Source organism: Brevundimonas sp. UBA7506, from assembly GCF_002479495.1.
Lineage (GTDB): Bacteria > Pseudomonadota > Alphaproteobacteria > Caulobacterales > Caulobacteraceae > Brevundimonas.
The window spans coordinates 37,539-95,209 of record NZ_DLNQ01000002.1 but is presented as its reverse complement, the minus strand read 5'-3'; the positions used below and the strand labels follow the sequence as shown (position 1 = coordinate 95,209).

General features: G+C 67.6%; 48 protein-coding genes and 2 tRNA genes (1 of these 50 only partly in view). 33 read left to right on the top strand and 17 right to left on the bottom strand.

Translation table 11 applies throughout. From position 1 onward, the window contains the following. The 5 genes from mgtE to B3K53_RS01005 form a co-directional block, all read left to right on the top strand. Positions 1-1,354: the 3' portion of a magnesium transporter gene (gene mgtE, locus B3K53_RS01025; RefSeq protein ID WP_292082132.1), read on the top strand. It extends 62 nt beyond the left edge of the window; the window shows 1,354 of its 1,416 coding nt (coding positions 63-1,416); the start codon falls outside the window, past its left edge; the stop codon is at positions 1,352-1,354. A gap of 23 nt (positions 1,355-1,377) precedes the next feature. After that, positions 1,378-2,229 carry a lysozyme gene (locus B3K53_RS01020; RefSeq protein WP_292082130.1) on the top strand — a complete coding sequence of 284 codons (852 nt, stop codon included), beginning with the start codon at positions 1,378-1,380 and terminating at the stop codon, positions 2,227-2,229. A 42-nt stretch (positions 2,230-2,271) separates the two neighbouring features. Then, entirely contained in the window at positions 2,272-3,438 is a 1,167-nt protein-coding gene (locus B3K53_RS01015) for an isovaleryl-CoA dehydrogenase (RefSeq protein ID WP_292082128.1), read from the top strand. Next, the gene (locus B3K53_RS01010) at positions 3,438-3,752 is read left to right on the top strand and encodes a hypothetical protein (protein WP_292082126.1); all 315 of its coding nucleotides are present in this window, start codon (positions 3,438-3,440) and stop codon (positions 3,750-3,752) included. The genes B3K53_RS01015 and B3K53_RS01010 overlap by 1 nt, the downstream gene beginning before the upstream one ends. Before the next feature lie 93 nt (positions 3,753-3,845). Further along, positions 3,846-4,484: an exopolysaccharide biosynthesis protein gene (locus B3K53_RS01005; protein ID WP_292082123.1), complete on the top strand. Its 639-nt coding sequence runs from the start codon at positions 3,846-3,848 to the stop codon at positions 4,482-4,484. 235 nt (positions 4,485-4,719) lie between these two features. Here B3K53_RS01005 and flaF read toward each other — a convergent pair whose 3' ends face one another. Both flaF and flbT read right to left on the bottom strand, forming a co-directional pair. Continuing rightward, the gene (gene flaF, locus B3K53_RS01000) at positions 4,720-5,082 is read right to left on the bottom strand and encodes a flagellar biosynthesis regulator FlaF (RefSeq protein WP_292082122.1); all 363 of its coding nucleotides are present in this window, start codon (positions 5,080-5,082) and stop codon (positions 4,720-4,722) included. Continuing rightward, on the bottom strand, positions 5,042-5,467 hold the full coding sequence (flbT, locus tag B3K53_RS00995) for a flagellar biosynthesis repressor FlbT (RefSeq protein WP_292082120.1): 426 nt from the start codon (positions 5,465-5,467) through the stop codon (positions 5,042-5,044). Before flbT ends, flaF begins: the two co-directional genes overlap by 41 nt. A gap of 165 nt (positions 5,468-5,632) precedes the next feature. Here flbT and B3K53_RS00990 point away from each other — a divergent pair, with 165 nt between their 5' ends. The 7 genes from B3K53_RS00990 (at position 5,633) to B3K53_RS00960 (ending at position 10,121) form a co-directional block, all read left to right on the top strand. Next, a complete protein-coding gene (locus tag B3K53_RS00990) occupies positions 5,633-6,067 on the top strand; it encodes a hypothetical protein (RefSeq protein ID WP_292082118.1) in 435 nt (144 codons plus the stop codon). Next, positions 6,064-6,270 carry a hypothetical protein gene (locus B3K53_RS00985; RefSeq protein ID WP_292082117.1) on the top strand — a complete coding sequence of 69 codons (207 nt, stop codon included), beginning with the start codon at positions 6,064-6,066 and terminating at the stop codon, positions 6,268-6,270. Before B3K53_RS00990 ends, B3K53_RS00985 begins: the two co-directional genes overlap by 4 nt. A 73-nt stretch (positions 6,271-6,343) precedes the next feature. Next, entirely contained in the window at positions 6,344-7,204 is an 861-nt protein-coding gene (locus B3K53_RS00980) for an AAA family ATPase (RefSeq protein ID WP_292082115.1), read from the top strand. Between the two features lie 91 nt (positions 7,205-7,295). Next, positions 7,296-8,213 carry a methyltransferase type 11 gene (locus tag B3K53_RS00975; RefSeq protein ID WP_292082111.1) on the top strand — a complete coding sequence of 306 codons (918 nt, stop codon included), beginning with the start codon at positions 7,296-7,298 and terminating at the stop codon, positions 8,211-8,213. Positions 8,214-8,369: 156 nt separating this feature from the next. Then, on the top strand, positions 8,370-8,963 hold the full coding sequence (locus B3K53_RS00970; RefSeq protein WP_114817816.1) for a YfbR-like 5'-deoxynucleotidase: 594 nt from the start codon (positions 8,370-8,372) through the stop codon (positions 8,961-8,963). 7 nt (positions 8,964-8,970) lie between these two features. Further along, positions 8,971-9,936 (top strand): NUDIX hydrolase, encoded by a 966-nt coding sequence (locus B3K53_RS00965; RefSeq protein ID WP_292082109.1) that lies wholly within the window; start codon positions 8,971-8,973, stop codon positions 9,934-9,936. A 95-nt stretch (positions 9,937-10,031) separates the two neighbouring features. Then, positions 10,032-10,121, top strand: a tRNA-Ser gene (locus B3K53_RS00960). Between the two features lie 61 nt (positions 10,122-10,182). Here B3K53_RS00960 and B3K53_RS00955 read toward each other — a convergent pair. Then, a complete protein-coding gene (locus B3K53_RS00955) occupies positions 10,183-10,314 on the bottom strand; it encodes a hypothetical protein (RefSeq protein ID WP_292082107.1) in 132 nt (43 codons plus the stop codon). 230 nt (positions 10,315-10,544) lie between these two features. Between B3K53_RS00955 and B3K53_RS00950 the strand changes: the two genes are divergently transcribed. From B3K53_RS00950 to B3K53_RS00885, 14 genes are all read left to right on the top strand, one after another. Beyond that, the gene (locus B3K53_RS00950) at positions 10,545-11,990 is read left to right on the top strand and encodes an aldehyde dehydrogenase family protein (RefSeq protein WP_292082178.1); all 1,446 of its coding nucleotides are present in this window, start codon (positions 10,545-10,547) and stop codon (positions 11,988-11,990) included. Between the two features lie 17 nt (positions 11,991-12,007). After that, the gene (locus B3K53_RS00945) at positions 12,008-12,772 is read left to right on the top strand and encodes a glucose 1-dehydrogenase (protein WP_292082105.1); all 765 of its coding nucleotides are present in this window, start codon (positions 12,008-12,010) and stop codon (positions 12,770-12,772) included. Next, positions 12,756-13,877 (top strand): 3-isopropylmalate dehydrogenase, encoded by a 1,122-nt coding sequence (gene leuB, locus B3K53_RS00940; RefSeq protein WP_292082103.1) that lies wholly within the window; start codon positions 12,756-12,758, stop codon positions 13,875-13,877. Before B3K53_RS00945 ends, leuB begins: the two co-directional genes overlap by 17 nt. Positions 13,878-13,887: 10 nt before the next feature. Continuing rightward, the gene (locus B3K53_RS00935) at positions 13,888-15,174 is read left to right on the top strand and encodes an acetylornithine deacetylase/succinyl-diaminopimelate desuccinylase family protein (protein WP_292082101.1); all 1,287 of its coding nucleotides are present in this window, start codon (positions 13,888-13,890) and stop codon (positions 15,172-15,174) included. Positions 15,175-15,179: 5 nt separating this feature from the next. Further along, entirely contained in the window at positions 15,180-15,749 is a 570-nt protein-coding gene (locus B3K53_RS00930) for a cupin domain-containing protein (RefSeq protein ID WP_292082099.1), read from the top strand. A gap of 290 nt (positions 15,750-16,039) precedes the next feature. Next, on the top strand, positions 16,040-18,235 hold the full coding sequence (locus B3K53_RS00925; protein ID WP_292082097.1) for a TonB-dependent receptor: 2,196 nt from the start codon (positions 16,040-16,042) through the stop codon (positions 18,233-18,235). A 181-nt stretch (positions 18,236-18,416) separates the two neighbouring features. Then, positions 18,417-19,736, top strand: a complete 1,320-nt coding sequence (locus B3K53_RS00920; protein WP_292082095.1) for an aspartate aminotransferase family protein — start codon at positions 18,417-18,419, stop codon at positions 19,734-19,736. 28 nt (positions 19,737-19,764) lie between these two features. Next, positions 19,765-21,984 carry a TonB-dependent receptor gene (locus tag B3K53_RS00915; protein WP_292082093.1) on the top strand — a complete coding sequence of 740 codons (2,220 nt, stop codon included), beginning with the start codon at positions 19,765-19,767 and terminating at the stop codon, positions 21,982-21,984. A 78-nt stretch (positions 21,985-22,062) separates the two neighbouring features. Beyond that, positions 22,063-23,643: an alkaline phosphatase D family protein gene (locus B3K53_RS00910; RefSeq protein ID WP_292082091.1), complete on the top strand. Its 1,581-nt coding sequence runs from the start codon at positions 22,063-22,065 to the stop codon at positions 23,641-23,643. 23 nt (positions 23,644-23,666) lie between these two features. After that, the gene (locus B3K53_RS00905; RefSeq protein WP_292082089.1) at positions 23,667-24,521 is read left to right on the top strand and encodes an acid phosphatase; all 855 of its coding nucleotides are present in this window, start codon (positions 23,667-23,669) and stop codon (positions 24,519-24,521) included. A 114-nt stretch (positions 24,522-24,635) separates the two neighbouring features. Then, positions 24,636-27,215, top strand: coding sequence for an ABC transporter substrate-binding protein (locus B3K53_RS00900; protein ID WP_292082086.1), 2,580 nt, complete (start codon positions 24,636-24,638; stop codon positions 27,213-27,215). After that, on the top strand, positions 27,212-28,066 hold the full coding sequence (locus B3K53_RS00895) for an ABC transporter permease (RefSeq protein ID WP_292082085.1): 855 nt from the start codon (positions 27,212-27,214) through the stop codon (positions 28,064-28,066). Before B3K53_RS00900 ends, B3K53_RS00895 begins: the two co-directional genes overlap by 4 nt. Positions 28,067-28,068: 2 nt before the next feature. Beyond that, the gene (locus B3K53_RS00890; protein WP_292082082.1) at positions 28,069-29,685 is read left to right on the top strand and encodes an ABC transporter ATP-binding protein; all 1,617 of its coding nucleotides are present in this window, start codon (positions 28,069-28,071) and stop codon (positions 29,683-29,685) included. Beyond that, a complete protein-coding gene (locus B3K53_RS00885) occupies positions 29,682-30,806 on the top strand; it encodes a P1 family peptidase (protein WP_292082080.1) in 1,125 nt (374 codons plus the stop codon). The genes B3K53_RS00890 and B3K53_RS00885 overlap by 4 nt, the downstream gene beginning before the upstream one ends. Positions 30,807-30,835: 29 nt before the next feature. Here B3K53_RS00885 and B3K53_RS00880 read toward each other — a convergent pair whose 3' ends face one another. Together B3K53_RS00880 and ggt are read right to left on the bottom strand one after the other, a co-directional pair. After that, on the bottom strand, positions 30,836-33,307 hold the full coding sequence (locus B3K53_RS00880; protein ID WP_292082078.1) for a zinc-dependent metalloprotease: 2,472 nt from the start codon (positions 33,305-33,307) through the stop codon (positions 30,836-30,838). A gap of 35 nt (positions 33,308-33,342) precedes the next feature. Continuing rightward, positions 33,343-35,082, bottom strand: coding sequence for a gamma-glutamyltransferase (gene ggt / locus B3K53_RS00875; protein ID WP_292082076.1), 1,740 nt, complete (start codon positions 35,080-35,082; stop codon positions 33,343-33,345). A 392-nt stretch (positions 35,083-35,474) separates the two neighbouring features. Between ggt and B3K53_RS00870 the strand changes: the two genes are divergently transcribed. Together B3K53_RS00870 and B3K53_RS00865 are read left to right on the top strand one after the other, a co-directional pair. Next, positions 35,475-38,456 carry a TonB-dependent receptor domain-containing protein gene (locus B3K53_RS00870; protein WP_292082075.1) on the top strand — a complete coding sequence of 994 codons (2,982 nt, stop codon included), beginning with the start codon at positions 35,475-35,477 and terminating at the stop codon, positions 38,454-38,456. An 82-nt stretch (positions 38,457-38,538) separates the two neighbouring features. Continuing rightward, the gene (locus B3K53_RS00865) at positions 38,539-39,990 is read left to right on the top strand and encodes an amidohydrolase (protein WP_292082074.1); all 1,452 of its coding nucleotides are present in this window, start codon (positions 38,539-38,541) and stop codon (positions 39,988-39,990) included. Positions 39,991-40,218: 228 nt separating this feature from the next. On the opposite strand, the gene B3K53_RS00860 is transcribed toward B3K53_RS00865, so the two are convergent. The 3 genes from B3K53_RS00860 to B3K53_RS00850 all read right to left on the bottom strand — a co-directional run bounded on the left by B3K53_RS00860 (position 40,219) and on the right by B3K53_RS00850 (position 44,576). After that, positions 40,219-40,668, bottom strand: coding sequence for a low affinity iron permease family protein (locus B3K53_RS00860; RefSeq protein WP_292082072.1), 450 nt, complete (start codon positions 40,666-40,668; stop codon positions 40,219-40,221). Between the two features lie 33 nt (positions 40,669-40,701). Continuing rightward, positions 40,702-42,195, bottom strand: a complete 1,494-nt coding sequence (locus tag B3K53_RS00855; RefSeq protein ID WP_409515789.1) for an amidase — start codon at positions 42,193-42,195, stop codon at positions 40,702-40,704. Positions 42,196-42,293: 98 nt separating this feature from the next. After that, complete coding sequence (locus B3K53_RS00850) at positions 42,294-44,576, bottom strand: S9 family peptidase (protein ID WP_292082069.1); 2,283 nt, start codon at positions 44,574-44,576, stop codon at positions 42,294-42,296. Between the two features lie 105 nt (positions 44,577-44,681). Between B3K53_RS00850 and B3K53_RS00845 the strand changes: the two genes are divergently transcribed. Together B3K53_RS00845 and B3K53_RS00840 are read left to right on the top strand one after the other, a co-directional pair. Then, the gene (locus B3K53_RS00845) at positions 44,682-45,497 is read left to right on the top strand and encodes a ferredoxin--NADP reductase (RefSeq protein ID WP_292082067.1); all 816 of its coding nucleotides are present in this window, start codon (positions 44,682-44,684) and stop codon (positions 45,495-45,497) included. A 4-nt stretch (positions 45,498-45,501) separates the two neighbouring features. After that, on the top strand, positions 45,502-45,834 hold the full coding sequence (locus B3K53_RS00840; RefSeq protein WP_292082066.1) for a chorismate mutase: 333 nt from the start codon (positions 45,502-45,504) through the stop codon (positions 45,832-45,834). Between the two features lie 178 nt (positions 45,835-46,012). On the opposite strand, the gene B3K53_RS00835 is transcribed toward B3K53_RS00840, so the two are convergent. Both B3K53_RS00835 and B3K53_RS00830 read right to left on the bottom strand, forming a co-directional pair. Next, positions 46,013-46,366, bottom strand: a complete 354-nt coding sequence (locus B3K53_RS00835; protein ID WP_292082064.1) for an Hpt domain-containing protein — start codon at positions 46,364-46,366, stop codon at positions 46,013-46,015. Beyond that, the gene (locus B3K53_RS00830) at positions 46,366-47,775 is read right to left on the bottom strand and encodes an amino acid permease (protein ID WP_292082063.1); all 1,410 of its coding nucleotides are present in this window, start codon (positions 47,773-47,775) and stop codon (positions 46,366-46,368) included. The genes B3K53_RS00835 and B3K53_RS00830 overlap by 1 nt, the downstream gene beginning before the upstream one ends. Positions 47,776-47,970: 195 nt before the next feature. Between B3K53_RS00830 and B3K53_RS00825 the strand changes: the two genes are divergently transcribed. Together B3K53_RS00825 and B3K53_RS00820 are read left to right on the top strand one after the other, a co-directional pair. Then, a tRNA-Lys gene (locus B3K53_RS00825) sits at positions 47,971-48,046 on the top strand. A 163-nt stretch (positions 48,047-48,209) separates the two neighbouring features. Further along, the gene (locus B3K53_RS00820) at positions 48,210-49,151 is read left to right on the top strand and encodes a DUF808 domain-containing protein (protein WP_292082062.1); all 942 of its coding nucleotides are present in this window, start codon (positions 48,210-48,212) and stop codon (positions 49,149-49,151) included. A gap of 9 nt (positions 49,152-49,160) precedes the next feature. Here B3K53_RS00820 and B3K53_RS00815 read toward each other — a convergent pair whose 3' ends face one another. The 7 genes from B3K53_RS00815 to cyoA form a co-directional block, all read right to left on the bottom strand. After that, positions 49,161-49,706 carry a response regulator transcription factor gene (locus B3K53_RS00815; RefSeq protein WP_292082061.1) on the bottom strand — a complete coding sequence of 182 codons (546 nt, stop codon included), beginning with the start codon at positions 49,704-49,706 and terminating at the stop codon, positions 49,161-49,163. Beyond that, positions 49,703-51,025: an ATP-binding protein gene (locus tag B3K53_RS00810; protein WP_292082059.1), complete on the bottom strand. Its 1,323-nt coding sequence runs from the start codon at positions 51,023-51,025 to the stop codon at positions 49,703-49,705. The genes B3K53_RS00815 and B3K53_RS00810 overlap by 4 nt, the downstream gene beginning before the upstream one ends. Next, complete coding sequence (locus B3K53_RS00805) at positions 51,022-51,729, bottom strand: SURF1 family protein (RefSeq protein WP_292082057.1); 708 nt, start codon at positions 51,727-51,729, stop codon at positions 51,022-51,024. Before B3K53_RS00805 ends, B3K53_RS00810 begins: the two co-directional genes overlap by 4 nt. Positions 51,730-51,798: 69 nt before the next feature. Next, positions 51,799-52,188 carry a cytochrome o ubiquinol oxidase subunit IV gene (gene cyoD, locus B3K53_RS00800; protein WP_292082055.1) on the bottom strand — a complete coding sequence of 130 codons (390 nt, stop codon included), beginning with the start codon at positions 52,186-52,188 and terminating at the stop codon, positions 51,799-51,801. After that, positions 52,185-52,829, bottom strand: coding sequence for a cytochrome o ubiquinol oxidase subunit III (gene cyoC, locus B3K53_RS00795; protein ID WP_292082053.1), 645 nt, complete (start codon positions 52,827-52,829; stop codon positions 52,185-52,187). The genes cyoD and cyoC overlap by 4 nt, the downstream gene beginning before the upstream one ends. 4 nt (positions 52,830-52,833) lie before the next feature. After that, a complete protein-coding gene (gene cyoB / locus B3K53_RS00790; RefSeq protein ID WP_292082050.1) occupies positions 52,834-54,819 on the bottom strand; it encodes a cytochrome o ubiquinol oxidase subunit I in 1,986 nt (661 codons plus the stop codon). Positions 54,820-54,856: 37 nt separating this feature from the next. Beyond that, complete coding sequence (cyoA, locus tag B3K53_RS00785; protein WP_292082048.1) at positions 54,857-56,080, bottom strand: ubiquinol oxidase subunit II; 1,224 nt, start codon at positions 56,078-56,080, stop codon at positions 54,857-54,859. Between the two features lie 190 nt (positions 56,081-56,270). Here cyoA and B3K53_RS00780 point away from each other — a divergent pair, with 190 nt between their 5' ends. Continuing rightward, positions 56,271-57,614, top strand: coding sequence for an MFS transporter (locus tag B3K53_RS00780; protein WP_292082045.1), 1,344 nt, complete (start codon positions 56,271-56,273; stop codon positions 57,612-57,614). Positions 57,615-57,671 lie beyond the last annotated feature (57 nt).

Genomic DNA, 57,671 nt, shown 5'->3' with positions numbered 1-57,671 from the left:
CGCCCTCGGCGAGAACTACGCCCTGACGGCCTCCTTCGTCGAAAAGGTCGTGGACGCCGCCGACGACGGCGACGGCATGCGCCTGCGCGGCCTGCTGGAAGACCTTCACCCCGCCGACGTCGCCGACCTGATGGGCTTCCTGACGGCCGAGCATCGCGCCGTGGTGGTTCAGTGGCTGCCGCCGGACCTGCTGGCCGACACCCTGCCCGAGCTGGACGACGGCATCCGCGAGGAAGTGCTGGAACGGGTGCCTCACCTGACCCTGGCCGAGGCCCTGCAGGAGCTGGAATCCGACGACGCCGCCGCCGTGGTCGAGGATCTGGAGGACGACCAGCGCGAGAAGGTGCTGGCCGCCATGCCCGAGGTCGATCGCGCCGCGATCGAAACCTCGCTGGCCTATTCCGAGGATTCGGCCGGCCGCCTGATGCAGCGCGAGGTCATGGCCGCGCCGCAGTTCTGGAACGTCGGCGACACCATCGACCACGTCCGTCGCCAGGGCGAGGACCTGCCCGAGCTCTTCTTCGACATCTATGTCGTCGACCCGGTGAACCGCCCCGTCGGCGGCGTCGCCATCAGCCGCCTGCTGCGCGCGCCGCGCGAGACGCCGCTGTCCGAGCTGATGGAGCCGGTCAACGAGATTGATGTCGACGTCGACCAGGAAGAGGTCGCCTACATCTTCGAGAAGTACAACCTGATCTCGGCCCCGGTCGTCGACAGCGGCGGACGGCTGGTCGGTCAGCTGACGGTCGACGACATCGTCCACATCATCCAGGAAGAAAACCGCGAAGACATCCTGCGCCTGGCCGGCGTCTCGGACGAAGATCGGTCCTCGGGCGTGCTGGAGATCGTGCGCGGTCGCGTGCCCTGGCTGGGCATCAACCTGTTCACCGCCATTCTCGGCGCCGGGGTCATCGCCTTCTTCGAGGGCACGATCCAGCAGATCGTCGCCCTGGCCGTGCTGATGCCCATCGTCTCGGCCATCGGCGGCAACGCCGGCACCCAGGCCCTGACCGTCACCGTCCGCGCCCTGGCGACGCGCGAACTGACCTCCTCTAACGCCGTGCGCACCTTCTGGCGCGAGCTGACCGTGGGCCTGGCCAACGGCCTGGTGCTGTCGCCCCTGGTCGGTCTGGCGGCGGGCTTCTGGTTCCACGACTGGCGCATAGGGGCGGTCATCGCTACGGCCATGGTGCTGAACCTGCTGGTCGCGGCCACCGTCGGGGTTCTGACGCCCCTGACCCTGTCGAAGCTGAAGTTCGACCCCGCCGTCTCCTCGGCCGTCTTCGTGACGGCGACGACGGACTTCTTCGGCTTCCTCATCTTCCTGGGCCTGGCGACCATCGTCTTGCTCTGATCCGACGCCGTTCGGAACGCGGCTTGCTGCTTCGCCTGACGGGCGAGCAAGCCCGTTTCGAAATGGGTCATTCCGTGTCCGCAGCCCTGCCACAGCGTCTGAAGGTGTCCCGCGAGGGCCTGCTTCTGATCAAGAGCTTCGAGGGATTTCGTCCCCGGACGGTGCGTCGCCGCGACGGCGTGCCGGTCATCGGCTACGGCCACGTGAAATCTGCCCGCCCCGGCGCGACGATCAGCGAGGCCGAGGCCGAGCTGCTGCTGCAGTACGATCTGCTGCCCGTCGTCGAGACCATCAACAGCCGTGTCTCGATCCCGCTGAACCAGCATCAGTTCGACGCCCTGGCCAGCTTCATCTTCTCGGTCGGCGTCCAGCGCTTCGAAGGGTCCGACGTGCTGGAACAACTGAACGCCGGCGCCCCCGCCCGCGCCGCTGAGGCCCTGAGCGGCTGGCCCGATCGGGTCCAGCCCGCCATCGACGCCCCCTATCGCCGCCGCTCGGCCGAACGCGCCCTGTTCGACGCCGCGCCAGACCGGCCCGCGCCGCTGGATCTTCTGCTCACCGCGCCGGTCCAGGGCCCCAACACCGTCCAGCGCCCCGAAGACGACGCCCCTGCCACGGTTCAGGTGCTGCGCCATGAGAAGCGCACGGCACCGCCTGCCGCACTGAACGACACAGGCGCCGTCATCTTCATCGGCGGCATCGGTCTGCTAGCCTTCGCGGCCGGAATCGCCGCCTTCCGTCGCGTTCTGGCCGCCCAGCAGGCGACGGACGGCACCGTGCTGATCGGCGGCGCCCTGGCCGTCATCGGTCTGATCTTCATCGGCGTCGCGGGTTGGAACCTGACGCGCCAGCGGAACAATAAAAGCGTCGTCTGAGGCCGCTAGGCGAAGCGCGTGCGCGATGCTACGCCTTGCGGCATGAGCATTCCCTTCGCGCCCCAATCCATGGAATTCGGCCTCGGCGAGAACGCCGACGCCATTCGTGAAACCACCGCCCGCTGGGCCGCCGACCGGCTGGCCCCCCTCGCCGCCGAAATCGACGAAAAGAACGAGTTCAAACGCGAACTCTGGCCCGAAATGGGCGAGCTGGGCCTGCACGGCATCACCGTCGAGGAAGAGTTCGGCGGCCTCGGCCTCGGCTACCTCGAACACGTCGTGGCGATGGAGGAAGTGTCGCGCGCCTCGGCCTCGATTGGTCTGTCTTACGGCGCCCACTCCAACCTCTGCGTCAACCAGATCCGCCGCTGGGGCACGCCCGAGCAGAAGCACAGGTATCTGCCCAAGCTGATCTCGGGCGAGCATGTCGGCTCCCTGGCCATGTCGGAGGCCGGTGCGGGCTCGGACGTCATGTCGATGCGCACCCGCGCCGACAAGAAGGGCGACCGCTACGTCCTGAACGGCACCAAGTTCTGGATCACCAACGCCCCTTCGGCCGACACCCTGGTGGTTTACGCCAAGACCGACCCCGAGGCGGGCTCCAAGGGCTGCACCGCCTTCCTGGTCGAGCGCGGCATGAAGGGCTTCAGCGTTTCCAAGAAGCTGGACAAGATGGGCATGCGCGGCTCCGACACCGCCGAACTGGTGTTCGAGGACTGCGAGATCCCGGAAGAGAACGTCATGGGCCCGGTCGGCGGCGGCGCTGGCGTGCTGATGAGCGGCCTGGACTATGAGCGCGCCGTCCTGTCGGCCGGTCCCCTGGGCATCATGCAGGCGGCGCTGGACGTGGTCCTGCCCTACGTCCGCGAGCGCAAGCAGTTCGGCAAGGCCATCGGCAGCTTCCAGCTGATGCAGGCCAAGGTCGCCGACATGTACGTCGCCCTGAACAGCGCCCGCGCCTATGTCTACGCCGTGGCCCGCGCCTGCGATCAGGGCAAGACCACCCGCTATGACGCGGCCGGAGCCATCCTGCTGGCCTCGGAAAACGCCGTGAAGGTGTCGCTGGAGGCCGTCCAGGCCTTGGGGGGCGCCGGCTACACCAAGGAATGGCCGGTCGAGCGCCTGGTCCGCGACGCCAAGCTCTATGACATCGGCGCCGGCACCAACGAAATCCGCCGCTTCCTGATCGGCCGCGAACTGCTGGGCTGATGCTGCTGTTATCTGTCATCATGCTGACAGCGCTGGCCTGTGGGGGCTTGGGCCAATGGATGCTCATGTCCCTTCAGCAAGACATCTATCGCGCCACGCGGCGCCCCGGCACGAGCATGGATTCCGGCCTCGACCATCAGGACAAGCATCAGGTTAATCAGAGCTGGTGGAGGCTGATGACGATCAAGACCGATCCTTCATGGAAACCTGGCATTCGTCGTCGCCTGCTGTTCTTTCGTGCGCTCAGCGTGACATCCGCAATGCTCCTTATCGTTGCCGTTGCGATGGACCGGCTTGGATACGCAGGCACGTGACGAAACATTAAGCCGCACCCCATGCGTCAGGGATGGCGCATGGGGGACGCGCCCCCTAACTTGGCGAACCTTCGCTCCCCCGAGTCTCGCCTGATGACGCTTGTGCCCGCGCCGCCGCCTGATGAGAGCCGGACGTTTTCGGACGTTCTGGAATCGTTGGGTCGTGGCGATGATCCCAAGCTGACCCTGAAGGAAATGGTCGAGGCCTTCGGCGAACGCGGCTTCGGCGCCGTGATTCTGATGCTGGCGCTGATGGCTTTGATTCCCTGGCCCCCGGGCGGTAAGGCGGTCTTCTCGGTTCCGATCATCCTGATCGCCGCCGAACTGGCGCTACAGCGCGACAAGGTCTGGCTGCCGCGCTGGCTGATGAAAGCCTCCGTCAGCCGCGCTACCTACCAGAGCGCCAGTCAGAAGATCCTGCCGCGCCTGCGTCAGGTCGAACGCCTGACCCGGCCCCGCATTCCGGTTCTGACAGGAGAGGTCGCCGACGTCGTCGTCGGAACGATCTGCATCCTGCTGGCGCTGATGATGGCCCTGCCCGTGCCTTTCGGCGACGCCCTGCCCGGCCTGACGCTCGCCGTCTTCGGTCTGGCCATCATCCAGAGAGACGGCGTCTTCATCATCGCCGGACTGGTCGGCACGGCCATCTGCGGCGTCTACCTGACGCTGGTATGGACGACCGTCATGGCCATTATTCACGGCGTCGCTCATTGGTTCGCCACGATCTTCTAGCGCCACGAAAAAGCGCCGCCGGGTTGCCCCAGCGGCGCTTCATTGTCGGACCGCGAACGGCCTGACCGCTGCCTTCCCTAAGGATCAGGCCCGGGCCTCACGCGAGGTCCAGATCGCGGCCTTCGCTCGCGATTGATGACAATGAGACACTGGCCACCTCCTTTCGACTGCTGAACAGGAAGGTCAGGCTAGGACCGGTCGCAGCCTGTCGTAAAGGCCGCTCCCGCCATCGTGATCAGGCGGGTTGAGCCTGCGGCGCCAGGCCCTGCATCACCATGCGGTTGATGTCGATCAGGGTCTCGAAATCACCGTCGCCGCGCATCACCGCCGAGCTGTGCCGCCCGATGAACAGATCCAGAGAAATGATCTGCGCCCGCAGCGCCTGCGGCATGGCGTTGGACGGCTCGCTGCACGAGGTGGACAGGGTCGACCACAGCCGACGGTTCCAGTCGATCGCGTCGATCCGGGTGGTGATGTCCGACTTGTCGACCGTGGACGCGTGCATCAGGGCGCGGGTCACCTGGCCGAACAGCCGGTATTCCATTTCGCGCGGTGATTCAGCCCGCGTCGCCGCCGTCTTGTACGCTTGAAGCGACATTGCCGAGCCTTTGGTCTTCGTAATCGACGATCTTACGGGCGCCCATCAGGGCCTTGTAGTACTGCCGCGCCAGCACGTGCTTGGAGCAGGCGACGCATTCCGACAGGATTTCGGGGTTGCGGATCGCCCCCATGAACTCCGTCAGGCGCAGAGCGAATTCATCATAGAATTTCGCCGCCTCACCCTCGTCCAGATACATCATCATGACCGGGAAATAGATGCGGCGCGCGGGCGTGGTCGCCTCTTCGGGCTGCATGATGTCCTTTTCGCGCAAGACGCTGGCCTTGTTCTGCAGGACCAGGACGCCGCGCCGGTCGCCGTTCTGGACGACGGCGCCGTTCAGGACGAATTTCTCGCCGGGCTTGAGCGATAATTTCAGCGGCAAAGGGAATCTCCGTGACGCGCCCCAACCTGAACGGTCGGCGGCTGAGGAACTGTAAAGCGTCGTGGTTAACCATCTCTTCCACTTCTCTCCGGCGGCAGCCGCGAGCTGACGCGGAACGCCGCGCCGACCTGGGCCGTTGTCCTGAGGAACAGGGAGGTAGAGGCCGTGGCGCATACGGACATCGATTTCGACCCTCAGGATCAGGCCGAGATCTATGACGAGACCCATATCGACGACGAAGGCGACGGCGATCTCTCGCTGGATGAAGCCGACGACGTGCTGGACGTCACCCAGGCCGACGGCGACGCCGACGACGAACCGTTCGACGAGGAGGACCAGGATCTGGACGCGGCGCTGGCGCTTGAGGGCATCGAAGCGGAGGCGGACGCCTTGCTGGGCGTGGACCCGCCCCGGGTCAGCGAGATCGACGCCGACGGCGAGGTCGGCTCGGGCCCGGACGAGGTCGAACTGGTCTACGCCGGCCTGATGCGCAACCAGCGCGGCGCCCAGGCCAGCGCCGCCCACTGGGAGGCGAAGCGCCTGTCCGACGACGACATCGAGGACCTGGGCTATGGCCCTGATACTGAGGAGAGAGCATGAGCGACCATCACCCGACCAAGGCCCATGAAGACGCCGACCCCAACACCCCGCCCGCCAAGAAGGCCCCCCGCGAGGAAGGCAAGCCCGACCAGTTGAAGGACAAGGAAAAGGAAGCGGAGAATCGCCAGGAAGCCCTGATCGACGAGGGCGTCGAGGAAACCTTCCCCGCCAGCGACCCGGTTTCGGCCAAGCGCATCACCTGACCTTCGTGGCGGCCTGTTCAGGCGCGTCCTGATAAGCTACCTGCTCATCTCCCCCGATTGGAGCAGGTTGTTCATGAGCCGGTTCGAAGGCACGTCCAACTACATCGCCACCGACGACCTGAAGGTCGCCGTCAATGCCGCGGTGGCGCTGGAGCGCCCCCTGCTGATCAAGGGCGAGCCGGGCACCGGCAAGACGGTCCTGGCCTATGAGCTCGCGCGGGCGCTGAACGCGCCCCTGATCACCTGGCACGTCAAGTCGACGACCAAGGCCCACAACGGCCTCTATGAATACGACGCCGTCAGCCGCCTGCGCGACAGCCAGCTGGGCGACGAGCGGGTCCACGACGTCCGCAATTACCTGAAGAAGGGCAAGCTGTGGGAGGCCTTCACCGCCCCGGCCCGCCCCGTCCTGCTGATCGACGAGATCGACAAGGCCGACATCGAGTTCCCCAACGACCTGCTGCAGGAACTCGACCGGATGGAGTTCTACGTCCAGGAAACGGATGAGACGATCCGCGCCGAGATCCGTCCGGTGGTCGTCATCACCTCGAACAACGAGAAGGAGTTGCCGGACGCCTTCCTGCGCCGCTGCTTCTTCCACTACATCCGCTTCCCTGACGCCGTGACCATGCAGGACATCGTCGAGGTCCACTTCCCCGGCATCAAGCCGCGCCTGGTCGCCGAGGCGCTGCGGACCTTTTACGAGATCCGCGACACGCCGGGTCTGAAGAAGAAGCCCTCGACCTCGGAGCTTCTGGACTGGCTGAAACTGCTGCTGGTCGACGACGTTTCGCCTGAGACCCTGCGCGAGAAGACGCCGGGCAAGCTGATCCCGCCCCTGCACGGCGCCCTGCTGAAGAACGAGCAGGACGTGCATCTGTTCGAACGCCTGGCCTTCCTGAACCGTCGCGAAGGCGGCCGCCCCGGCTCCTGAAGCCGCCGCGCTTCCGCCCCCGTCGATTACCGCGATTTCACTGGAATAGCCGCGCCTTGCGCGCACAATCGGACCTGAACAGGAGCCGACCATGCATCATCTCCTCTGGCCCGCCTGCGCCTTGGCGCTCATGACCGCCGCCTGCGACAACGCGGGCACGGTGCGCATCACCTCGACCACGTCCGGCAAGGAAGCCGGCGTGCTCAAGGTCGTCGACACCCTGCAATGCCCGCAGACCCAGGGCGTGCTGACCCGCAAGGGCTCGGCCCAGGCTGACGGGACCGCCTGCGTCTACAGCGGCCCGCGCGGCTCCGAGGTCACCCTGCATCTGGTTTCGCTGAACGGGGGATCGGTCCAGGACGCGCTGAAGAAGTTCGAAGACCGCCTGTCGGCCGATCTGCCGGAAGCCCTGGCGGAAGCCCGCGCCGACGAAGACCGCGCGCGCGCCGAGGCTGCCAGGGCCGAAGCCGACGCCGCCCGGGCAGAGGCAGAAGCCGAGCGCGCGGGCGCCGACGCCGAACGCGCGGCGGCCAAGGCCGAAACCGAGGCCGAGGCCGCTGCGGACTCGGCGCACATCAGCGCGCCCGGCATGCGCATCGACGCTCAGGGCGACAAGGCCACCATCCGCCTGCCCGGGATGCATATCGACGCCGACGGCGACCGCGCCAACATCAAGATCGGCGGCATCACCATTCGCGCCGACGACCGGAACAGCCAGGTCAACGTCCGCTCCAGGTCAGGCTCGAGCTCGGACGCCGACACCGTGACAATCGACGCCAGCGACGGCGGCGCCCGCATTCGCACCAGTTCCCCAGGCGAAGCCGTCCGCGCCACCTTCATGATGACCGCCGACCAGTCCTCGACCACAGGCTGGCGCGTCGTCGGCTATGAGGCGCGCGGCCCGTCGGGCGGCCCCATCGTCGTCGCCACCGTGCGCGGCAAGGATCGCAACGAAAACCGCGTGTTCGAGGCCGCCAAGGCCCTGGTGACCCTCAACGTCGGGGATTAACCCCCACGAATCGCAACGCTTGGCCTTGATCGGGCGTTCGGGATGCGTCACCTCACCTGCCCCATGCGCAGGATCCCGAACTTGGCCGAAGAACACGAAGACCTGGCGCCCAAGCCCAAGCCCAGAGCCCCCAAGCCCCCGCGCGCCTGGCAGCGGATGCTGTCGGGCCGCCGCCTCGACCTGCTCGATCCCTCGCCGTTCGACATCGAGATCGAGGACATCGCCCACGGCCTGGCCCGTGTCGCCCGCTGGAACGGCCAGACGATCGGCGAGCACGCCTTCTCGGTCGCCCAGCACTCGCTGGTGGTCGAGGAGATCGCCGCCCACATCCGCCCGGGGCTGGAGCCGAAATGGCGCCTGGCCGCCCTGCTGCACGACGCCTCGGAATATGTGATCGGCGACATGATCTCGCCGTTCAAGTCGGCGCTCGGCGCCGGCTACAAGGACTTCGAGGCTCGGCTGGAAGCCGCCATCCACGTCCGCTTCCAGTTGCCGCCCAAGACGCCGCAGACGATCAAGACCCTGATCAAGAAGGCCGACCGCGCCTGCGCCTTCTATGAGGCGACGCAACTGGCCGGTTTCAACCGCCGCGAGTCGCTGCAGATCTTCGGCGCCCCGCCCGCCGGCTATGACCTGATCATCGACCCCCTGCCCGCCTCGGTGGCGCAGCAACGCTATCTGGACCGCTACCGCGTTCTGGCCGAAGCTGTCGGCATCCTGCCCGGCGCCGACGCCTGGCACACGGAATAGGGACTGCATGACGCAGGCGGGGGCGCTTCAGGGTCACGAACAGGGCGTGCGGATCGGCCTGTCGGCCGTGGTCATCGCCCTGCGCGCGGGTCAGGCCGTGGTCCTGACCACCCATGCCGCCGACGGGGCCCCGGCCCTGCCCTTCGGCCCCTTCGATCCGGCGCGCGACCGCACCTTCGAACTGGCCCTGCGCGCCTTCGTCACCGCGCAGACCGGCTTTCCGCTCGGCTTCGTCGAACAACTCTATACCTTCGGCGACGCGGGCCGCGCCTCGCCGCGCGCCACGCCCGGCCCTGAGCGCGCCCGCGAGGTCTCGGTCGGCTATCTGGCCCTGACCGCCGACGCCCCAGAGGCCCCAGAGGCCCCCGGCCTGGACGCCGCCTGGACGCCCGTGTTCGACATCTTCCCCTGGGAGGACTGGCGCGACGGCCCGCCCGCCGTGATGGCGACGCTGACGCCCGCCCTGCGCGCCTGGGCAGACGGCGACGCCCGCCGCCTGGGCCGCGCCGAGACCCTGTTCGCCCTGACGCCCGAGCGCCGTTGGAACGAGGAACGGGTGCTGGAGCGCTATGAGTTGCTCTATGAGGCCGGCCTGGTCGCCGAATCCGCCCGCGACCACGACCGTCCCCCGCCGTCGGCTCTGCCCGATCTGCCGATGGCCTCCGACCACCGCCGCATCGTCGCCACCGCCCTGGGCCGCCTGCGCTCCAAGCTGAAGTACCGCCCGGTCCTGTTCGACCTGACGCCGGACACCTTCACGCTTTCCGCCTTGCAGGCGGCGGCAGAGGCCGTGGCCGGCCTGTCGCTGCACAAGCAGAACTTCCGTCGCGGCGTCGAACGCGCCGGTCTGGTTCAGGCCACAGGCGTCTTTTCCAGCGATACCGGCGGTCGTCCGGCCGAGCTTTTCCGCTTCGTCGGCGCCGATCCCTTGGGCGGCCCCGCGCCCGGCCTGACCCTGCCCGGACAGCGCTGAAAATTTTATCGAATTTCTTCGCTGGAATCGCTTGCGGCCCGCGCCGCCTTTGACTAGAGAAGCCCCTCGCTCGACCAAGCGAATATCGGCCCCGCGGAGAGGTGGCAGAGTGGTCGAATGTACCGCACTCGAAATGCGGCGTACGTGGAAGCGTACCGTGGGTTCGAATCCCACCCTCTCCGCCACCGGCCTTTGATCAAAGCAGTCGCCCTTCGGGGCAGCGTCCCTGCGATCGCCATGCCCCTGTCAGCCGACGATGGCCGCATAGAGGCTGACGCCGAACGCCACGAGCACCGCCAGGGCGGACAGCACGGCGCCGATAGCGCCTATGACCAGGATGACGATGAGCAGGACTTCCTGCAGCGACGAAGGCTTCATCAAGAAAGCCTAGCTTTGCCGTCGCGCAGCGTCGAGCCCCTCAACCGGAGCCCTCGTCGATCCGCTCGATGATGATCACCGGTGCGCATTTCGATCAGAATTCCGATCACGTCGAACGCAAAATCAGTCACTTGCAACCAGACCAAAAAGGGCTTGTTGCATAATCCATAATCAGGCCCACTGGCTTTCGAACGTTCGCGGCGGCGAGCGATGAGGATGAGCAGAGCTTGATGGTCGCGCCCTTTCCTACCGATCAGGTCTTCATCGGCGGCCGGTGGCGCGCGCCGGTCGGCGGCGGCGTTCTGCCGATCGAAAATCCCTCGAGCGGCGAATCCCTGGGATCACTGGCCGCAGGCCGATCAGAGGACGTGGACGCCGCCGTCGAGGCCGCCCGCGCCGCCTTCGACGGAAACTGGGGCCGCATGACGGCGGTGGAGCGCGGCCGCATCCTGGCCCGCATGGGGCGCGAGGTCGAAGCCCGCATCGACCTGCTGGCCGAGCTTGAGGCTCTGGACGTCGGCAAGCCGCTGAAACAGGCGCGCAACGACGTCATCGCCCTGGCCCGCTATCTGGAATTCTACGCCGGAGCCGCCGACAAGCTGCACGGCGAGACCATTCCCTTCCAGGACGGCTACACCGTCTACACCCTGCGCGAACCGCACGGGGTGACGGGCCACATCATCCCCTGGAACTATCCGATGCAGATCATCGGCCGCTCGGTCGTGGCCGCCCTGTGCGTCGGCAACGCCGTGGTGCTGAAGCCCGCCGAGCAGGCCTCGCTTACCGCCCTGGCCTTCGCCAATGTCGCCGCCGACTGTGGTCTGCCCGCAGGCGCCTTGAACGTCGTGACCGGCACGGGCGCCGAGGCGGGCGCGGCCCTGGCCGCGCATCCCGGGATCAACCACCTGTCCTTCACCGGCTCGACCGGGGTGGGCGTCGCCATCCAGCAGGCGGCGGCGGTCAACGCCGTGCCGGTGACGCTGGAGCTGGGCGGCAAGTCGCCCCAACTGGTGTTCGACGACGCCGATCTGGACAAGGCCCTGCCCTTCCTCGTCAACGCAGGCGTCCAGAACGCGGGCCAGACCTGTTCGGCCGGATCGCGCGTCCTGGTCCAGCGCGGCGTGTATGACGAGGTGGTCCGCCGCATGGCCGAACGCTTCGCCGCCCTGACCGTTGGCCCGGCCATGGACGACCGCGATGTCGGCCCGCTGGTGTCGAGGAAGCAACAGGCCATGGTCGAAGGCTTCATCGAGAAGGGCCGCGCCGACGGCCTGATCGTGGCCCAGGCGACGCTGGCCGACCTGCCGTCAGGCGGCGCCTATGTCGCCCCGACCCTGTTCGCCAATGTCGCGCCCGATCACCCGCTGGCGCAGCAGGAAATCTTCGGTCCCGCCGTGGTCGTCATCCCCTTCGACACCGAAGAGGACGCGGTCGCAATCGCCAACGGCACCGACTACGGCCTGGTCGCCGGAGTCTGGACCGCCGACGGCGGGCGGCAGATGCGGCTGGCGAAACGGCTGAGGGCCGGACAGGTCTTCATCAACAACTACGGCGCGGCGGGCGGGGTGGAACTGCCTTTCGGCGGCGTCGGCAGGTCGGGCCATGGTCGCGAGAAGGGGTTCGAGGCGCTCTACGCCTTCACCACGCTCAAGACCGTCGCGGCCCATCACGGATAGCGCAAGGGAGTAGCGTCTTGGGGGAGAACAGATCGAAGCGGCTGGAGGGCAAGCGAGCGATCGTCACGGGCGGAGCCTCCGGCTTCGGCGCCGGAATCGCGCGCCGCTTCGCCGAAGAAGGCGCCCGCGTCATCGTCGCCGACCTGAACGGCGACGCCGCCCGCGCCCTGGCCGCTGAACTGGGCGACGAAGCACTGGGCGTGCAGGTGGATGTATCCAGCAACGCCGACGTCACCGCCCTGGCCGAGACCGCCAACCGCCTGCTGGGCGGGGTCGACATCGTGGTCAACAACGCAGGCGTCGGCCACACGCCCCAGCCGCTGGACGAACTGTCGGATGAAGCCTTCGACCGCATCGCCAACGTCAACATGCGCGCCATCTATCTGATGTCGAAAGCCTTCGTCCCGGCGATGAAGGCCCAGGGGTCCGGCGCCATCCTGAACATCGCCTCGACCGGCGGGGTCAGCCCCCGCCCTAACCTGACCTGGTACAACGCCTCCAAGGGCTGGGTCATCACGGCGACGCGGGCCATGGCGGTCGAACTGGCGCCCTTCCAGGTGCGGGTGAACGCCCTGAACCCGGTGGCGGGCGACACCCCCCTGCTGAAGACCTTCATGGGTGCCGACACGCCCGAGGTTCGCGCCAAATTCCTCGCCTCCATCCCCATCGGCCGCTTCTCGACGCCGGAGGACATGGGCGCCGCCGCCGCCTTCCTCTGCTCGGACGACGCCTCGATGATCACCGGCGTGGCCATGGAGGTGGACGGTGGCCGCTGCATCTGACCGCCCTTTCAAGCTGCTGGTCCTTCCGGGCGACGGCATCGGACCCGAGATCATCCGCGAGACCCTGCGCGTCGCCGACTGGTTCGGCCGCAACGCCGGGCTGCGAATTGAGCTGAGCGAGGGACTGGCGGGCGGCGCCAGCATCGACGCCGTCGGCGCCCCCGTCGCCGAGGATGTGGTCGAGCAGGCCCTGGCCTCCGACGCCGTCCTGTTCGGCGCGGTCGGCGGGCCGAAGTGGGACCACCTGCCCCGCGCCCAGCGGCCCGAGATGGGCATCCTGCGCCTGCGCCAGGCGCTGGACCTCTACGCCAACCTGCGCCCCGCCGTCTGTTTCGACGAACTGCTGGACGCCTCGGCGTTGAAGCCCGAGCTGATCCGGGGCCTCGACATCCTTATCGTGCGCGAGGCGACGGCGGGGGTCTATTTCAGCCTGCCGCGCGCCAATGAAGTCGGCTCTGACGGCCAGCGCCGCGCCTACGACACCCAGGCCTACACCGAGGCCGAGATCGCCCGCGCCTGCCGCACGGCCTTCGAGCTGGCGCGCACACGCAAACGCCGCCTCTGCTCGGTGGACAAGGCCAATGTCATGGAGACCGGCGCCCTGTGGCGGGCCGTCGTCACGGAAGTCGCCGCCGACTATCCCGACGTGGAGCTAAGCCATATGTACGCCGACAACTGCGCCATGCAGCTGGTCCGGCGGCCGGACCAGTTCGACGTCATCGTCACCGACAACCTGTTCGGCGACATCCTGTCCGACGCGGCGGCGGCCCTGACGGGTTCGCTGGGCCTGCTGCCCTCGGCCTCCCTGTCCGGCCTTGGACAAGGCGGGCGCAGCCGGGGCCTGTACGAGCCGATCCACGGCTCGGCCCCCGACATCGCGGGCCAAGGCGTGGCCAATCCCATCGCCGCCATCCTGTCCTTCGCCCTGTGCCTGCGCTGGTCCTTCGATCGGGCGGACCTGGCGGACAAGCTGGAGCGCGCGGTGCGTCAGGTCGTGTCCAGCGGCGTCCGCACCCCCGACATCGCGGAAGCCGGCGTCGCCCCCGTCTCCACCCTTCAGATGACCGACGCGGTTTTGGCCGCGCTGGACGCCCAGTTCGCGTGAGGATCGACCAATGAGCGCCCCCACCTTGCAGACCGTCATGGACCTGATCGACGGCCGCACCGACGAATTGGTCGCCCTGACCCAGGATCTGATCCGCTTCCCCACCGTCAACCCGCCAGGGGAGGCCTATCGCCCCTGCGCCGAATACATCGGTGAGCGACTGAAGAAGCGCGGCTTCACCGTCGAATATGTGCGCGGCGAAGGCTCGCCGGGCGACAGCGACCAGTACCCGCGCACCAATGTCATCGCCCGCTGGCAGGGCTCCGAGCCGGGGCCTTGCGTCCACTTCAACAGCCATATCGACGTGGTCGAGGTCGGGTCCGGCTGGACCGTCGATCCCTTCGGCGGCGAAGTGAAGGACGGCCGCGTCTACGGCCGGGGCGCCTGCGACATGAAGGGCGGGCTGGCCGCCTCCATCATCGCGGTCGAGGCCCTGATCGATTCCGGCCTGCCCCTGCCCGGCGCGCTCGAAATCTCCGGCACGGTGGACGAGGAATCGGGCGGCTACGGCGGCGTCGCCTATCTGGCCGAGCGTGGCTGGTTCTCCGAGCCGCGCGTCAACCACGTCATCATCCCCGAACCGTTGAACGTGGACCGGGTCTGCATCGGCCATCGCGGCGTCTGGTGGGCCGAGATCGAGACCAAGGGCCGCATCGCCCACGGCTCCATGCCCTTTCTGGGCGACTCCGCCATCCGCCACATGGGCGCGGTGATGGAGGAGTTCGAGAGCAAGCTCTACCCCGCCATGGCCGCCCGCCATTCCGACATGCCGGTCGTGCCCGAGGGCGCCCGCCAGTCGACGATGAACATCAACTCCATCCACGGGGGTCAGGCCGAAGGTTTCGATGGTCTGCCCGCGCCCTGCGTCGCTGATTCCAGCCGCATGATCATCGACCGTCGCTTCCTGATCGAGGAAACCCTCGAAGAGGTGAAAGGCGAGGTGAAGGCCATCCTCGACGGCCTGGCGGCCCAGCGCCACGGCTTCCGCTACGAGATGCGCGACCTGTTTCAGGTGGCGCCCAGCATGGCCGACCGGGATGGTCCCGTCGCCAGCACCACCGCCGCCGCCATCGAGACGGTGCTGGGACGCAAGGCCCAGTTCGTCTGCTCGCCCGGCACCTATGACCAGAAGCACGTCGACCGCATCGGCAAGCTGAAGGACTGCATCGCCTACGGCCCTGGCGTCCTGGACCTGGCGCACCAGCCCGACGAATGGGTCGGCATCGAGGACATGACCAACTCGGCCAAGGTCATGGCCCGCGCGGCCTATGACCTTCTGACCCGCAAGCGAGGATGAGCGACATGGCGCGTGGCGACGGCGACGACGGCGACAACATCATCGGCCCGCGCCTGCGGGCGCTTCGGGACCGGCTGGGCCTGTCGCAGCGGGCGCTGGCGCGCAAGGCCGGGGTGCCGTCCAGCACCGTCAGCCTGGTCGAGAGCGGCCGCACCAGCCCCTCGGTCGGCTCGCTGAAACGTCTGCTGGACGCCGCCGGCGTGTCGCTCGGCGAGTTTTTCAGCTCCGAGTTCGAGACCCCGACCAAGCACTTCTATCGCCACGACGAACTGACCGACATCTCGCGCGGCGAGGTCTCCTATCGCCAGCTCGGCTCGGGTCAGGACAGCAGCTTGCAGATCCTGCACGAGACCTATCAGCCCGGCTCGGACAGCGGCCGCGTCATGCTCTCTCACGAGGGCGAAGAGGGCGGGCTGATCATTTCCGGCCGTCTGGAAGTCACCGTGGACGGCCAGTCGCGCGTGCTGAAAGCCGGCGACGGCTACCTCTTCCCCAGCACCCTGCCCCACCGCTTCCGCAATGTCGGCGACGTCCCTTGCGTCGTCATCAGCGCCTGCACCCCGCCGACCTTCTGACCCCGCGTTGCACTTGCTCAGAATACTGAGCGAGAAAAATAAAATTACCCATCTTCTCAGCCCATTGGCCTCCTGAAGAAACAGGCTTGTCGATCTTGCCGTTTCGCCAGCTACTTCGTGCGTGACAGACGAGTGACACCGGAGACAGCCTAGGGAAATGCAAGGCTTGCTGCGTTGCACAAAGCCCGGAGGCCGAGGATAGATTACGGGTGGCGGAACCGTCGTTCCGCCTCGGCCGCAACGAGACCGCTGAAGAAAGGTCCGCGCGGCGTCATGGGAGGGATGAGGCGATGAATCGTCTTTTGGTCAGCGTATCCGTCGGGGCGCTCGCAGCCCTGTGTTCCACCACCGCCATGGCCCAGCAGGCGCCGCCTGACCGAGCCACCACGATCGACGAAGTCATTGTCACCGCCCAGCGCCGCGAGCAGGCGGCCCAGGACGTCGGCATCGCCCTGAGCGTCCTCAGCGGCGAAAGCCTGGTCCAGCAGGGCATCACCAACGTCAACCAGCTTCAGAACGCCACGCCCAACCTCGAGGTCGAACCGGCCTTCGGCGGCGGCGCGGCCCAGTTCCGGATGCGCGGCGTCGGCTTCCAGGACTACGCCTCGAACAACTCGCCCACCGTCGGCGTCTATGTGAACGAGGTCGCCTATCCGGTCCCGGTCATGACCCAGGGCCTGATCTTCGACATCGACCGGGTCGAGGTCCTGCGCGGGCCGCAAGGCACCCTCTACGGCCGCAACACCACGGGCGGCGCCATCAGCTTCGTCACCAAGCGCCCGACCGAGGAGTTGTCGGCCGGCCTGATGACCGAATGGGGCAGCCACGACCTGTTCCGCGCCGAGGGCCATGTCTCGGGCCCGCTGGCGGGCGGCCTGCGCGGCCGCCTGGCGGTCTCGACCGAACAGGGCGGCGCCTGGCAGCGCAACCGCACGACCGGCGAATCGCTCGGCGACGCCGACCGCACCGGCGCCCGCGCCCTGCTGGCCTGGGATCCGAGCGAAAGCCTGTCCCTGCTGCTCGATGTTCATGGCGGGATCGACAAGTCCGAGAACCTGGGCCTCTACCTGCTCAGCGATCTGCGCACGCGCGGCGGAACCGGCCCGACCATTCTCGCGGACAAGGATCACTCCAAGACCGGCTGGGGCCTGTCGCCGCGCTTCGCCGCCTCGATCGGCCGCGACGTCACGGACAAGCCGGGTCGCGACAACTCGTCCTGGGGCACGTCGCTGAACGCCAACCTGGCGCTCAAGGGCATGAACCTGACCAGCATCACCAGCTACGAGACCCTGGACCGCAGCGAATACGGCGACTGGGACTCCAGCGCCTCGGTCGAGGCCGACACCTTCTTCGGCAGCGATGTGGACGTGCTCTCGCAGGAACTGCGCCTGGCTTCGGATAACGACAGCGCCCTGACCTGGGTGGCCGGCTTCTATTATTCCAAGCAGGATCTGAACGAGCGCTACTTCTCGGACTTCATCGACATCTACGGCACCTACGCCCAGGTCACCTATGACCAGTCGGTCGAATCCTGGAGCCTGTTCGGTCAGGCGGAATACGCCTTCGCCGAGCGCTGGAAGGCCATCGTCGGCCTGCGCTACGAGGAAGAGACACGCGAGCTTCAAGGCTTCGGCTCGGCCTTCGGCGGCGCCACCGCCCTGCCCCCGACCACGGTCGACACCAAGATGACGCCCCTGACGGGCAAGGCGGCGCTGGAGTTCAAGCCGGCCGACAACATCCTGATCTACGGCTCGGCCAGTCGCGGGGCCAAGTCGGGTGGCTTCACGACCTACAACACCGGCAATCGCAGCGGCATCGAGCCCTTCAACCCGGAAATCCTCTGGGCCTACGAAGTCGGCTTCAAGGCCGATCCCTCGCGCGCCGTTCAGCTCAATGGCGCCGCCTACTACTACGACTACACCGACCAGCAGGTCCTGTCGGCGGTCTGGGGCGCCAACGGGCCCGTCGGCCGCTTCACCAACGTGCCTTCGTCCCACATCTGGGGGGCGGAACTGGAGGCGGTGCTCAAGCCTATCCAGGGCCTGCGGATCAGCCAGTCGCTCAGCTACAAGAAGGGCGAATACGACGAATACGAAGCCCTCGACGTCCCCGCGTCGCGCGCCGCCAACATGGCCATCTTTGAAGACAAGGCGGGCGACCCGATTCTCTTCCCCGCCTGGAGCTACGCCGGGTCGATCAGCTACGACTGGATGGTCAGCGGCTTCGCCGTCACCGCCGAGGCCAACTACAGCTATCGTGACGAATACCCCTCGTGGCTGGGCGTCAAGTACGACGTGCCGGACTACTGGCTGGCCAACGCCAGCGTGACGGTCGGCCCAGAGAGCGCCAACTGGTCCGTCACCTTCTGGGCGCGCAATCTGTTCGATCAGGAATACGACCTGACGCGCAACTTCTTCACCAGCGCCGACATCGCCCAGCCGGGTCGGCCGCGCACGATCGGCGCACGCCTCAGCTTGCAGTATTGAGGATCGCCGCCGGGCTGGGAGGTGTCCGTACGCCTTCCAGCCCGCCCCCTGATCGGGGCGCCCACTTTCCTGATCGTGCAACGTTCAAGTCACAAAAAATCAAAGACTTATGGCGCGCGAATAACAGGCTTCCTTTCCCCTGACATTCATCGACTACTGGGCGTTCTGAAAGGATGTCTGCATGACCGCACGGGCCGCCAACGACCTTGATCCCTTCTGGATGCCGTTCACCGCGAACCGCAGCTTCAAGGCGCATCCGCGGCTGTTGGCCTCGGCCAGGGACATGCACTACTTCACCCCGGACGGTCGCCCGATCCTCGACGGCACCGCCGGTCTGTGGTGCGTCAACGCTGGCCACGCCCGCAAGCCGATCGTCGAGGCGATCCAGCATCAGGCCGAGGTCCTCGACTACGCCCCGACCTTCCAGCTGGGGCACCCCCTGGTGTTCGAACTGGCCGCCCGTCTGGGGATGTTCTTCCCCGCCGACATCAACCACGTCTTCTTCGCCGGCTCAGGCTCGGAGGGCGTCGACAGCGCCCTGAAGATCGCCCTCGCCTGCCAGCGGGCGCGCGGCTTCGAGAACCGCACCCGTCTGATCGGACGGCAGAAGGGCTACCACGGCGTCGGCTTCGGCGGCATTTCCGTCGGCGGCCTGGAGAACAACAGACGCGGCTTCCCGACCCTGCCGGGCGTCGACCACCTGTCGCACACGCTGAACCTGGAAGAAGCCGCCTTCTCGCGCGGCCAGCCGGCCTGGGGCGCGCACCTGGCCGATGAACTGGAGGTCCTGATCGCTGAGCACGGCGCCGAGACCATCGCCGCCGTCATCGTCGAGCCCCTGTCCGGCTCGGCGGGCGTCATCGTCCCGCCGGTCGGCTATCTGGAGCGGCTGCGCGAGATCACCGCCCGCCACGGCATCCTGCTGATCTTCGACGAGGTCATCACCGGCTTCGGCCGCGTCGGCGGGGCCACGGCGTCCGAAACCCTCGGCGTCATTCCCGACCTGCTTGTCTGCGCCAAGGGCCTGACCAACGGCGCCGTGCCGATGGGCGCGGTCGGCGTGCGCGGCGAGATCTATGACGCCGTGGTCAATCAGGCCGCCGCGCCGGGCATCGAGTTCTTCCACGGCTACACCTATTCGGGCCACCCGCTGGCCGCCGCCGCAGGGCTCGCCACGCTGGACGTCTACGAGAACGAAGGCCTGTTCCAGCGCGCGACCGAAATGGCGCCCTACTGGGAAGAGGCCGTGCACAGTCTGAGGGGGCTGCCGCACGTCATCGACATCCGCAACCTGGGCATGGTGGCGGCCATAGAACTGGCGCCGCGCCCCGACGCGCCCGGCGCTCGGGCCATGGAAGTGTTCCACACCGCCTTCGACGAAGGAATTCTGATCCGTGTGACCGGAGATGTCATCGCCCTGTCGCCTCCGCTGATTATCAGCCGCGCGCAGATCGATGAGATTATCGATCACCTGTCACAGATCATTCGTCGCACGACATAAATCTATCATCGACGACGAGGGGGATAATATGAACAAGTTACTGCTCAGCGCTTCCATCAGTATCCTGACGATTGCTGCATCGTCTGTCGCATCCGCTCAATCTACTTCAAATAACAACGATCAAATCGCAACAACGATTGGCGAAATCATCGTCACCGCTCAACGTCGCGAACAGGCCAGCCAGGACGTCGGCGTCTCGCTGAGCGTCATCGGCGGCGAGCAACTGGACGAAAAGGGCATCTCGGTCGTCAACGACCTGGAGAACGCCGTCCCCAACATGGAGGTCGACAGCCAGTTCGGCGGCGGCCAGCCCCAGTTCCGCATCCGCGGCATCGGCGCCCGCGAATACTCCTCGAACAACGCCTCGACCGTCGGCATCTATGTCGATGAAGTCGCCCACCCCTATACGGTGACCACCCAAGGGGCCTTGTTCGACATCGCCCGCATGGAAGTGCTGCGCGGCCCGCAAGGCACCCTGTATGGCCGCAACACCACCGGCGGCGCCGTCAACATCATCACCAACGCCCCGACCGCCGACTTCCGCGCCGGCTTCAACGCCGAGTACGGCACGTTCGACCGCTACAAGGTCGAGGGCTACGTCTCCGGCCAGATCGCGCCGAACCTGCTGGGCCGCCTGGCCGCCGTCACCGAACAGGGCGGCGCCTGGCAATACCATCGCGACACCGGCGAGAAGCTGGGCGACCTGAACAAGACCGCCATCCGGGGCCGCCTGACCTGGGACGCCAGTGAGGACGTCACCGTCGATCTGGCCGCCACCTATTCGGTCGATAAGTCCGACGGCCGCGGCTTCCGCCTGCTGGGCCCGTACGCGGTCTCGGGCGGCGCCGTGACCTATCCCAAGGACACCGCCTGGCGCATCACCGGGTGGGGCATCTCGCCCGCCATGGCGGCCGTGGCCGGGGTCGGCCTGAACGCCAAGCCCTTCCGCGACAACGATGGCTTTGACCTCAGCGCCCGCATCAAGGCCAATCTCGGCTGGGCAGACCTGACCTCGATCACCGCCTACCAGACCTTCTCGCGTAGCGAGTTCAACGACTGGGACGGCACGCGCTTCAACGAGTCAAACGTCTTCTTCTACAACGACATCGACGTCTTTGCTCAGGAACTGCGTCTGAGCTCCAATGACGACGGTCCGCTCAGCTGGATGGTCGGCGCCCACTATGCCGACGAAAGCATCGACGGCGGCTTCTACACAAACTTCCGGGGCAACGCGAACCTGATCAACACCGGCTACGGCCAGTCGGTGTCGGCCTTCGGCATCTTCACCCACAACTCCTATCAGGTGAACGACAAGCTCAACCTGATCGCCGGTCTGCGCTGGGAAACCGAGGAGCGGACCCTGGACAGCGGCGGCACCTTCGTCGCCCCCAACCCGCCCCCGCCGACGACCAGCTACGACACCGACCTGAACGAGGTCTCGGGCCGTCTGGGTCTGGAATACAAGCTGACCGACGACGCCCTGTTCTACGCCAGCGTGGCGCGCGGGGTGAAATCGGGCGGCTTCACCACCTACAACGCCACCTCGGCGACACCCTTCAAGCCGGAAATCGTCATCGCCTATGAGGCCGGGATCAAGTCGGACCTGTTCGACCGCCGCCTGCGTCTGAACGGCGCCCTCTTCTACTACGACTACAAGGACCAGCAGGTTCAGGGCCTGGAGTACGACCGCCTGACCGGCCGCCTGGGCAAGATCACCAACGTGCCCAAGTCGCACATCATGGGCGGCGAGATCGAGCTGACCTGGGTGCCGCTGGACGGCCTGACCATCAGCCAGAACATCGGCTACAAGACCGGCGAGTATGACGAATACTTCGCCATCGACGGCGCCAAGACCGACGCCGCCAACCCGGTCAACGGTCCGTGGGACGTCATCATCGCCAACGACCGTTCCGGCGAACGCCTGTCCTTCCCCAAGATGAACTACGGCGGCTCGATCGCCTATGACTGGGGCTTGGCCGGCTGGGACCTGCGCGCCGAGACCAACTACAACTATCGCGACGAGCTCTATTCGGTCAGTTCCTCGTCGATCATCGACGCCTACTGGTTGTGGAACGCCAACTTCAGCGTCGCCCCGACCGGCGCCAACTGGCGCGTGGGCCTGTGGGGCCGCAATCTCTTCAACACCTACTACGAAGAGACCCGCAACGGCTTCAACGGCTCGGCCCGTCCGACCACCTCGCCCAGTCAGGGCCGCACCTACGGCGTGCGCCTGTCGATGGACTTCTAACCCTCTCCCCCGAAGGGGCGGGTCGGCTTCGGTCGGCTCGCCCCCGCCTTTTCCCGTTTTCCACGGACCGCCAGTGTCATGAGTTTCCCGTCCTCCCGCCTTGATCGCCGCGCCCTGCTGACGGGCCTGGTCGTCGCGCCGGCCGTCCTCAGCTTCGGTCGGGCCCAGGCGGGCGGCGCCTACCTGTTCCCGCTCGGCGTCGCCAGCGGCGACCCGACCCACGACGGCTTCGTCATCTGGACCCGGCTGGCGACGGACCCGCTTGCCGCCGACGGCCTGGGGGGCCTGTCCGGGGACATCCCCGTGCGCTGGGAAGTCGCCGCCGACGACCAGTTCCGTCGCATCCTCGCCGCCGGCGACACAACCGCTTCGGCCGACGCGGCGCACAGCCTGCATGTCGAGGTCGCGGGCCTCGCCTCCGGCCGCCCCTACTGGTACCGCTTCACCGCCCAGGGTCAGCAGAGCCCGACCGGCCGCGCCCTGACCACGCCCGCCCCGAACGCCCATGCCGACCGCCTGCGCCTGGCCGTCGCCTCCTGCTCGCACTGGGAGCGCGGCTATTTCAGCGCCTATGGCCATATGGCCGACGAAGCCCCGGACCTGACCCTGTTCCTGGGCGACTACATCTATGAATACAGCCTGGGGCCGGACCGCGCCGACCAGGTGGTGCGTCCCTACAACCTCGAAGAAGCCACGACCCTGGCGGGCTATCGCAACCGCTACGCCCTGCACCGCACCGACGCCAACCTGCAGCGCCTGCACGCCGCCGCCCCCTGTCTCGCCGTCTGGGACGACCACGAGGTTCAGGACGACTATTCCGGCGTCTGGTCCAAGGTCTCGGGCGTCACCCCGACCGACTTCCTGCAGCGCCGCGCCGCCGCCTATCAGGCCTTCTACGAGGCCATGCCGATCCGCCGCACGCGCCTGAGCGCCGCCATGCAGATGCCCATCTATCGCCGCGTCCGCTATGGCCAGTTGGCCGAGTTCTTCATGCTGGACGGCCGCCAGTACCGCTCGAAACAGCCGTGCAGCGACGGCGCCAACGGCGGCAAGGGCCAGATCGTCACGGACGCAACCTGCACCGACCGCATGGATCCGTCGCGCACCTTCCTCGGATTCGAGCAGGAGCGCTGGCTCTACGACGGCCTGGCCCGCGCCGAGGCGCGCTGGAACATCCTGGGCCAGAACCTGGTCATGGCGGGCCTGCGTCTGGCCCGCAGCCCGGCCGAGGAAAACCGCTACTGGACCGACACCTGGGACGGCTTCCCCGCCGCCCGCGACCGCCTGACCAGCGCCCTGTCCGAGCTGAAACCGTCCAACCCCGTGGTCCTCAGCGGCGACTACCACTCCTTCTGGACCAATGACGTGAAGCTGGACAGCCGCGACCCGTCGTCGGCCACCGTAGCCACCGAGTTCGTCGGCACCTCCATCACATCGACCGGCCCCAGCTACGACGGCCTGATGGCCGTCATGCCCAACAATCCCCAGGTGAAGTTCTTCGACAGCCGCCAGCGCGGCTATATGTCGATCGACGTGCGCCCCGACCGCATGGACACGCGCTATCAAGTCATCAGCGACGTACGCGACCCAAAGGCCAGCCTGTCGACCCTGAAATCCTGGACCGTGGAGTCGGGCCGCCCCGGCGCCGTCGCCGCATGATCCCCTTCCACCGGAGCTTCCTCATGACCCAGCCGCGCCTCGCCTCCTCTCTCGTCGCGATGAGCCTGGCTCTGGCCCTGAGCGGGACCTTGGGCGGCTGCGCCGGCGCGGTTGCGACTCAAACGGCCGCCGTCGATACGCCGGCGCCCGCTGCCTTCTGGACCGGCTTTCGCGACCATCCGCACGGCTATCTGACGGCCGAGAACACGCCCAACGCCGCCAACTTCCTGCCGCCCCCGCCCGCCGAGGGCTCGCTGCGCGAACAGGCCGACATCGCCGCCTATCGCGAGATGCGGTCGCTCGAAGGGACCGAACGCTGGGTCATCGCCCGCGCCGACAACGAGATCGAGACGCCCGGCGCTCCGCGCGCCTTCGACTGCGCCTTGGGCTTCAAGTTCGAGCCCGAGAAGATGCCGACCCTGACCCTGCTGATGGGCAAGATGCTGGGCGATCTGGAGATGATCCAGACCCCGGCCAAGAAGGGCTGGTTCCGCAAACGTCCCTTCGTGGTCGAATCCCTGCCGACCTGCATCGCGCCGGAAAGCTGGCTGGGGGCCAGCGGTTCCTATCCGTCAGGTCACTCGGCCCTGGGCTGGGCCTGGGCCCTTGTGCTGGCCGAACTGGCGCCGGACCGCGCCGATCAGATCCTGCGCCGCGGCCTGGCCTATGGTGAAAGCCGCGCGGTCTGCGGCGTCCACTATCCCAGCGACGTCGAGGCGGGCCGTATCGTCGGCGCGACCATCGTCACCCGGCTGAAAGCTGACCCGGTCTTCCAGGCCGACTTCGCCAAGGCCAAGCTCGAGTTCGAGGCCGCCCGCGCCGCCGCAACCGAAGCGACAGCCGCCTGCCCCGCCTCGCTGGCGCGCCAGCCTTGGTGAGGCGCGCTTATTCGATGGCGTGACACGAAATCCATGACGTAGGCTGACGAAGATCGGCCGCGTCGCCGAGGGGGAGATCAAGGCAAGGTGACGAAAACAGGGGCGAGGACTTCGGTGATCGGGCGGGCGCGACGCGGGCTGGCGGCGCGGCTGCTGTTTGCCCTGACGCTGACCCTTTCGCTCGCCCTGCACGGCGCCCCGTCCCACGCCCAGACGCCCGCCGCCCGCGACCGCCTGATCCTGGGCCTGCCGCTGGAGCCGCCGAACCTCGACCCGACCTCGGGCGCGGCGGCCGCGGTGGACGAGGTGGTTTACGCCAACGTCTTTGAGGGCCTGACCAGGCTGACGCAGAACGGCGCCGTCGCCCCGTCCCTGGCTGAGACCTGGGAGGCCGCACCCGACGGCCTGACCTGGACCTTCCATCTGCGGCGCGGCGTGACCTTCTCCGACGGCTCGCCGTTCGACGCCTCGGTCGCCAAATTCTCTCTCAACCGCATCACCGCCAAAGACTCGACCAACGCCCAGAAGGCCCTGTTCGAGCCGATCCGCAACGTCGAGGTCGTCGATCCGGCGACCCTGCGCATCCATCTGTCGCGGCCTATGGCGACCCTGCCCTATGTCTTGGCCTGGGGCGACGCGGTGATGGTATCGCCGAACAGCGCCGCGACCAACGCCGTCACGCCGGTCGGCACCGGCCCGTTCAAGCTGCAGGGTTGGCAGCGCGGCAGCCAGCTGACCCTCGTCCGCCGCGACGGCTACTGGGGCACGCCGCCGCGCCTGAACACCGTCGTCTTCCGCTTCATCAGCGACCCGACCGCCGCCTTCGCCGCCGTCAGCGCGGGCGACGTGGACGCCTTTCCCAACTATCCCGCCCCCGAGAACGTCGCCCAATTCCAGCGCGACCCGCGTTTCCGCGTCGTCGTCGGCGCATCCGAGGGCAAGGTCATCCTGGGGATCAACAACACTAAGGCCCCGTTTAACGATGTGCGGGTGCGCCGCGCCCTGTCCTACGCCATCGACCGCGAGGCCCTGATTCAGGGGGCCATGTTCGGCTTCGGCCAACCGATCGGCAGCCACTATTCGCGTCAGGCACCGGGCTATATCGACCTGACCGGCCTATACCCGCATGATCCGGCCAAGGCGCGCGCCCTGTTGGCCGAAGCGGGCTATCCCAACGGCATCGACGTGACTCTTCGCCTGCCGCCCCGCCCCTACGCCCGGCGCAGCGGCGAGGTGCTGATCTCGCAACTGGCCGAGGCAGGCATCCGCGCGAAGATCGAAAATCTGGAATGGGCGCAGTGGCTGGATCAGGTGTTCAAGCGCCGCCAGTTCGACCTGACCATCGTCGAGCACGTCGAGCCGATGGACTACGACATCTTCGGCCGCAAGGACTACTATTTCGGCTACGACAGCCCCGCCTTCGACGCCCTGTTGGCCGAGGTCAACGCCGCCCCGGACGAGCCGACGCGCGACCGCCTGCTGGGCGATCTGCAACGCCGCATCGCCGATGACGCGGTCAACGGCTTCCTGTTCCAGTCCTCGCGCATCGGCGTGTGGAAGGCGGACCTGAACGGCCTGTGGATCAACGGTCCCATCGCCGCCAATGACGTCACCGGCGCCTACTGGACCGGCGCGGGCGCGGCTGCGACCGCCAGCGCCGAGCGCGCGGGCGGCGGTTTGCCTTGGGGCTGGATCAGCCTGATCGCGGGCGTCGCCCTGCTGGCCTTCGTCGCCTGGCGTTTCGGCGCGGCCTGGCTGCTGAAGAAGCTGGGCGGCCACGCCCTGACCCTGCTGGCGGCGACCGTGGTCATCTTCCTGCTGCTGCAGGTCGTGCCCGGCGACCCGGCCAGCTACATGATGGGGCTGAACGCCAGCCCGGAAGCCATCGCCGCCCTGCGCCAGCAGATGGGCCTCGAAGGTTCCGGCCTTGAGCGTTACTTCGCCTGGCTCGGCGACCTGCTAACCGGCCATTTCGGGACCAGCTACACCTATCAGGTGCCGGTCGGCGGCCTGATCGCGGAACGTCTTGCGGTGTCGGCGCCGCTGGCCCTGATGGCCACCGTCCTGTCGCTGGCCGTCGCCCTGCCCATCGGCGTCACCGCCGCCAGCCGCCGGGGAACCGCCGTCGACACCGGCCTGATCGGCGTGACCCAGGTCGGCGTCGCCCTGCCCAACTTCTGGATCGCCATGCTGCTGATCCTGCTGTTCTCAGTAAACCTCGGCTGGTTCTCGGCCGGCGGCTTCCCCGGCTGGGACCAAGGCTTCTGGCCCGGCTTCAAGGCGCTGATCCTGCCTGCCGTGGCCCTGGCCGCGCCGCAAGCCGCCATCCTCGCCCGCGTGCTGCGCACCGCCCTGCTCGACACCATGAACGAGGACTATGTCCGCACCGCCCGCGCCAAGGGGCTGTCAGTCAATCAGGCCCTGTGGCGGCACGCCCTGCGCAACGCCTGGATCCCCGTCCTGACCATTCTGGGACTGCAATTCCCCTTCCTACTGGCGGGCGGCATCATCATCGAGAACGTCTTCTCCCTGCCCGGCCTCGGCCGTCTGGTCTTCCAGGCCATCACCCAGCGCGACCTGATCGTGGTGCAGAGCGTGGTGGTGGTGCTGGTCTTCGCGGTGGTTCTGGTCAGCTTCCTGATCGACCTCGCCTATCTGTTCGCCGATCCGCGCCTGAGGGGACGCCGCGCATGACCGACGCCCCCGCCGTCCCCGCCGCCAAGCCCCGCGTGCGCTGGCCCCTGTCGCTGATCGTCGGCGCGACGCTGACGACCGTCGTCCTGCTGACCGCCCTGCTGGCCCTCATCTGGACGCCCTATGACGTCGAGGCGGTGGACATCGCCGCCAAGCTGACCGCCCCCTCCGCCGCCCACTGGATGGGCACGGATCACTTCGGCCGCGACGTGCTGTCGATGATCATGGCGGGGGCGCAGAACTCCCTGATAGTGGCCTTCGTCGCCGTCGGCATCGGCGTCGGGATCGGCACGCCCCTGGGCCTGACGGCGGCGGCGCGCGGCGGCTGGATCGACGAACTGGTAATGCGCGGCAACGATCTGATCTTCGCCTTCCCCGCCCTGCTGCTGGCCGTGATGATCACCGCCGTCATGGGGCCGGGCGCGATCAATGCGATCATCGCCATCGGCGTCTTCAACATCCCCGTCTTCACCCGCGTCGCGCGCGGCGCGGCGCAGGGACTGTGGACCCGCGAATACGTCCTGGCCGCCCGCACGGCGGGCAAGTCCAAGACCCTGATCTCGCTCCAGCACATCCTGCCGAACCTGATGAGCCTGCTGGTCGTCCAGGCCGCGATCCAGTTCGCCGTCGGCATCGTGGCCGAGGCCGGCCTGTCCTACGTCGGCCTGGGCGCCCAGCCGCCCGCCCCCAGCTGGGGTCGGATGCTGGCCGAGGCCCAGACCATGATCGGCTTCGCGCCCTGGCTGGCCATCATGCCCGGCCTGGCCATCTTCGTGACCGTGCTCGGCCTCAGCCTGACCGGCGACGGCCTGCGCGACCTGTTCGACCCGCGCGTGCGGCGGGAGCGTTGACCATGACCGTCCTCGACATCCGCGACCTCAGCCTGTCGATCGGTTCGACGCCGATCCTTAAGAACGTCAGCCTGTCGGTCGCCCCCGGCGAAATCCTCGGCCTTGTCGGTGAAAGCGGCTCAGGCAAGTCCATGACCTCCCTGGCCGCGCTGGGCCTGACGCCGCCGCGCGCGACCATGACGGGCGAGATCCGCCTGAACGGTCAGGTCATCTCCGGGGCCGCCGACGCCGCCCTGCAAAAGGTGCGCGGCCGCGACGTGGGCATCATCTTCCAGGAGCCGATGACGGCCCTGAACCCCGTCATGACCATCGGCGATCAGGTCGCCGAGACGGTCCGCCTGCACAAGAAGGCCTCGCGCAAGGAAGCCCTGGCCGCCGCCCGCGCCGTGCTGGACCGCGTCGGTCTGCCCGCCGAACGTTTCCCCCTGACCCGCTATCCGCACGAGCTGTCGGGCGGCCAGAGGCAGCGCGTCGCCATCGCCATCGCCATCGCCCTGACGCCCAGGCTGCTGATTGCGGACGAGGCGACGACGGCGCTGGACGTCACAACCCAGGCTCAGGTGCTGGACCTGCTGAAGCGGCTGGTGCGCGAGGACGGCATCGGCCTGATCCTCATCACCCACGACCTCGCCGTCGTGGCCGAAACCGCCGACCGCGTGGCGGTGATGAAGGGCGGCGAACTGGTCGAGGAAGCGCCCGTCGACCGCATCCGAACCGGCATGGCCCACGCCTATTCCCAACGCCTGCTGGCCAACGCCACCCATGCCCCGACGCGCCACAGCCGCCCGCAGGCCGACGCCGCCCCCGTGCTTCAGGTCGAGGGCCTTGTGCGCGAGTACGGCGGCGCCCCCGCGCTGTTCGGCAAATCAAAGACCTTCCGCGCCGTCGATCAGGTCAGCCTTTCGATCCAGCCCGGCGAGAGCGTCGGTCTGGTCGGCGAAAGCGGCTGCGGCAAGTCCACCCTGCTGCGCGCCATCCTCGCGCTGGAGACGCCGCAAGCCGGCCGCGTCCGGGTCAAGGGTCGCGACATCACCGCCGCGCGCGGCGACGCGCTGAAATCCATCCGCCGCGACATCCAGGTGGTGTTCCAGGACCCCTACGGCAGCTTTGATCCGCGCTGGAAGGTCAGCGATCTGGTCGCCGAAAACTTCCACCTGCTGGACGCCAAACCCACCCCCGTCGAAGCCCGCCGCCGCGTCGATGAAATGCTTGAGCGCGTCGGCCTGACCAGCAGCGCCGCCGACCGCTATCCGCACGAGTTCTCCGGCGGCCAGCGCCAGCGCATCGCCATCGCCCGCGCCCTGATCACCGAACCCTCGGTCATCTGTCTGGACGAGGCGGTGTCGGCGCTGGACGTTTCGGTGCGGGCGCAGGTGCTGGACCTGCTGGCCGACCTGTCGGATCGCCTCGGCCTGTCCTACCTCTTCGTCACCCACGACCTTACGGTCGTGCGGACGGTGACGGATCGCCTGCTGGTCATGCAGGCCGGAAAGATCGTCGAACAGGGCGCAACCGCCGCCGTCTTCGCCGCCCCTTCGCACCCCTACACGCAGAAACTTCTGGCGGCGACGCCGGATCTGGTCCGCAATCACGCTCTGGAAAAGGAAACCGCCGGATGAACCGCAGAACCGTCCTCGGCTCGGCCCTGATCGGCGCCGCAGCCTCCGCCGCCGGCGCTGCGAGCGCCAAACCGGCTGCCCAAAGCGCCGCCCGCGCCTCCGGCCGCACCGGGCCGCTGAACCTCATCACCGACGTCGAGGGCATCAAGATCGGTCAGGCCCATGATGCAAGCGTCCGCACCGGGGTCACCGTCATCCTCGCCGAAAAGCCCGCCGTCGCCGCCGTGGACGTGCGCGGCGGCGGCCCCGCCGGGCGCGAGACGGACGTCCTGCGCGCCGAAAACCTGGTGCAGGAGGTGGACGCCATCATCCTGTCAGGCGGCTCGGTCTATGGCCTGGGTTCGGCCGACAGCGTCGCCGCCTGGATGGGAATGCGCGGGCGCGGCTACGGCATGGGCGGCGCGCCGGGCGTGCCCCCCTCGCCCATCATCCCGACCGCCTGTCTCTACGACCTGGCCAACGGCGGAAACAAGCAGTGGGAGATGGAGCCGCCCTATCGCCGCCTGTCGGTTCAGGCGCTCGAGGCGGCCGGTGACCGTTTCGACCTGGGCACCGCCGGCGCCGGCTATGGCGCGGAAGCCGGCGCGTTGAAGGGCGGCGTCGGCTCGGCCTCGGCCGTCATGGCCTCCGGCTGGACGGTCGGCGCCATCGTGGCGGTCAACAGCGTCGGCTCGGTCGTGGCGCCGGGCGGCAAGAGCTTCTGGGCCGCGCCTTATGAGATCGGCGACGAGTTCGGCGGCCTCGGCTCATCGGGCCTGCACGCCTCGGCCGAGGACTGGGGCCTGTCCAAGTTCCGGCCCCAGCCGCGCGAGAACACCACCATCGCCTGCATCGCCACCGACGTCGCCCTGACTCGCGTGGAGCTTCAGCGCATGGCCATCATGGCCCAGGACGGCATGGCCCGCGCCATCCGTCCCGCCCACGCGCCTTTCGACGGCGACACCCTGTTCTGCCTGTCGACCGGCAAGAAGACGATCGACAACCCGGCCATGCGTCAGGTTGCGGTGGCTCAGCTCGGTAACGTCGCCGCCGACGTCCTGGCCCGCGCGGTGGCGCGCGGCGTCTATCACGCGACCAACTATGAGGGCGTCACCGGCAAGACCTGGCGGGAGATGAAGTAACCCTCTCCCGCCGGGAGAAGCCTACGTCATCAATGCCACTCGCCGCCGCCGATGGGGGCGCCCGGCGGCACGGCCTGCGCCACCGGCAGGGTCTCGCTGAGCGCCTTCAGCCCGTCGACCGGCCCGGTCAGAGCTTCGCCCAGGAAAGCGCACTGAGCCGTCTCCAGCCGGTCGCCGCGGCAGCGCTTCAACTGCTCGCCAAAGCGCCGCGCGCTGTCGCGCACCGCCCCTTGCGCCGTGGACGACAGGTCCTTGCTCTGGATCAGGGCGGCCAGATAGGCGGCGTAGCGCGCCCGCGTCACGCGGCGCAGTTCAGCCTGACGCGGGCTGAGATTCGCGCCCGGCCCCACGGCCGTCGCCACCCGGTCCAGAACCTCGGTCAAACCCAGTTGCCCCGCATCCCGACGCTGCTGCTCGACCAGGCGGTTCAGGCGCTCGGGCGCCAGCAGGGTCTCGAACACCACCTCGGACGCCGCCGCCGCCGCCGATGACGGGTCGAACACGGCGTCGGTCTTGCCTTCGAACAGCTCGATCTGCATCTGCCGGTCCGGGTTGCCCGACTGGGCCGAGGACAGCAGGTCGATCAGGTCGTCGCGCAGGTCCAACTCGGCCGGCGACAGGGCCTGCATCAGGGCCTCCAGCGCCGCGCGCTGCTTGTCAGCGGGCACGACTTCGGCCCGCTCATGGCCGTCGCCGCTGATGGCGTAGCCATAGTCCACGCCGCCGATCTGCCGCCCGACCGCGGTGGTCTGATAGCGGTGATAGAGATAGATCGGCACGATCACGCGGCGCAGGTCCGCCGCCGGCGCGCCCGCCGGCAGGTTGGCCAGGCCGAAGCGCGACAGGGCGATGCGACGCACGGCCATGACATTGCCGAACTCGGCGACCGGATCGGTCCCGTTGTCCCACATGGCGGCGTAGGGCTGCAGACTACCCAGGGGCCGGGTGTCGGTGTCGTTGACGAAGCGATAGCCCTTACCTTGCGCCTCCGCCGCCAGCCCGGCGCGACGGACGACCGGGTCCTGCCCCGGCGCATCGCCGTACAGCCAGTCCACCACATAGCGGTCCCAGGCTCCCACGCCCGTCGTATAGGCGCGGCTGAAGTCCAGACGCTCGCCGTCCGCGATCACCCAGGGCGCGGGATAGTCCATGACCGAGGCCCGGTCCTCATAGGTCGATGCGGCGAAGTTGTGAGCGATGCCCAGGGCATGACCGATCTCGTGCGCCGACAGGTGGCGCAGGCGCTGATAGGCCAGACGGTCCGGGTCGTCCTCGCCGCCCGTGCCGCTGCGGTCGGCGCCCACCAGACCCTCGAAGATCATCTTGTCCTGACGGTCGCGCAGCGAGCCCAGTTGCACCACGCCGCGCACGATCTCGCCGGTGCGCGGGTCGTTGACGCTGGTGCCGGTCGACCAGCCGCGCGTCTCGCGGTGGACCCACGATACGATGTTGTAGCGCGCGTCCATCGGGTGCGCCCCTTCGGGCAGCAGCTCGACCCGGAAGGCGTCTATGTATCCCGCCTTGTCAAAGGCTTGCGCCCACCAGTTGCCGCCCTCGATCAGGGCCTGACGGATGGCGGGTGGGGCGGCGCGGTCCACGTAGAAGACGATGGGCTTTTTCACCGTCGAGCGCGCGGCGGCGGGGTCGGTCTTCTCCAGCCGGAAACGGCGCGCCAGGCGGCTGACCACTGGCTGGTCCAGATCGGCGGCGAAGTCCGTCACCATGACCTGGGCCGATGTGCCCGAGCGCGGGTCATGCAGCACCGTCTGGAAGCCGTCGTCCGGCAGGCGAATAAAGGAATGGCGCACCGTCAGGGTGACCGAGCGCGATTCGGGCGAGACCCGCGACAACTCGGCCCCCGGCTCATCGCTGGTGAAGGTCTGGACCGTCTGGAACTCGACGTTCTCCGGGAAGACCAGGGTCTGATCGGCGTCGAGGTAGCCCAGGGTCGGGGCCGCCTTGAACGTGCCCAGCCGCGCCCGCTTCAGGCGTCCGACGGCGTTGACCGCGTCGCGCTCCAGAAAGCCCGACAGGTCGACGCTGACCGAACCGTCCGCCCCCGTCTCGACCACCTCGCCGGACCAGACCACCGACGGGGCGAAGGAGGCGGCGACCGCGTTCACCTGATCGGCGTCGGCGTCCACGGCGCGGAACCGGGTGTTCTCGAACTCGGCGAAGACGCGATTGCCCACCTTGCGGAAGGCCACGACCTGGGCCGACCCCAGGCCCGACCGGTCCAGACCGGCCCCGTCCATGCCCAGCCCCGCCGACAGACCGGGCTGATAGAGGTAGCGGCCCAGAACGCCGTCGGCGTCCGGCGCGGGCAGACGCACCGTCGCCTTGCCCTTCTGCCGGTCCAGTTTCACACCGAACAGGCCGTCCTGCCAGGCCGAGGCCGACGACGCTGCGGCGGCGGGGCTTCCCGTTTGCGCCAGCACCGGCGCCGCCCCCGCGGCCACGACCAGACCGGCGACGCTCGCCAGCAGAACCTTGCGCAACATGAGCCGCCCCCCGCGGTTGACTGAGACTGAAAGCCTTACTGGACGCCGAGCGCCAGGGCGTCGGGACGGCGCGTGTCCGCCGCGCCCAGGAATCGATCGCCCTCGATCATGATGGACTGGGTGCTGCCCATTGTCATGGACGGGCGGACCGTATGGCCGCGCTCGCGCAGCAGGCGTTCGACGTCGGGCGAGAAGCCGCCTTCCAGTTCCAGCGGGCTGTCGCCGCCGCCCTGGTTCAGACGCGGGCGCATGGCCGCCTCGGCGATGTTCAGCTGGTGGTCGATGACGTTGGAGATCAGCTGCACCATGGTGGCGATGATGTAGCCGCCCCCCGGCGTGCCGGTGACCAGCCAGGGCTTGTCGTCGTCAAACACGATCATCGGCGTGATGGTCGAGCCCAGCCGCTTGCCCGGCGCCGGTGAGTTCGGCTCTCCCCGCGTGCCCCACGAGAAGTTGTCCAGCGAGTTGTTCAGCAGGATGCCCGTCCCCACCGGGGCGACGTGGGCGCCGTAGGAGTTGGACAGGGTATAGGTGTTCGACACCGCATTGCCGTGGGCGTCGGCCACCGAATAGTGGGTCGTGTCCTGGCTCTCATACGGATAGGGGTTGCCCTCCGGGATGTCGGCGGCGGCTAGCGAGCGATCCATGCGGATCAGCTTGACCCGTTCGGCGGCGAATTCCTTGCTGGCCAGACCCTGCGCGGGCGTCGTCCACTGCGGCGCGCCGCCGATCAGGCGACGGTCCGAGGAGACGATCTTCATCGCCTCCGAGATCAGATGCAGGCTGTCGACGCTGCCCCAGCGCAGCTCGCGCATGGGGAAGTGCTCCAGCAGGTTCAGCCCCTCGGCCACGCTCACGCCCGAGGCGGTCGGCGGCATGTAGGCGATGCGATGATCGCGATAGGTGGACCAGATCGGCGCGGTCACGTCGGCGCGGTAATCCGCCAGATCCTGCGCATCCATGATCCCGCCGCGCGCCTGCACGCCCTCGACGATCTTCTTCGCCAGTTCGCCGCGATAGAAGGCGTCGGCCCCGCCCTGCTGCACCTGACGCAGGCTCCAGGCCAGCTGCGGCTGCTTGAACAGTTCGCCCGGGCGATAGGGCGTGCCGTCCGCCTTCAGATAGGCCTCGCGCGCGCCGGGATCAGTGGCCAGGACCGTGGCGCGGCCCGCCGTGGCGTCCGCCTCCCCGTCCGACAGGATGACGCCGTCCTCGGCCAGCTTGACCGACGGCGCCACGACCTGGGCCCAGGTCAGTGCGCCGAAGCGCTTGTGCGCCTCCCACATGCCCGCGACCGTGCCGGGCACCGAGACATTGCGGAAGCTGGAGGGCGCGCGCCGGTCGAACTTGCCGCTGTCGTCCAGCAGGAAGTCCGGCGTCACAGCGCGCGGCGCCGTGCCGTAATAGTTGATGGCGATGTCCTGGGCCGGGCGCTCCGCCGTCGCGGCCATATGCACGATCATGTAGCCGCCGCCGCCGATATTGCCCGCGCGCGGCAGGGTCACGGCCTCGGCGAAGGCGACCGCGACCGCCGCGTCCACGGCGTTGCCGCCCTGCCTCAGGATGTCGACGCCGACCTGGGTCGCCAAGGCGCTCTGGCTCACCACCATGCCGCCCCGCCCGATCGTCGGACTGTGGATCTGGCCATAGCTGACGATGTCGCCGCCGCTGCCGACCGCGGGCCGGGTCGGGACCGCCGCTTCCTGCGCCAGCGCGGGCGCCGCCGCCAACAGAGCCGCCGCGGCGACCGCCAGAATCTTCACGTGAGAACGCATAGCCACCCCGTCACAATTCGCGTCAAATTCATCGAAACATGAAGCCTGAAACCAGGCCGCGCTCGACGAAGAACGTCCGGATAGAGCGATAGCATTGCCGAAAGAGCGAACTCAAGGCCGTTTTGAGGTGATTACCTTGCTCGGAATCTTGAACAACAGCAATATTTGACCTTAAACGGTTGACGGCGCGATTGTGGCGGCTTCTAGTCAACCTCGAGACAGAACATCCGGGCCAGGCGCATTGCCATGTGCGGCGCCCGGCGTGCGTTTCATGCCTGCCAATCGTCCGACCGCCACCACTCGTGCCTCGGGGGATACCGAGCTCGATGACCACCACAGGGGATAACCAGACCATGCGTGCAGCCTTCGCTCGTCGAAGCTTGAAGACGGCCATGTTGGCCACCACGGCCCTGTTCGGCGCCGCGACCGGCGCCGTCGCTCAGGACGCCCCCGAGGAACAGGCCACCCAGGTCGACGAGATCGTCGTGGTCGGCTCGCAGATCCGCGGCGCCAAGGTGACCGCCGCCCTGCCCGTCACCGTGGTCGGCGAGGAGCAGATCCTGGCCGCCGCCGCCACCTCGGGCGACGAACTGCTGCGCACCATCCCCCAGATGGGCGACGTGACCTTCAACTCCTCCTACCTGCCCGCCAGCTCCAATTCGGCGCGCGGCGACACCGGCTCGGTCAACCTGCGCAGCCTCGGCATCGGCAACACCCTGGTGCTGCTGAACGGCCGCCGCGTCGTCGGCCACCCCACGTCCCAGGCCAACGAGCACCTGGTCCCGGTCCTGACCTACAACACCAACGCCATTCCGGTGTCGGGCCTGAAGCGGCTGGAAGTCCTGCGTGACGGCGCCGCCGCCATCTATGGCGCGGACGCGGTGGCCGGCGTGATCAACACGGTCCTGCGCGACGACATGACCGACTGGACCGTCTCGGCCCAGTACGGTTTCGCCGAAGGCACAGACATGTGGGAGACCAACTTCTCCCTCTACGGCGGCCAGGACATCGCCGAGGGACGCGGCAACGTCTCGCTCTTCTTCAACTACGACCACCGCGACGAGCTCTCGACGCTGGATCAGTCCTTCACCGCCTCTGACGACAAGCGGCCCCTGTTCGACGGCACGGGCTTCACCGGCTCGGCCTTGAACGGCCTGTCGTCGCTGACGCCCTGGGGCCAGTTCACCCTGCCCAGCGCCGCCTCCTACGGCGGTCAGAGCTTCACGACCTTCACCATCCAGCCCAGCACCCTGGCGGGCTGCGCCGCCGCCCTGGCCGACGGCCTGTGCCTTAAGCGGACGACCAATGTCGACGCCTCCCTGCTGGCGGACACGGCCAAGGAAGACCTGACCGTCGTGCCCGAGGTCGATCGCTTCAACCTCTTCCTGACCGGCCGCTATCAGATCAACGACGCGGTCGAGGCCTTCGGCGAACTGGGCGCCTATTACGCGCAATCCAATGCGCGCCAGGCCCCGATCAACACCCTGTCGTCGGTCGTCATGACCATCGCCGGGACCAACTACTACAACCCGTTCAAGCGGGACGTGCGCCTGACCGGTTACCGCTTCAACGACATGGGGCCGATCAATGTCGAGGTGACGAACGAGCAATTCCGCGCCCTCGGCGGCCTGCGCGGCGAATGGCGCGGCTGGAACTGGGAATCGGCCCTGCTCTGGTCCGAAGCCACCGCCAAGGACGTGTCCGACAACATCTCGACGACCCGGCTGGCGGAATGGGCGGCCAAGTCGACGCCTGACGCCTACAACTTCTTCAACGGCGGCGATCCGGCCAATCCGCGCTTCGGCGACGCCACCCCGTCGAATCAGGAAGCTCTGGACGCCATCCGCGTCGACATGGTGCGCAAGACCAAGACCGAGCTGGGCCTGTGGGACTTCAAGATCTCGCGTCCCGATCTATTCACCCTGCCCGGCGGCCCGGTCGGCATGGCGGCCGGCATCGAGGCGCGCACCGAGAGCCAGCTGGATGATCGCGACAGCCGGATCGACGGCACGATCCGCTACACCGACAAATCCGGCGCGACCTACAGCGACCTGATCAACTCGTCCGAAAACCCCGACACCTACGGCGAGCGCGACGTCTTCTCCGCCTATCTGGAGTTCGCCGCGCCCCTGGTGTCGCCGGAGATGAACATCCCCCTGGTGCATAACCTGGAGGTCCAGCTGGCCGGCCGCTTCGAGAACTATTCGGACTTCGGCGACGTGGCCAAGCCCAAGGTCGCCGCCGCCTGGGACATCGTCGACGGCTTCCGCGTTCGCGGCTCCTGGGCCCAGGGCTTCCGCGCGCCCAACCTGGAGCAGATCAACGCCACGGTGATCACCCGCTCCAACAGCTCGAACGACTACATCTACTGCGAGGCCCTGCTGCGTCGAGGAGCCATCACCGATATGAGCCAGTGCGGCGCAAGCACCGTCTCCGGCATCCCCAACAGCTTCGTGGACAAGGCCAACGCCAGCCAGACCCACGTCCGCAAGCTCACGGCCGAGCGCCGCTCCGGCAACCCCGACCTGCAGCCGGAAGAGTCCGAAACCCTGTCCTTCGGCCTAGTCGTTCAGCCCCGCTTCGTTCCCGAACAGTTCGGAAACTTCACCTTCACCGCCGACTGGTGGCAGGTCGAGCAGACAGGCATGGTCGGTCTGTTCCGCGGCCAGAACGCCCTGATCCTGGACTACCTGCTGCGCAAGCAGGGCAGCTCGAACCCCAATGTCGTGCGCGCCGATGCGACCGCCGCCGATCAGGCCATCTTCGCAGGCACCGGCCTGACCGCCGTCGGCGAGGTGCAATACATCACCGACGCCTACACCAACCAGCAGCCCCAGACCGTCGAGGGTCTGGATCTGGGCGCCATGTGGAGCCTGCGCGACACGGCTTACGGCGACTTCAGCCTGAACCTGAACGTCTCGCACCTGCTGAAATACTACCTGGAGCTGGCGCCGGGCGCTCAGGCCCTGGTGGACGCCAAGGAGAAGGGCGACATCGCTTCGTCGATCTCACTGGGCGGCAGCATGGGCGACATGATCCGCGATCTGGGTCGCCCCGAGTGGAAGTGGTCCCTGTCCGGCACCTGGCGTAAGGACGCCTGGACCGTCGGCGCCTTCACCCAGTACATCTCGTCCCTCTATGACGACAGCCTGACCAACTCTGCGGGCGACTACTGGACGGTGGACGCCACCATCACCGCCAACCTCTATGGCGAGTATCAGTTCGACGAGGGCCGTCTGGCCGGAACGGCCGTGCGCGTCGGCGTGCGCAACCTGACCGACGAGGAGCCGCCCCTGTCGGCCGCGGGCTTCGTCGGCACCGTCTATCAGCCCTATGGCCGCTACTGGTACGCCAGCTTCCGCAAGACCTTCTGATCCGGTCTTGATCCTCTCGGGCGGAAGGCGAGCCATCGTCTTCCGCCCTTCGTCTATTCGCCGTCCGTTTGTGGAGTTCCCGATGAAACCCGTCTCGATGCGCGCCCTGGCGCTCGCCGCCGCCCTGACCGGCCTCAGCCTCCCGGCCTTCGCCGCCGAACTGTCGCCCCAGGCCCGCGCCCAGATCACCGGCACGGTCGAGCGCAACCAGCCGGCCCTCGACCACGCGGCGCTCGAAATCTGGAAGTTCGCGGAGCTGGGTTATCAGGAGACCCAAAGCTCGAACCTGCTGCAGGGCCAGCTGCGCGAGGCCGGCTTCCAGGTCACGCCGGGCATCGCCAACGAACCCACCGCCTTCCTGGCCAGCTTCAAGAACGGCGACGGCCCGGTCATCGCGGTTCTGGCCGAATACGACGCCCTGCCCGGTCTGTCGCAGACGATGAACCCGGTGCAGGAAAGCGCCGGCGGCCACGCCGGTCACGGCTGCGGTCACAACCTGTTCGGCGCCGCATCCGTTCACGCCGCCATCGCGGTCAAGGACTGGATGGTCGCCAACAACATCAAGGGCGAACTGCGGGTCTATGGCACCCCCGCCGAGGAAGGCGGCTCGGGCAAGGTCTATATGGTCCGCGACGGCCTGTTCGACGACGTCGACGTGGCCGTCCACTGGCACCCCGGCAACGTCAACAGCGCCCGCCAGGGCGACACCATGTCCAACGTCTCGGGCAAGTTCCGCTTCTACGGCGTCTCGTCCCACGCCGCCGCCGCGCCCGACAAGGGCCGCTCGGCCCTCGACGGGGTCGAGGCCATGAACGCCATGGTCAATCTGATGCGCGAGCATATTCCCGACCGCACCCGCATCCACTACGCCATCACCGACGGGGCCAAGGCGCCCAACGTCGTCCCCGCCTTCGCCGAGAGCTACTACTACGTCCGCCACAACGACCCGCAGATCGTCCGCGACGTGCTGGAGCGGGTGAAGAAGGCGGCCGAAGGCGCGGCGCTGGGCACCGGCACCCGCGTCGAGTTCGAGGCCATCGGCGGCGTCTATTCCATGCTGCCGAACGAAGCCCTGATGAACGTCATGGACCGCAACCTGCGCCATGTCGGCGGCATCACCTGGACGCCCGAGGAAATCGCCCTCGCCACCGAAATCCAGAAGACCCTGCCGACCAAGCCCGACCTGGCCAGCGTCGGCACGATCGAGCCGGCCGTCATCGGCGGCGACTTCGGCGGCTCGACCGACGTTTCGGACGTCAGCTGGGTCGCACCCACCGTCGGCCTGTCCACCGCCACCTTCGTCCCCGGCTCGGCGGGCCACAGCTGGCAGAACGTCGTGGCCGCCGGCTCGACCATCGGCCTGAAGGGCGCGCACCTGGCCGCCAAGACCCTGGCCCTGACCACCGCCGAACTGTTCCAGAGCCCCGACACCATCGCCACGGCCAAGGCCGAGTTCGAGCGTCGCCGCGGACCGGACTTCAAGTACGAGGCCCTGCTGGGCGACCGCGCCCCCGCCCTCAACTACCGCGACTAAGACCCGCGCCCCTTCTCCCCTTGTGGGAGAAGGTGGCCCGTCCGGGCCGGATGAGGGGTGTCGGCGCAACATTGAAATCAATGTCGCTCGTCTACCTCGCCGCTCCAATCCCTGAAAATCACGGCGTTTGCGCGCCTCTCTGGCCCATTTGGCGCGCCCCCGTCCCTTTATGCGCCATCATGTCCTTCGGACCGTCGCCCCGGAGGGATTTCAGACTATTCAGACGAATTAGACTCTATTTTTCGCCGAGCCCTCGAGCGCGCCGTCCTCCTCGACACGAGAGGCCGGCCGTCCCCGGACCGCTCGAGCCGGTTGTCCGGCGTGGATGTCGCGCCCGCGCCGCTCGACCTCCTTGAGGATGACCGCCAGTTCCTTGTCGGTCAGATGCTCGATACCGATGAAACCCGCATCGGCCTTCTTCACCGCATAGACCAGCTCGTCCAGCTTGGCGTGCATGGCCGCCGCATCGCGGTTCTGGGTGTTCTGGATCAGGAAGACCATCAGGAAGGTGATGATGGTCGTGCCGGTGTTGATCACCAGCTGCCAGGTCTCGCTGAACTTGAACACCGGGCCCGTTACGGCCCAGCCCAGCACCAGCAGCAGACACAGGATGAAGGTCCACGGCCGTCCCGCGACCTTGGCCGTCGTGTTGGCGAAATGGTTGAACAGCTTTTCCATGGCCGTTTAACCCGCCTGAACGGCCGAGGTTGCTCAGAGGGCAGGCTGGGGCATGGGCGGCGGTCGGCGCTCATGCGTGGCCTGCTCATAGGCATGGCCCAGCGACAGGATGCGGGCGTCGTCCCACTTGCCGCCGATGAAGCTGAGGCCAACCGGCATCCCCCGGTCAAAGCCCATGGGCACGCTCAGGTGTGGATAGCCCGCCACCGCCGCCAACCGACTGGCCGAGCCCTGCATGTCGTCCTCGTCTTTGGGATCATTGGTCCAGGCGCGCGAGGTGGTCGGCGCGATCAGGGCCACGACGCGGTGCTCGGCCATCATCCGGTCGATGCCGTCCGGCCCTGCCGCCCGCAGCGACTTCGCCCGCGCCTCGACATAGGCGGGGTCGGTCAGGCCGCCAGTCGCCTGGGCCCGCTCAAACAGGTCCTGGCCAAACAACACCGTTTCGCGCGGTTCAGCGGCGTTGAAGGCGATGACGTCCGCCAGGGTTCGCGCCTTGACCTGAGCGGGGTCGGTCGAGGCCAGATAGAGGTTCAGATCGTGCTTCAACTCGGTCAGCAGGACCGTCAGCTCCCAGCCGCCGATGGCGCGCAGGTCGGGCGGGGCCTGTTCGATTTCGACCACCTCGGCCCCCGCCGCGCGCAGGGCGACCAGGGCCCGCTCGAACTCGGCGCGCGTCTCGGCCGAATAGGCGGGCAGCAGGAAGCGCATCACCCCGATGCGGGCGCCGCGCAGGCTGTTGGCGTCCAGCGCCGCGCGATAGTCGACCTTGCGCGCATCCGCCTCGACGGTGGCCGGATCGGCGGGATCGGAACCGGCGATGACGCTCAGGACGATGGCCGCGTCCTCGACCGTCGTGGCGATAGGCCCGGCGGTGTCCTGCGAATGGCTGATGGGCACGATGTGTGTGCGGCTGACCAGGCCCACGGTCGGCTTGAAACCAACCACGCCGTTGACCGAGGCCGGGCAGGTGATCGAGCCGTCCGTCTCGGTGCCGATGGCGATCGGCGCCAGTCCGATGGCCACCGCGACCGCGCTGCCCGAGGACGAGCCGCAGGGCGTGCGTTCCGGATCATAGGGGTTGCGCGTCTGGCCGCCCACCGCGCTCCAGCCACTGATGGACTGCGACGAGCGGATGTTGGCCCACTCCGACAGGTTTGTCTTGCCGAGGATGACAGCCCCCGCATCTCGCAGCCGCGCCACGATGGGCGCGTCACGGCCGGGCGCATGGCTGAGCAAGGCCAGCGAACCGGCCGTGGTCGGCATGTCGCGGTTTTCGATGTTGTCCTTGAGCAGAACCATCACGCCCTGCATCTGGGCGTTGCCTCCGTCCTGTATCCTCAAGGCGTCTGGCGGCGACCATCGCAGCACGCTTCGGTAGCGCTCATCCATGGTCTGCAGCATTCCGATGAACGACGCCGCAGAGGTCGCCCTCTCTCGGCAGATCTCGACATCTGCTCCATCCGGAATGGAACGTCCGCGCGCGGCGGCGTCGCGACGAATTTCGGCTTGCTCGGCAGGAGCCATCTGGCTGAGCAATCGGCAGCCGGAATGGGATGCCGTCGCCTGTGCGGCTGCCGGGGTTACAGCCCCCCAACAGAGGGCTCCGGCAGCCGCCGCCGCGATCAGTCCGCCTTGACGGGCGCCCGCGTGCCGATGGTGCGGTCGAGGAAGTCGAGGTAGGTGCGCCATAGGTGAAGCTGCCTCTCATTGCCGCGCACGCCGTGGCGCTGACCCGGATAGAGCATGGTCTCGAAGGGGATGCTCTTTTCCTGCAGCGCGTTCAGCACCCGCGTGGTGTTCTCGAAGATGACGTTGTCGTCGGCCATGCCGTGCAGTAGCAGCAGACGCCCGGTCAGGTTGTCGAGACGGCCCAGCACGTCCGAGGCGGCATAGCCTTCCACATTGGCCTGCGGCGTCGACATGTAGCGCTCGGTATAGGCCGTGTCGTAGAGGCTCCACTCGGTCGGCGGGGCGCCGGCCAGGGCCGAGGCCAGACCCATCTTCGGCTCGGTCAGGGCCATCAGGCTCATGAAGCCGCCGTAGGACCAGCCCATCATGGCGATGCGGCTGTCATCGACATAGGGCAGCGACCGCAGGTAGTCGGCGGCGATGACCTGATCCTCGATCTCGGGCTGGCCCATCTTCAGATAGAGGGCCTGCTTGAAGGCCGCCGAACGGTCGCCCTCGCCCCGGTTGTCCAGGCGGAAGACGATGTAGCCGGCCTCGGTCAGCAGCTGGTTGGTCGCGCCCTGCCAGGCGTTCTTCACGCCGCCGCCGGAGGGCCCGCCGTAAACCTGCATGACGACCGGATAGGTCTTGGTCGGATCAAAGCCCGGCGGCGTCGTCATCTGCCACACCAGGGTCTCGCCGTGGCTTTGCAGCGTGCCGAAGGTCGGCTTCTGCTGGCGCTCGGCATAGGGCCAGAAGGGATGGCCCGGCTGCAGCCGGTTCTCTTCGATCCAGCGCAGGCGCTGGCCGTCGATCGAATACAGGGCCGACTGCGGCGGCGTGTTCACGTCGGCGTAGTTGCCGACGAAGGCCGTGCCGGTTCTGTTGACCGAGGCGCTCCACCACCCGCCGCGCGGGGTGATCTCGACCGGCGCGATCGGGCGTTTCATGCTGGCGCGGAACAGCTGCTGCTCGATCGGGTATTCCTTGCCGTCGCGCATCGAGGCAGTGAAGAAGACCTCGCCGGTCGCCTCGTTGACGCCGTCCAGCGCCTTGACCGGATAGTCGCCGCGCGTGATCGCGCGCAGACGACGACCGTCCCGGCCGTAGAGATACAGGTGCTTCCAGCCGGTCTCCTCCGACGCCCAGATGAAGTCGCCGTTCGTCAGCGGCTTGAAGTCGTGGTTCAACGGCACCCAGGCGGTCGAGCGCTGGGTGGCGATGACGCGGCTGGCCCCGGTCGTCGGGTCAACGCTCAGCAGGTCCAGCGTCTTCTGGTCGCGCGACAGGCGCTGGACGTACATCGTCCGCCCGTCCTTGGCCCAGTTGACGCGGGCCAGGTAGATGTCGGTGTCGGCGCCCAGGTCGACCTTGACCCGCTTGCCCGCCTGCACGTCCTGCACATAGAGCTCGACCACGGCGTTGGGGCGACCGGCGCGCGGGTAGCGCTGCTCGATCACCGAAGCGCCGCCGCCGGTGATGTCCAGGCGCGGGATGACGTCGACCTGGGTCTCGTCCGTGCGCTGCAGGGCGATGAAACGCTCGTCCGGGCTCCACCAGTAGCCGGTGTCGCGATCCAGCTCTTCCTGGGCGATGAACTCGGCCGTGGCCCAGGTAATCAGGCCGTCGCCGTCGGTGGTGATCGCCTGTTCGGCGCCCGTGGCCAGGTTCAGCACCACCAGGTCCTGATCCCGCACGAAGCTGACGAAAGAGCCCTTGGGCGAGACCTTGGCGTCGATCTCGTCCGCCGTGGTTTCCGTCAGACGGCGCACGGCGCCGTCAGCGCGGTTGGCCAGGAAGATATCGCCTTCCAGCGGGGCCAGGATGTAGCGGCCCTGCTCGTCCCACGAATATTCGACCACGCCGCGCTGCGAAATCCGCATGCGCTCGCGGCGTGCCTTCTCGGCCTCGGACAGTTCGCCGGCGTCGGGCACCAGGGCGCGGGCGTCGATCAGTTTGAACGGCTCGCCCCCCTTCACCGGCGCGGCCCACAGGTCCAGCACGTCCACGTCGTCCTCGCGCGAGCGCAGAAAGGCCAGCAGCTCGCCGTCCGGCGACAGGCTGACGCCCTTGGCGACCGGCCCGGACAGGGACGGATTGGCGAAGACCCGCTCGACCGTCAGGATCGAGGAGGCCGGGGCCGTGGCGGCCGGCGGCGTCGCCGGCTGCGGCGTGGACTGGGCGAAGGCCGAGGTCGCGGCCATCAGGATCGTCGAAGCAAGAAGAAATGTGCGCATGGCGGCGAAGCTAGAGGCGGAATCTTCCGCCGTCATCCGCAAATCTGCGCGGCTGCGACGCCCGCGAGCCTTTCGCATTCGCCCGCGACCGCCTAGTTAGGCCCCATGTCCGACGCCTCCCTCGCTACGCCCCCCGTCAAGGCCAGCCCCTTCCACGACCTCGAGGTCCTGTGGGTCCGCCACTGGAACGACCAGCTGTTCAGCTTCGGCGTGAAACGGCCCGAGGACTTCCGCTTCCGCTCGGGCGAGTTCGTCATGATCGGCCTTCCCGGCGAAGACGGCGCCAAGCCCGTGCTGCGCGCCTACTCGATCGCCAGCCCCTTCTGGGCCGAGGAGCTTGAGTTCTTCTCGATCAAGGTCGAGGACGGTCCCCTGACCTCGCGCCTGCAGAAGATCGTCGCGGGCGACAGCGTCCTGATGGGCAAGAAGCCGACGGGCACCCTGGTGCTGGACGCCCTGACCGGCGGCGAGCGTCTGTGGCTGATCGGCACGGGCACGGGCCTGGCGCCGTGGCTGTCGGTGGCGCGCGATCCCGAGACCTATAGCCGCTTCAAGCAGGTCATCGTCTGCCACACCGTGCGCAACGTCGCCGACCTGGCCTACCGCGACTTCTTCACCCACGAGATCCACGACGATCCGCTGATCGGCGACGAGGCCAAGGCCCAGCTGACCTATTATCCGACCGTGACCCGCGAGCGCTTCGAGACGCCGGGGCGGATCACCGACCGCATCAAGTCGGGCGACGTCTTCGCCGACCTGCAACTGCCCATCGGCTTCTCGCCCAACAGCGACCGCGTCATGCTTTGCGGCTCGATGGCCATGATCAAGGAGACCGGCGAACTGCTGGAATCCTACGGCCTTAAGGAAGGCTCGAACGCCGAGCCCGGCGACTATGTTCTGGAGCGCGCCTTTGTCGGCTGACCTGATGACCGCCCCCCGCACCGTCGCCATCGACGACCGCAAGGCCCCGGAAGACTGCGCCTCCATGATCGACGTGCGTCAGGGCGTGGATGCGCTGGACCGGGCTCTGGTAACGCTATTGGCCGAGCGTCAACGCTACATGGACGCCGCCGCCCGCATCAAGCCGAACCGCGACGCCGTCTTCGACCAGGCCCGCATCGACGACGTGGTGGCCAAGGTCTTGGCCGCCGCCGAACCCGCAGGCCTGTCGCCCGACATCGCCGAGCCGGTCTGGCGCCTGCTGATCGACCGCTGCATCGCCCACGAGTTCGCCAGGTACGACGCCACGCGAGGCTAAACTTTCCTTCTCCCCTTGAGGGAGAAGGTGGCCCGTCAGGGCCGGATGAGGGGTGTCAGCGCGACGATGACATGAGGTTGATCAACGCGACTTCCAGACCGGAAACCTCGCGTAAGCGCCCCTCATCCGTCAGGCTGACGCCTGCCACCTTCTCCCTCAAGGGGAGAAGGACCAAGGGTCACCCCTTCAGGCCCCTCAGCATCAGTTCGTGGCGATAGGCGGCGATGTCGCCCAAGGCCACGTCCAGCGCCGTCCTGACCCGCTCCAGTCCCGCCGCGGCCAGAGCCTGCTCGCCGTGCTCAACCTCATGGCAGACCGCGGCCAGATCACGCGCGCCGATGCCGGCGCCGGCCCCGCGAATGGTGTGGACGGCATCGCGCCAGCCCTCGGACGCCGCGTCCAGCAGCGGCGACCACAGGGCCGCCTGCTGGACGAACAGGCCCAGCACCTCTTCGGTCACATCGTCCATGCCGCCGGTCATGGTCTCGAGGACGGTGAAATCCACCGCCCCCGTCAGATCGCGCCGCGCCATCAGGCCTCCGGGCTCTTGGCCAGGCGGGCGTTCTTCGACGACCACAGCAGGTAGATGGCCAGGCCGAACAGGTTCCACAGCAGGAAGTACAGCTGCGTCGATGCCTTCAGGCTGAAGAAGAAGACGATGCAGCCGATGATGGCGATGCCGCCGACCAGCCACCACAGCGGGGTCCGGAACTTGCGCTCGCGGTTCGGCTCGCGCACGCGCAGCACGATCAGGCTGACGCCCACGGCCATGAAGGCCATCAGGGTGCCGGCGTTGGCCAGAGAGGCCAGTTCGTCCAGACGCATGATGCCGGCCAGGATGGCGACGACGATGGCGGTGAAGACCGTCACCACGACCGGCACGCCGCGATTGGAGATCTTGGCCAGACGGTTGGGCAGCAGGCCGTCGCGGGCCATGCCCAGGAAGATGCGGCTCTGGCCGAACAGGAAGGCCAGCAGCACGGTCGGCAGGGCGATGACGGCGGCCGCCGCGATCCACTGGGCGGCCACGCCCTGCCCCAAACCGCGCATGATCAGCGACAGGGGTTCAGGGCTGTCCGAGAAGCTGGCGACGGGCGCGGCGCCGATCGCGGCGGCGGCGACGACGATATAGAGGACCGTGCAGACCACCATCGAGCCGATGATGCCGATGGCCAGATCGCGCTCGGGCTTCTTGGTTTCCTCGGCGGCCGTGGCGATGGCGTCGAAACCGTAGAAGGCGAAGAAGATGATGGCCGCCGCCGCCATAACGCCCGTCTGGACAAAGGGCGCGCCGAAGCCGTGCGGCATGAAGGGGGTGAAGTTGGCCGAGTCGAAGTGCGGCAGGGCGATGGCCACGAAGGCCACCAGGGCGGCGATCTTCACCAGCACCAGCACGGCGTTCAGCGTGGCGCTTTCCTTGGTGCCCATCAGCAGCAGGCCGGTCACCACGGCGATGATGAAGACGGCGGGCAGGTTGATCAGACCGCCCTCGACATGCGGGCCGACCGTCAGGGCCAGCGGCAGGTCGACGCCCAGGCCGGCCAGGAAGGGAATGGCGTACCCCGACCAGCCCACGGCCACCGCCGAGACGACCAGCGAATACTCCAGGATCAGGCTCCACCCCACGACCCAGGCGAAGATCTCGCCCAGCGAGGCGTAGGAATAGGTATAGGCGCTGCCCGAGGCGGGCATGATGGTCGACAGCTCGGCATAGGCAAGGGCGGCGCAGGCGCAGACCAGACCGGCTAGGGCGAAGCTGATCAGCACCGCAGGACCGGCCAGCCCGGCGCCGACCCCGATCAGGGTCAGGATGCCGGTACCGACGATGGCGCCGACGCCCAGGGCCATCAGGTGCGGCCAGCTCAGCGTCTTTTTCAGCGCCGGCCCCTCATGCGGGACCAGCATGGCATCGATCGATCGCCGACGGTTCCAGAACGCCATGTGTGTAATTTCCTCGTGCCGCGTCTGCCGGCGGCTGATTCCGGCCGCGACCTTAGCGCGCGGAACAAACTTTAGAAAATCCCGCAATCAGCCCTTGCGCCCGCTCCGCTTCCTGAGTAATAGGACGGCCCTTCGGGCAACCCAGCGGGTCGCTGCGAAGAACCGGCGCCACACCAAGGGCGCAGACGACGGTACGGGTGATTAGCTCAGTTGGTAGAGCAGCTGACTCTTAATCAGCGGGTCCACAGTTCGAACCTGTGATCACCCACCATCGTCTCTCTCAAGTATGTCCAGACTAGGCTCTCCCTTCTCGGGGGATATCGGCGCGCCATTCGCTGCGTTCCTGTTGAAGGCGAAGCGCAGCCTCTTCCCAAGACTCATTGTCGCAGGCAGGAAACAGGCTCTGCCCTTCTTACTGCCTTGCTGGTGCGCCCATGCCCTCTGGACTGATGGCCCTGATCGACGATGTAGCGAGCATAGCCAAGCTGGCCGCCGCCTCCATCGACGACGTCGGCGCCGCATCAAGCAAGGCCGCGAGCAAGGCGGCCGGGGTCGTGGTGGACGACGCCGCAGTCACGCCGAAGTACGTCACTGGCCTGTCGCCCAGCCGCGAGCTGCCGATCATCGGCCAGATCGCCGTGGGCTCGATCCGTAACAAGCTGCTGCTGATCCTGCCTGTAGCCCTGTTGCTGACCGCCTTCGCGCCCTGGGCCATTACGCCCCTGCTGATGTGCGGCGGTGCATACCTCTGCTTCGAAGGGGCGGAGAAGGTGCTGGAGATGTTCGGCGGCCACGAGGCCGAGGAAGCCCCAGTCAGCGACGATCCCGCCCATCTGGAAAAGACCACGGTCGCAGGCGCCGTGCGGACCGACCTGATCCTGTCGGCCGAGATCATGACCATCGCCCTGGCCGACGTCGCCGACGCGCCGCTCGCCACCCAGGCCGGGGTTCTGATCGTGGTCGGCCTGGCCATGACCGTGGCCGTCTACGGCGCGGTGGGCCTGCTGGTGAAACTGGACGACATCGGCCTGCACATGGCCGAACGCGCATCCAGGACCAGCCGGGCCGTTGGGCGCGGCCTGGTCAAGGCCATGCCGGGCGTCTTCTCGTCACTGTCCATCATCGGCACCGTGGCCATGTTGTGGGTCGGCGGCGGCATTCTGCTGCACGGCACGCACACGCTGGGCCTCGCCTGGCCTGCGGAACCCGTGGAGCATCTGGCTCATGCGGTCGGCGCGGTGTTCGGGCCGCTGGCCGGCGCGATCAGCTGGACGATCACCGCCCTGCTGTCGGCCCTGTTGGGCCTGATCGTCGGCGGGGTGCTGGCCGTTCTGCTGCATCAGGCCTTGCGCCTGTTCGGACGCGGCGCGCACTGACCAGCGGCGTCAGGTGACCTGACGCTTCTCCAGCTTCCGGGCCAGGGTGCGGCGGTGCATCCCCAGACGCCGCGCGGTCTCGGAGATGTTGAAATTGGTTTCGGCCAGAACCTCGTGGATGCGCTCCCACTCCAGGGTCTTGATCGAGGTCGGACGGGCGCTGAGGGCGGCGTCGGGGTCGCCTTCCTGTCGGGCGAAGGCCGCCTCGATCTCGTCCGTGCCGGCGGGCTTGGCCAGATAGTGACGCGCGCCCAGCTTGATGGCCTCGACCGCCGTGGCGATGCTGGCGAAGCCGGTCAGGACCACGATGTCCAACTCAGGATCAAAGGCGTGCAGGGTCTGGACGCAGGTCAGGCCCGAGGCCGCGCCCAGCTTCAGATCCACCACGGCGTAGCGCGGATGATGAACCGCCAGCAGTTCCACCAGCTGCTCATGGCTGCGCGCCGAAACCACCTCATAGCCCCGTCGTTCGAACGACTTGCGCAGGGTCTTGGCGAAGGCTTCGTCGTCCTCGACGATCAGCAACTGGCGGGGGGCGTCGTTCGGTTCGGTCATTTGGGAGCCAGGGCCTCCAGAGGCAGGGTCAGGCGCACGCTGGCGCCCCCGTCGCGTCGATTGACGGCGACGACGCCGCCGCCCAGCTTGCGCATCACATTGACCAGCAGGAAGAGCCCCAACCCCGCCCCTGCCCGTCCCTTGGTCGACTGATAGGGCTGGCCCAGCCGCTCGAGGATGTCGGGCGTGAAGCCGGGGCCGTCGTCGTTGAACTCGACCGACAGCAGATCGTCGCCCAGCGTCGCCGCGATGACCATCCGCTCGGCCCCGGCTTCATGGGCGTTATCCAGCAGGGCGCTGAACACCTGCTTCAGGGCGGGGTCGGCGATGATGCGCGGATTGCGCGGCGTTGGATCCTTCAGCACCACGCCCATGGCGTCGTTCGACTTTTCACGCCAGTCCGCCACGATCTCGGACAGGAAGCCGCCCAGGGTGGTGATGGTCGGCGCCTCGCCCCGCGCCTCGCCCGCCGACATCAGGATGCCGGTGACGATGGTCTTGCAGCGCTCGACCTCGGCCTGCATCTCGGCGATGTCGGAGGTCAGGTCCGCGTCGGCGGCCAGAGCCGGCATCCGCTTCCAGTCGCTGAGGATGACTGACAGCGAGGCCAGGGGCGTGCCCAGTTCGTGCGCCGCGCCCGAGGCCAGCAGCCCCATGCGGACGATGTGATCCTGCTCCGCCGCCTGCTGCCGCGCGTCGGCCAGGTAGGCGTCGCGCGCCCGCACGTTCTGCGTCGTGCGCGTCACAAAGGCGACCAGCAGCACGGCGATCAGGATGAAGTTGACCAAGGCGCCGGCCTGGATCAGCCCCATGTGGGCGTCGGTGTCGGGCGGCAGCGGCAACGGCTGGTGCCAGACCGCCAGCCAGGCCAGACAGGCGCTGGTGACCAGAACAAAGCCCCAGGCGTAGGGCGGCCGCAGCAGCACCGCCGCCAGCACGATCTGCATCAGATAGAGGGCCGCAAAGGGATTGCTGGTCCCGCCGCTGAAGAACAGCAGCCAGGTCAGGGCGGCCACGTCCACGAAGAGCGCCAGCATCAGTTCGGGATCGGTCACGCTCTGACGACGCAGGGTGACCGGGGCGCTGGCCAGGTTCATCATCGCCAGCCCGGCCGGCGCCAGCAACAGCATCCCCAGCGGCAGCGGGATCTTCAGCCCCCAGTGGACGACAGCGATCGTCACCACTTGGCCGATCACCGCCAGCCAGCGCAACTGGATCAGCAACAGCATGTTGCGCCGCCCCGCCGCGCCCGGCGACACCGGCGCCTCGGCCCGGTCGTCCAGACCCAGCAGGCTGCGTGCGAACCGCATCGCGCTCATCGCCTGCGCTTCCTTTCCTCGCGCAGGAAGAAGACAAAGCCCGCCGCCGACATCAGCGCCAGCCCGAACCAGGTCAGGGCATAGATCAGGTGGCTGTTGGCGAAGCGCACCACGGTGAGGCCGCCGCGAGGCCAGCCGCCGGGATTGGGTGTGGCGTCGGCGTCGATGAAGTAGGACGCGACCGGCCCTTCGAGGCCCCTCGCCTTGGCGATGGCTGCCACATCGCGCGAAAACCAGCGGTCGCCCGCCGGATCATTGGCGCGCAGGAAACCACCATCCGGCTCGCTGAGACGCAGCAGGCCGACAACGGTCTGCGGCCCCTCGATCTGACCCGCGGTGCGGTCCGAAGGCTTCTGCCGCTCGGGCGGGACAAAGCCGCGGTTGATCAGGACCGTAAAGCCTTGATCGGTCATCAGCGGCGTCACGACCCAATAGCCGGGCCCCAGGTCCGTGACCGCCTTCACCAGGGCCTCGTGCCGATGATCGAAGCGGCCGCTGACGACGACCCGACGATACTCATCGGCCTGGCGCGTGATGGTCTGGTCCGGCGGCGGCGCGGCGACGGGCGCGGCGTGGATGCGGGCCTCGACCTGACGGATCAGTTCCCGCTTCCAGGCCAGCCGTTGCACCTGCCAGACGCCGAGCGCCGAGAAGCCCGCGAACAGAACCGCGAACACGACCGCGCCCAGGATCAGGGCGGTCATGCTGCGCGGCGGCCGGACAGGTCGCGACGACGGCTCTATGGCGCTTCTCCCTGCCTCGCCCGCTGGGGCTCAGCCCATGGTCTGCATGTCGTGGGTGGGCATCATGTTGACGTTCAGATGGTACATCACCCAGACCGAGCCCGCGACAGCGATCACCACGATGACGATGGTGAAGATCAGCGCCAGCATGTTCCATCCGCCCTCGGACTTATGGTTCATGTGCAGGAAGAAGATCATGTGCACGATGATCTGCACCACGGCGAAGGCCGTGATGACCAGACCGGTCGTCTGGGGCGCCAGGGCCTCGGTCATGACCAGCCAGAACGGGATCGCCGTCAGCACGACCGACAGCAGGAAGCCGATCATGTAGCTCTTGAACGAGCCATGGTCGTGATCGTCGCCGTGGTGGTGATCGTCGTGATGATCGACAGCGTGTTCGTTGTGGGCCTCGGCGCTCATCGCAGCATCCCGAACAGATAGACGAAGGTGAAGACGCCGATCCAGATGACGTCCAGGAAGTGCCAGAACAGGCTGAGGCACATCAGGCGGCGCTTGTTGGCCGGGATCAGACCCTTTTGCCAGACCTGGACCATCAGGGTGACCAGCCAGATCGTGCCGAAGGTGACGTGCAGGCCGTGGGTGCCGACCAGGAAGAAGAAGGCCGACAGGAAGCCGCTGCGCTGGGGCGTGGCGCCCAGGTGGATCATGTGGGCGAACTCATAGAGCTCGATCCCCAGGAAGCAGAGGCCGAACAGGCCGGTGATCGCCAGCCAGGTCTGCATCTGGGCCGTGCGGTTCTTGACCATGGCCAGCATGGCGAAGCCGTAGGTGATCGACGACAGCAGCAGCATGGACGTGTTCAGCGCCACCAGCGGCAGGTCGAACAGGTCCTTGGGCGCCGGGCCGGCGGCATAGTTGCCGCCGATCACGGCATAGACGGCGAACAGCATCGCGAAGATGAGGCAGTCGCTCATCAGATACATCCAGAAGCCCAGCATGGTGCTGTGGCCTTCCGGGTGATGCGGTTCCTCGACCGGGTGGTAGATCGGCCGCCCGGCCTCGTCGACGTAGTCGGGGTTCAGGGAAGAAGCGTGGCTCATCGGATCACCCCTGCGACGTTGCGGCCGCCAAGGCCTTGGAGCGCGCGTCCTCGGTCGCCTGCACCGTTTCGGCCGGGATGTAGTAGTCGCGCTTGTAGTTGAAGGTGTGGAAGATGGCGTAGGCGATCAGGGCGAAGAAGCCGAGCGCCGCCAGCCACCACATATACCAGATCAGGGCGACGCCCACGACCGTCGACAGGCCGGCCAGGATCACGCCCGCGCCAGTGTTGGACGGCATATGGATGGCCTTGAAGCCCTCGACCGGACGCTCGTAGCCGCGCGCCTTCATGTCCCACCAGGCGTCCGAGTCATGGATGATCGGCGTCTTGGCGAAGTTGTAGTCCGGCGGCGGCGAGGACGTGGCCCACTCCAGGGTGCGGCCGTGCCACGGGTCGCCCGTCTCGTCGCGCAGCTTGTCGCGGTTGATGATGGAGACGGCGAACTGGATCAGCATGGCCAGGATGCCGACGGCGATGATGCCGACGCCGACCGCCGCGATGACGAACCAGATCTGATAGGCCGGATCGTCGAAGACCCTCATCCGGCGCGTCACGCCCATAAAGCCCAGGACGTACAGCGGCATGAAGGCGACCCAGAAGCCGACCACCCAGCACCAGAAGCTGACCAGACCCCACTTCTTGTCCAGCTTGAAGCCGAAGGCCTTGGGCCACCAGTAGTTGATGGCGGCGAACAGGCCGAACAGCACCCCGCCGATGATGACGTTGTGGAAGTGGGCGATCAGGAACAACGAGTTGTGCAGGACGAAGTCAGCCGGCGGCACCGCCAGCATGACGCCCGTCATGCCGCCGATCACGAAGGTCAGCATGAAGGCGACCGTCCACATCATCGGCAGCTCGAAGCGAATGCGGCCGCGATACATGGTGAACAGCCAGTTGAACAGCTTGGCCCCTGTCGGGATCGAGATGATCATCGTCGTGATCCCGAAGAAGGAGTTCACGGATGCGCCCGAGCCCATGGTGAAGAAGTGGTGCAGCCACACCAGGTAGGACAGGATGGTGATCACCACTGTCGCATAGACCATCGACGTGTAGCCGAAGAGCTTCTTGCCCGAGAAGGTCGAGGTGACTTCCGAGAAGACGCCGAACAGCGGCAGGATCAGGATGTAGACCTCGGGGTGACCCCAGATCCAGATCAGGTTCACGTACATCATCGGGTTGCCGCCGAAGTCGTTCGTGAAGAAGTTGGTGCCGATGTAGCGGTCAGCCGACAGCAGGGCCAAAACGGCGGTCAGCACCGGGAAGGAAGCCACGATCAGGACGTTGGCGCACAGCGAGGTCCAGGTGAAGACCGGCATCTTCATCAGGCCCATGCCCGGCGCGCGCATCTTTACGATGGTCGCGATCAGGTTGATGCCGGACAGGGTGGTGCCCACCCCCGCGATCTGCAGGGCCCAGATGTAATAGTCGACCCCGACGCCGGGGCTGTAGCCGATGCCGGACAGCGGCGGATAGGCCAGCCAGCCCGTGCGCGCGAATTCGCCGACGAACAGCGACATCATCACAACGATCGCACCGGCCGTCGTCATCCAGAAGCTGAAGTTGTTCAGGAAGGGGAAGGAGACGTCGCGCGCCCCGATCTGCAACGGCACCAGATAGTTCATCAGGCCGGTGATCATGGGCATGGCCACGAAGAAGATCATGATCACGCCGTGAGCCGTGAAGATCTGGTCGTAGTGGTGAGCGTTCAGGTAGCCCTCGGCGCCGCCGAAGGCCATGGCCTGCTGCAGGCGCATCATCAACGCGTCGGCGAAGCCGCGCAGGAACATGACGAGGCCGAGGATCATGTACATGATCCCGATTTTCTTGTGGTCCACCGTCGTGAACCACTCGGTCCAGAGGTAGCCCCACAGCTTGTAGCGGGTGATCAGGGCCAGGGTCGCCAGGCCGCCGAGAACGACGACGGCGAAGGTGACCACCAGGATGGGCTCGTGGAACGGCAAGGCGTCCCAGGTCAGCCTTCCGAAGATCATGGATGCGATTTGATCAGTAGACATGTGGGTCAGGCGCTCAGGATTGCGACGCGGGCGCGTCGGCGGCGGCAGGCGCGGTGAAGGCGGAGACGAAGGACGGGGCGGACTGGGCCAGTTCGGTCGCCTGGCCCGGACGCGCCAGGCCGGCCCCCATGACGCGAGCGGTCGGCGTCGAACGGGTCATCTCGGCGGCCAGCTGCTGGCGACGGCGGGCGGCGTCGACGGCGGCCTTCTCGGCCTCCAGCGGGGTGCAGACGGCCATGACGTAGGAGTCGCCCGAACCCAGAACGGCCTCGCCGCGACGGGCGTACTTGTCATAGGCCAGCGGCCAGGTGGCGTGGACGGCGGTCAGGCCCAGGCCGCCCTTCTTGTCGATGGCCATCATCTCGCCCATGCACATCTTGCCCGGCTCGACGCACATGTTCAGCACGGCGTCGAACAGGCCCTCGTCGACCGAGGCGTAATGGATGACCGGCACCTTCTCGCTGGGCTTCTCCAGCTCCAGATAGGTCTCGCGATCCAGGCTCTTGCTGTCGGCGCGCACGCCCGCGACCCATTGGTCGAAGCCGGCGTCGTCCAGGCCGTGGAAGGCGAAACGCATATTGGAGAAGCCGTCGCCGGAATAGTTGGCCGAGAAGCCGACGTATTCGCCCGGGCGGTTGATGACGGCGTGCAGCTTCGTCTCCATGCCCGGCATGGCGTAGATCTGACCGGCCAGGGCGGGGATGTAGAAGGAGTTCATCACCCCGGTCGAGGTGATGTGGAAGCGGATCGGCCGATCGACCGGCGCGGCCAGCTCGTTGACCGTGGCAATGCCGTACTCGGGGTAGATGAACAGCCACTTCCAGTCCATGGCGACCACGTTGACCTGAAGCGGCTCCACCCCTTCGGCGACGGCCTGGCCCTTGTTGACCCGGTCCAGCGAGCGGTAGGGGTCCAGCAGGTGGGTGCCCGACCAGGTGATGGCCCCCAGGCAGATGATGATCAGCAGCGGCGCGGCCCAGATCACCAGTTCCAGATGGGTCGAGTGATCCCAGTCCGGCTCGTAGCGGGCTTCCTTGTTCGATTCCCGGTACTTCCAGGCGAAGAAGATGGTCAGCGCCATCACCGGGATGATGATGATCAGCATCAGGAAGACCGACATCAGCAGCAGGTCTCGCTGCTGGGCGGCGATATCCCCGGCCGGCGACAGCACCACGGCTTCACAGCCAGGCAGCAGGGCCAGCAAGGGCAACAACAGAAGGGGTCGCAGGCGGCGCACGAAGGCTCCTGTCCGGAAATGAGGCTCTGGCACGGTCATTGTGCGCCGCCCCTACCCCCGGCCGCCAAGAGACGACATTGGACAATCCGTCCTATCCCCCCCGACGCCGATCGGGAGCAAATGGCGGCTTTCGTCATTCTTACCATGTCGGCGCGCGTGTCGCGCCCGGGTCCAGGGAACGTCATCAATCATGAACGCCACCAGCGGCGCGCCTTCTTCAGAGTCCCTTGAGCGGGACGCCAGCCAGATCAACGCGCGACACGGCAAAATCGACGCCGGAGAAATCGCGATCGGCGTGATCATCGGTCGCACGTCGGAGTTCTTCGACTTCTTCGTCTATGCGATCGCCTCGGTCGTGGTCTTTCCGCAGTTGGTCTTCCCCTATGCAGGGCCGCTGGGCGGGACCCTGCTGTCCTTCGCCGTCTTCGCCGTGGCCTTCCTGGCTCGTCCCCTCGGCACGGCCCTGTTCATCGAGATCGACCGGCGCTTCGGACGCGGGACGAAGCTGACCATCGCCCTCTTCCTGCTGGGTCTGTCCACCGTCTGCCTCGGCTTCCTGCCAAGCTACGCCCAGGCGGGCCACTGGGCGGCGGTCATGCTGATCGTGCTGCGCATCGGTCAGGGCGTGGCCCTGGGCGGCGCCTGGGACGGCATGGCCTCGCTGCTGGCCGTCAGCGCGCCCGAGAACCGTCGTGGCTGGTACGCCATGGTGCCGCAGCTGGGCGCGCCCTTCGGCCTGATCGTGGCCAGCGCCCTGTTCGCCTACTTCCTCAGCAAGCTGTCGGCCGCCGACTTCCTCGACTGGGGCTGGCGCTATCCCTTCTTCGTGGCCTTCGCCATCAACGTCGTGGCCCTGTTCGCCCGCCTGCGCATCGTGGTGACGCCTGCCTTCCAGGCCGCCTTCGAGACTCTGGAGCTGCACCCCGCCCCGGTCGGCAAGACCGTGCGTGAAGAAGGCGGCGGCATCGTCATCGGCGCCTTCGCCCCCCTGGCCAGCTTCGCCATGTTCCACATGGTGACGGTGTTCCCGCTGTCCTGGGTCTTCCTCTACACCGAGGAGGCGCCCAGCCGCTTCCTAATGATCGAACTGGTCGGCGCCGTCTTCGGCCTCGCCGCCATCCTGGCCTCGGGCTGGCTGGCGGATCGCTACGGCCGTCGCGCCCTGCTGGGCGTCACCGCCGCCGGGATCGCCGCCTTCTCGGGCTTCGCACCGCAGATGCTGGACGGCGGCCCCCTAGGCGAGCTGGCCTACATGATCCTGGGCTTCGTTTTGCTGGGCCTGTCGTTCGGTCAGGCTTCCGGTTCGATCGCCTCCAGCTTCAGCCTGGCCAACCGCTACACCGCCTCAGCCCTGACCTCGGACCTGGCCTGGCTGTTCGGCGCAGGCTTCGCCCCTCTGGCCGCACTGGCCCTGTCGGGCAAGTTCGGCCTGGCGGCCGGCGGCGGCTATCTGCTGTCGGGCGCGGTCTGCACCCTGCTGGCCCTGTGGCTGAACCGCGAGCTGGGCCGCGGCCGGGCCGGCGCCAAGACCTGACGTCCCCCACACGGGCTACTCCATCTTAACGGGGGCGCGATCCGGATCGCGCCCCCG

Bases quoted from the DNA above. Each gene is read 5' to 3' on its own strand.
- B3K53_RS01015 (WP_292082128.1), top strand. From the start codon at position 2,272: ATGAGCATTCCCTTCGCGCCCCAATCCATGGAATTCGGCCTCGGCGAG.
- B3K53_RS01010 (WP_292082126.1), top strand. From the start codon at position 3,438: ATGCTGCTGTTATCTGTCATCATGCTGACAGCGCTGGCCTGTGGGGGC.
- B3K53_RS01005 (WP_292082123.1), top strand. From the start codon at position 3,846: ATGACGCTTGTGCCCGCGCCGCCGCCTGATGAGAGCCGGACGTTTTCG.
- flaF (WP_292082122.1), bottom strand. From the start codon at position 5,082: ATGTCGCTTCAAGCGTACAAGACGGCGGCGACGCGGGCTGAATCACCG.
- B3K53_RS00985 (WP_292082117.1), top strand. From the start codon at position 6,064: ATGAGCGACCATCACCCGACCAAGGCCCATGAAGACGCCGACCCCAAC.
- B3K53_RS00980 (WP_292082115.1), top strand. From the start codon at position 6,344: ATGAGCCGGTTCGAAGGCACGTCCAACTACATCGCCACCGACGACCTG.
- B3K53_RS00975 (WP_292082111.1), top strand. From the start codon at position 7,296: ATGCATCATCTCCTCTGGCCCGCCTGCGCCTTGGCGCTCATGACCGCC.
- B3K53_RS00970 (WP_114817816.1), top strand. From the start codon at position 8,370: ATGCTGTCGGGCCGCCGCCTCGACCTGCTCGATCCCTCGCCGTTCGAC.
- B3K53_RS00965 (WP_292082109.1), top strand. From the start codon at position 8,971: ATGACGCAGGCGGGGGCGCTTCAGGGTCACGAACAGGGCGTGCGGATC.
- B3K53_RS00955 (WP_292082107.1), bottom strand. From the start codon at position 10,314: ATGAAGCCTTCGTCGCTGCAGGAAGTCCTGCTCATCGTCATCCTGGTC.
- B3K53_RS00950 (WP_292082178.1), top strand. From the start codon at position 10,545: ATGGTCGCGCCCTTTCCTACCGATCAGGTCTTCATCGGCGGCCGGTGG.
- B3K53_RS00935 (WP_292082101.1), top strand. From the start codon at position 13,888: ATGAGCGCCCCCACCTTGCAGACCGTCATGGACCTGATCGACGGCCGC.
- B3K53_RS00930 (WP_292082099.1), top strand. From the start codon at position 15,180: ATGGCGCGTGGCGACGGCGACGACGGCGACAACATCATCGGCCCGCGC.
- B3K53_RS00925 (WP_292082097.1), top strand. From the start codon at position 16,040: ATGAATCGTCTTTTGGTCAGCGTATCCGTCGGGGCGCTCGCAGCCCTG.
- B3K53_RS00920 (WP_292082095.1), top strand. From the start codon at position 18,417: ATGACCGCACGGGCCGCCAACGACCTTGATCCCTTCTGGATGCCGTTC.
- B3K53_RS00915 (WP_292082093.1), top strand. From the start codon at position 19,765: ATGAACAAGTTACTGCTCAGCGCTTCCATCAGTATCCTGACGATTGCT.
- B3K53_RS00910 (WP_292082091.1), top strand. From the start codon at position 22,063: ATGAGTTTCCCGTCCTCCCGCCTTGATCGCCGCGCCCTGCTGACGGGC.
- B3K53_RS00905 (WP_292082089.1), top strand. From the start codon at position 23,667: ATGACCCAGCCGCGCCTCGCCTCCTCTCTCGTCGCGATGAGCCTGGCT.
- B3K53_RS00895 (WP_292082085.1), top strand. From the start codon at position 27,212: ATGACCGACGCCCCCGCCGTCCCCGCCGCCAAGCCCCGCGTGCGCTGG.
- B3K53_RS00890 (WP_292082082.1), top strand. From the start codon at position 28,069: ATGACCGTCCTCGACATCCGCGACCTCAGCCTGTCGATCGGTTCGACG.
- B3K53_RS00885 (WP_292082080.1), top strand. From the start codon at position 29,682: ATGAACCGCAGAACCGTCCTCGGCTCGGCCCTGATCGGCGCCGCAGCC.
- B3K53_RS00880 (WP_292082078.1), bottom strand. From the start codon at position 33,307: ATGTTGCGCAAGGTTCTGCTGGCGAGCGTCGCCGGTCTGGTCGTGGCC.
- ggt (WP_292082076.1), bottom strand. From the start codon at position 35,082: ATGCGTTCTCACGTGAAGATTCTGGCGGTCGCCGCGGCGGCTCTGTTG.
- B3K53_RS00870 (WP_292082075.1), top strand. From the start codon at position 35,475: ATGTTGGCCACCACGGCCCTGTTCGGCGCCGCGACCGGCGCCGTCGCT.
- B3K53_RS00865 (WP_292082074.1), top strand. From the start codon at position 38,539: ATGAAACCCGTCTCGATGCGCGCCCTGGCGCTCGCCGCCGCCCTGACC.
- B3K53_RS00860 (WP_292082072.1), bottom strand. From the start codon at position 40,668: ATGGAAAAGCTGTTCAACCATTTCGCCAACACGACGGCCAAGGTCGCG.
- B3K53_RS00855 (WP_409515789.1), bottom strand. From the start codon at position 42,195: ATGGCTCCTGCCGAGCAAGCCGAAATTCGTCGCGACGCCGCCGCGCGC.
- B3K53_RS00850 (WP_292082069.1), bottom strand. From the start codon at position 44,576: ATGCGCACATTTCTTCTTGCTTCGACGATCCTGATGGCCGCGACCTCG.
- B3K53_RS00845 (WP_292082067.1), top strand. From the start codon at position 44,682: ATGTCCGACGCCTCCCTCGCTACGCCCCCCGTCAAGGCCAGCCCCTTC.
- B3K53_RS00840 (WP_292082066.1), top strand. From the start codon at position 45,502: ATGACCGCCCCCCGCACCGTCGCCATCGACGACCGCAAGGCCCCGGAA.
- B3K53_RS00835 (WP_292082064.1), bottom strand. From the start codon at position 46,366: ATGGCGCGGCGCGATCTGACGGGGGCGGTGGATTTCACCGTCCTCGAG.
- B3K53_RS00830 (WP_292082063.1), bottom strand. From the start codon at position 47,775: ATGGCGTTCTGGAACCGTCGGCGATCGATCGATGCCATGCTGGTCCCG.
- B3K53_RS00820 (WP_292082062.1), top strand. From the start codon at position 48,210: ATGCCCTCTGGACTGATGGCCCTGATCGACGATGTAGCGAGCATAGCC.
- B3K53_RS00815 (WP_292082061.1), bottom strand. From the start codon at position 49,706: ATGACCGAACCGAACGACGCCCCCCGCCAGTTGCTGATCGTCGAGGAC.
- B3K53_RS00810 (WP_292082059.1), bottom strand. From the start codon at position 51,025: ATGAGCGCGATGCGGTTCGCACGCAGCCTGCTGGGTCTGGACGACCGG.
- B3K53_RS00805 (WP_292082057.1), bottom strand. From the start codon at position 51,729: ATGACCGCCCTGATCCTGGGCGCGGTCGTGTTCGCGGTTCTGTTCGCG.
- cyoD (WP_292082055.1), bottom strand. From the start codon at position 52,188: ATGAGCGCCGAGGCCCACAACGAACACGCTGTCGATCATCACGACGAT.
- cyoC (WP_292082053.1), bottom strand. From the start codon at position 52,829: ATGAGCCACGCTTCTTCCCTGAACCCCGACTACGTCGACGAGGCCGGG.
- cyoB (WP_292082050.1), bottom strand. From the start codon at position 54,819: ATGATCTTCGGAAGGCTGACCTGGGACGCCTTGCCGTTCCACGAGCCC.
- B3K53_RS00780 (WP_292082045.1), top strand. From the start codon at position 56,271: ATGAACGCCACCAGCGGCGCGCCTTCTTCAGAGTCCCTTGAGCGGGAC.